This window comes from Kocuria coralli, assembly GCF_008831305.1.
In the GTDB taxonomy this organism is placed as follows: domain Bacteria; phylum Actinomycetota; class Actinomycetes; order Actinomycetales; family Micrococcaceae; genus Kocuria; species Kocuria coralli.
Window position 1 is genome coordinate 1 of record NZ_ML708620.1, and the last position, 57,671, is coordinate 57,671.

At 70.0% G+C, this 57,671-nt stretch carries 40 protein-coding genes and 1 pseudogene; 16 read left to right on the forward strand and 25 right to left on the reverse strand.

Translation table 11 applies throughout. The features are described 5' to 3' along the window. Positions 1-902: DUF222 domain-containing protein (locus FCK90_RS09995; RefSeq protein ID WP_158034168.1), on the reverse strand; the 902-nt coding region annotated here is incomplete at its 3' end. Between the two features lie 324 nt (positions 903-1,226). Here FCK90_RS09995 and mfd point away from each other — a divergent pair. Further along, positions 1,227-4,937 carry a transcription-repair coupling factor gene (gene mfd, locus FCK90_RS10000; RefSeq protein WP_158034169.1) on the forward strand — a complete coding sequence of 1,237 codons (3,711 nt, stop codon included), beginning with the start codon at positions 1,227-1,229 and terminating at the stop codon, positions 4,935-4,937. A gap of 562 nt (positions 4,938-5,499) precedes the next feature. Here the strand turns inward: mfd and FCK90_RS10005 are convergent. Beyond that, positions 5,500-5,799, reverse strand: coding sequence for a hypothetical protein (locus FCK90_RS10005; RefSeq protein ID WP_158034170.1), 300 nt, complete (start codon positions 5,797-5,799; stop codon positions 5,500-5,502). Positions 5,800-5,956: 157 nt separating this feature from the next. On the opposite strand from FCK90_RS10005, the gene FCK90_RS10010 reads away from it, so the two are divergent. After that, positions 5,957-6,910 carry a 1-phosphofructokinase family hexose kinase gene (locus FCK90_RS10010; RefSeq protein ID WP_158034171.1) on the forward strand — a complete coding sequence of 318 codons (954 nt, stop codon included), beginning with the start codon at positions 5,957-5,959 and terminating at the stop codon, positions 6,908-6,910. A 50-nt stretch (positions 6,911-6,960) separates the two neighbouring features. After that, the gene (locus FCK90_RS10015; RefSeq protein ID WP_158034172.1) at positions 6,961-8,115 is read left to right on the forward strand and encodes an acyltransferase family protein; all 1,155 of its coding nucleotides are present in this window, start codon (positions 6,961-6,963) and stop codon (positions 8,113-8,115) included. A gap of 47 nt (positions 8,116-8,162) precedes the next feature. Here FCK90_RS10015 and cobA read toward each other — a convergent pair whose 3' ends face one another. Together cobA and nirB (FCK90_RS10025) are read right to left on the reverse strand one after the other, a co-directional pair. Continuing rightward, the gene (gene cobA / locus FCK90_RS15950; RefSeq protein WP_158034173.1) at positions 8,163-10,157 is read right to left on the reverse strand and encodes a uroporphyrinogen-III C-methyltransferase; all 1,995 of its coding nucleotides are present in this window, start codon (positions 10,155-10,157) and stop codon (positions 8,163-8,165) included. Positions 10,158-10,299: 142 nt separating this feature from the next. Then, entirely contained in the window at positions 10,300-12,933 is a 2,634-nt protein-coding gene (gene nirB, locus FCK90_RS10025) for a nitrite reductase large subunit NirB (protein ID WP_158034174.1), read from the reverse strand. Between the two features lie 222 nt (positions 12,934-13,155). Here nirB (FCK90_RS10025) and nirD (FCK90_RS10030) point away from each other — a divergent pair, with 222 nt between their 5' ends. From nirD (FCK90_RS10030) to FCK90_RS10050, 5 genes and pseudogenes are all read left to right on the forward strand, one after another. Next, on the forward strand, positions 13,156-13,515 hold the full coding sequence (nirD, locus tag FCK90_RS10030; protein WP_158034175.1) for a nitrite reductase small subunit NirD: 360 nt from the start codon (positions 13,156-13,158) through the stop codon (positions 13,513-13,515). Further along, the gene (locus tag FCK90_RS10035; RefSeq protein ID WP_246180145.1) at positions 13,512-14,336 is read left to right on the forward strand and encodes a sirohydrochlorin chelatase; all 825 of its coding nucleotides are present in this window, start codon (positions 13,512-13,514) and stop codon (positions 14,334-14,336) included. The genes nirD (FCK90_RS10030) and FCK90_RS10035 overlap by 4 nt, the downstream gene beginning before the upstream one ends. A 96-nt stretch (positions 14,337-14,432) precedes the next feature. Continuing rightward, on the forward strand, positions 14,433-15,944 hold the full coding sequence (locus tag FCK90_RS10040) for an MFS transporter (protein WP_158034177.1): 1,512 nt from the start codon (positions 14,433-14,435) through the stop codon (positions 15,942-15,944). Next, positions 15,937-18,202, forward strand: a pseudogene (locus FCK90_RS10045) (molybdopterin oxidoreductase family protein). Before FCK90_RS10040 ends, FCK90_RS10045 begins: the two are co-directional and overlap by 8 nt. Beyond that, entirely contained in the window at positions 18,199-20,019 is a 1,821-nt protein-coding gene (locus FCK90_RS10050) for an FAD-dependent oxidoreductase (protein ID WP_158034178.1), read from the forward strand. The pseudogene FCK90_RS10045 and the gene FCK90_RS10050 overlap by 4 nt, the downstream one beginning before the upstream one ends. On the opposite strand, the gene FCK90_RS10055 is transcribed toward FCK90_RS10050, so the two are convergent. After that, positions 19,992-21,236, reverse strand: coding sequence for a uroporphyrinogen-III synthase (locus FCK90_RS10055; protein WP_158034179.1), 1,245 nt, complete (start codon positions 21,234-21,236; stop codon positions 19,992-19,994). The genes FCK90_RS10050 and FCK90_RS10055 overlap by 28 nt on opposite strands. A gap of 3 nt (positions 21,237-21,239) precedes the next feature. Further along, complete coding sequence (gene nirB, locus FCK90_RS10060) at positions 21,240-23,837, reverse strand: nitrite reductase large subunit NirB (protein WP_158034180.1); 2,598 nt, start codon at positions 23,835-23,837, stop codon at positions 21,240-21,242. A 230-nt stretch (positions 23,838-24,067) separates the two neighbouring features. Here nirB (FCK90_RS10060) and nirD (FCK90_RS10065) point away from each other — a divergent pair, with 230 nt between their 5' ends. After that, positions 24,068-24,550 (forward strand): nitrite reductase small subunit NirD, encoded by a 483-nt coding sequence (nirD, locus tag FCK90_RS10065; RefSeq protein WP_158034181.1) that lies wholly within the window; start codon positions 24,068-24,070, stop codon positions 24,548-24,550. A gap of 12 nt (positions 24,551-24,562) precedes the next feature. Here nirD (FCK90_RS10065) and FCK90_RS10070 read toward each other — a convergent pair whose 3' ends face one another. The 3 genes from FCK90_RS10070 to FCK90_RS10080 form a co-directional block, all read right to left on the reverse strand. Next, entirely contained in the window at positions 24,563-25,396 is an 834-nt protein-coding gene (locus tag FCK90_RS10070) for a purine-nucleoside phosphorylase (protein ID WP_158034262.1), read from the reverse strand. 175 nt (positions 25,397-25,571) lie between these two features. Next, entirely contained in the window at positions 25,572-28,370 is a 2,799-nt protein-coding gene (locus FCK90_RS10075; protein ID WP_158034182.1) for an ATP-binding cassette domain-containing protein, read from the reverse strand. 287 nt (positions 28,371-28,657) lie between these two features. Continuing rightward, positions 28,658-30,583, reverse strand: a complete 1,926-nt coding sequence (locus tag FCK90_RS10080) for a BCCT family transporter (RefSeq protein WP_158034183.1) — start codon at positions 30,581-30,583, stop codon at positions 28,658-28,660. Between the two features lie 176 nt (positions 30,584-30,759). Here FCK90_RS10080 and FCK90_RS10085 point away from each other — a divergent pair, with 176 nt between their 5' ends. Beyond that, positions 30,760-32,187, forward strand: a complete 1,428-nt coding sequence (locus FCK90_RS10085; protein WP_158034184.1) for an NAD(P)H-quinone dehydrogenase — start codon at positions 30,760-30,762, stop codon at positions 32,185-32,187. A gap of 104 nt (positions 32,188-32,291) precedes the next feature. Here FCK90_RS10085 and FCK90_RS10090 read toward each other — a convergent pair whose 3' ends face one another. The 4 genes from FCK90_RS10090 to FCK90_RS15880 all read right to left on the reverse strand — a co-directional run bounded on the left by FCK90_RS10090 (position 32,292) and on the right by FCK90_RS15880 (position 37,928). Further along, positions 32,292-33,701: an MFS transporter gene (locus FCK90_RS10090; RefSeq protein WP_158034185.1), complete on the reverse strand. Its 1,410-nt coding sequence runs from the start codon at positions 33,699-33,701 to the stop codon at positions 32,292-32,294. A gap of 252 nt (positions 33,702-33,953) precedes the next feature. Beyond that, on the reverse strand, positions 33,954-35,774 hold the full coding sequence (locus FCK90_RS10095; RefSeq protein ID WP_158034186.1) for an acetyl/propionyl/methylcrotonyl-CoA carboxylase subunit alpha: 1,821 nt from the start codon (positions 35,772-35,774) through the stop codon (positions 33,954-33,956). A gap of 136 nt (positions 35,775-35,910) precedes the next feature. Then, positions 35,911-36,618, reverse strand: coding sequence for a response regulator (locus FCK90_RS10100; protein ID WP_158034187.1), 708 nt, complete (start codon positions 36,616-36,618; stop codon positions 35,911-35,913). Next, entirely contained in the window at positions 36,615-37,928 is a 1,314-nt protein-coding gene (locus FCK90_RS15880) for a sensor histidine kinase (protein ID WP_158034188.1), read from the reverse strand. The genes FCK90_RS10100 and FCK90_RS15880 overlap by 4 nt, the downstream gene beginning before the upstream one ends. Positions 37,929-38,128: 200 nt before the next feature. On the opposite strand from FCK90_RS15880, the gene FCK90_RS10110 reads away from it, so the two are divergent. Beyond that, on the forward strand, positions 38,129-38,887 hold the full coding sequence (locus tag FCK90_RS10110) for a GAP family protein (protein ID WP_158034189.1): 759 nt from the start codon (positions 38,129-38,131) through the stop codon (positions 38,885-38,887). Here the strand turns inward: FCK90_RS10110 and FCK90_RS10115 are convergent. Together FCK90_RS10115 and FCK90_RS10120 are read right to left on the reverse strand one after the other, a co-directional pair. Beyond that, entirely contained in the window at positions 38,884-39,525 is a 642-nt protein-coding gene (locus tag FCK90_RS10115; protein WP_158034190.1) for a Maf family protein, read from the reverse strand. The genes FCK90_RS10110 and FCK90_RS10115 overlap by 4 nt on opposite strands. Before the next feature lie 66 nt (positions 39,526-39,591). Next, entirely contained in the window at positions 39,592-40,026 is a 435-nt protein-coding gene (locus FCK90_RS10120; protein ID WP_158034191.1) for a ChaB family protein, read from the reverse strand. A 153-nt stretch (positions 40,027-40,179) separates the two neighbouring features. On the opposite strand from FCK90_RS10120, the gene lplAB reads away from it, so the two are divergent. After that, on the forward strand, positions 40,180-41,250 hold the full coding sequence (gene lplAB, locus FCK90_RS10125; protein ID WP_158034192.1) for a lipoate-protein ligase LplAB: 1,071 nt from the start codon (positions 40,180-40,182) through the stop codon (positions 41,248-41,250). A 24-nt stretch (positions 41,251-41,274) separates the two neighbouring features. On the opposite strand, the gene adhP is transcribed toward lplAB, so the two are convergent. The 8 genes from adhP to FCK90_RS10165 form a co-directional block, all read right to left on the reverse strand. Then, the gene (gene adhP, locus FCK90_RS10130) at positions 41,275-42,300 is read right to left on the reverse strand and encodes an alcohol dehydrogenase AdhP (RefSeq protein WP_158034193.1); all 1,026 of its coding nucleotides are present in this window, start codon (positions 42,298-42,300) and stop codon (positions 41,275-41,277) included. A gap of 107 nt (positions 42,301-42,407) precedes the next feature. After that, a complete protein-coding gene (locus tag FCK90_RS10135) occupies positions 42,408-42,833 on the reverse strand; it encodes a DUF779 domain-containing protein (protein ID WP_158034194.1) in 426 nt (141 codons plus the stop codon). Next, positions 42,833-44,356, reverse strand: a complete 1,524-nt coding sequence (exaC, locus tag FCK90_RS10140; protein ID WP_158034195.1) for an acetaldehyde dehydrogenase ExaC — start codon at positions 44,354-44,356, stop codon at positions 42,833-42,835. Before exaC ends, FCK90_RS10135 begins: the two co-directional genes overlap by 1 nt. A 182-nt stretch (positions 44,357-44,538) precedes the next feature. Then, complete coding sequence (locus tag FCK90_RS10145) at positions 44,539-46,350, reverse strand: DUF885 domain-containing protein (RefSeq protein WP_158034196.1); 1,812 nt, start codon at positions 46,348-46,350, stop codon at positions 44,539-44,541. A gap of 123 nt (positions 46,351-46,473) precedes the next feature. Next, positions 46,474-47,946 carry a dicarboxylate/amino acid:cation symporter gene (locus FCK90_RS10150; protein ID WP_158034197.1) on the reverse strand — a complete coding sequence of 491 codons (1,473 nt, stop codon included), beginning with the start codon at positions 47,944-47,946 and terminating at the stop codon, positions 46,474-46,476. Between the two features lie 159 nt (positions 47,947-48,105). Then, a complete protein-coding gene (locus tag FCK90_RS10155; protein ID WP_246180147.1) occupies positions 48,106-48,378 on the reverse strand; it encodes an acyl-CoA carboxylase epsilon subunit in 273 nt (90 codons plus the stop codon). Then, a complete protein-coding gene (locus tag FCK90_RS10160) occupies positions 48,375-49,958 on the reverse strand; it encodes an acyl-CoA carboxylase subunit beta (protein ID WP_158034198.1) in 1,584 nt (527 codons plus the stop codon). Before FCK90_RS10160 ends, FCK90_RS10155 begins: the two co-directional genes overlap by 4 nt. 133 nt (positions 49,959-50,091) lie before the next feature. Beyond that, the gene (locus FCK90_RS10165; RefSeq protein ID WP_246180150.1) at positions 50,092-50,403 is read right to left on the reverse strand and encodes a YciI family protein; all 312 of its coding nucleotides are present in this window, start codon (positions 50,401-50,403) and stop codon (positions 50,092-50,094) included. 260 nt (positions 50,404-50,663) lie between these two features. Here FCK90_RS10165 and FCK90_RS10170 point away from each other — a divergent pair, with 260 nt between their 5' ends. The 4 genes from FCK90_RS10170 (at position 50,664) to FCK90_RS10185 (ending at position 54,620) form a co-directional block, all read left to right on the forward strand. Continuing rightward, the gene (locus tag FCK90_RS10170; protein ID WP_181954278.1) at positions 50,664-51,557 is read left to right on the forward strand and encodes a biotin--[acetyl-CoA-carboxylase] ligase; all 894 of its coding nucleotides are present in this window, start codon (positions 50,664-50,666) and stop codon (positions 51,555-51,557) included. Next, a complete protein-coding gene (locus FCK90_RS10175; RefSeq protein WP_158034200.1) occupies positions 51,554-52,201 on the forward strand; it encodes a PH domain-containing protein in 648 nt (215 codons plus the stop codon). Before FCK90_RS10170 ends, FCK90_RS10175 begins: the two co-directional genes overlap by 4 nt. An 80-nt stretch (positions 52,202-52,281) precedes the next feature. Further along, positions 52,282-53,526, forward strand: coding sequence for an adenylate/guanylate cyclase domain-containing protein (locus tag FCK90_RS10180; RefSeq protein ID WP_158034201.1), 1,245 nt, complete (start codon positions 52,282-52,284; stop codon positions 53,524-53,526). Further along, on the forward strand, positions 53,523-54,620 hold the full coding sequence (locus FCK90_RS10185; protein ID WP_158034202.1) for a PP2C family protein-serine/threonine phosphatase: 1,098 nt from the start codon (positions 53,523-53,525) through the stop codon (positions 54,618-54,620). The genes FCK90_RS10180 and FCK90_RS10185 overlap by 4 nt, the downstream gene beginning before the upstream one ends. Before the next feature lie 103 nt (positions 54,621-54,723). Here the strand turns inward: FCK90_RS10185 and FCK90_RS10190 are convergent, their stop codons facing one another. Continuing rightward, positions 54,724-56,832, reverse strand: a complete 2,109-nt coding sequence (locus FCK90_RS10190; protein ID WP_158034203.1) for an acyl-CoA dehydrogenase family protein — start codon at positions 56,830-56,832, stop codon at positions 54,724-54,726. A gap of 111 nt (positions 56,833-56,943) precedes the next feature. Beyond that, positions 56,944-57,663, reverse strand: a complete 720-nt coding sequence (locus FCK90_RS10195) for a TetR/AcrR family transcriptional regulator (protein WP_181954279.1) — start codon at positions 57,661-57,663, stop codon at positions 56,944-56,946. Between the last annotated feature and the right edge of the window lie 8 nt (positions 57,664-57,671).

Here is a 57,671-nt window from a genome sequence, read left to right on the forward strand (position 1 = left end):
AACAGAGCACACAGGGTGGCCAGGCCGTCATCCTCCGGTATCACCCAGACGTCGCGGCGGCGCCTGGCCGCGGCACAAGCCCGCCGGTGGCCCGCCGCACCCAGGGCAGCGCGGCGGCGGCGGGCGTAGTCACCCAACTGAGTGGCCGTTACTTGCGGGGCCCGGACCAACAGCTCCGCCACGAGGGTGGTGGCCTGTTCTTCCAGGCGACGGGCCACCGCCAGGGCTGCCTGGCGGTCGTTCTCGTTCATCCGGGCCAAGGCTCTGGGGGTGGGGGTGTCTTCGATGATGGCCCGCCAGTGAGTGAGGATCACCCGTGCCTGGGCCCAGGTGATCTCACCGGCCTCCAAAGCGGCCAGGGCGCGGGGCAGATCCGTGGCGAAAATCAACGCCTCAGCCACCGTCGCCTGGGCGGTACCGGCCGGGAGCATCAAGGCCACCGCGATCTCCGCGGCCACATCACCAACCACCACATCCGCCGACCCCTGGGCCAGAGCCGCCGCTGCCCACGGCCCAGCGGCAGCTAGGCGCTCGGGCAGGGTCTCACCCCGGCGTGCTAACGCCGCCTCGTACAGGTCTGCGGTCAAGCGTAGGAGGCGTCCTCGGGCGGCGGCCTCTATCCGGGCCGCCGCCTGAATACCGGCCACCAGATGCTGAGCGGTGGCACCGTCGAGGAAGGAAAGCTCCAGGGGCTCCTGGGCCGCATCAGTGCCACTGGTCTTAGCAGCGCCGGGAACGCCGGTCAGGGGTTCGTCGTGGCCACCGGCATCGTCGTTGCCTCTGCCAGCACCGGCAGTGTCACCGGCGGGGGTGTTGGCGGGGCCCTGCCCCAGACCGCGATGGACCCCGTTCCCTTCAGCGTCTTCGAAGGGCCCGAACCCCTTCTGACCTGCCCCGTTCATGCTCCCAGCCTCCCACGAGGGTCGGACAACACAAGCCCGAAAACAACCCAGAACAAGCCCCCGAAGACAATTCACAAAAGGAAATTTCCAGAGTTCAGAGCCCGGTGTTCAGCTCCCTCAGCTATCGGCTCATCCGGTCTTCACTGCTTGGCCAGCCAATCGGGAACTGTGCTGTTCCGCCGGGCAGGGTCCGTATCCGGCAGGCAGAGCCCGTACGCAGGACTCACACGTCGTGCATGGGCGGCCCACCGATAGTAGGTGTCTGCGCGGGGGAGTAGCCTGGGCGAGCACCTCACCACCCCTCGCGCAGGAGTTCGTTTCACCATGTCCTTGACCGGTCTGGCCTCAGTGCTGACCCAAGAGCGCTCAGTCGACAATGTCCGAGCGCAGGCTGCGCTGCCGCCGGCGGAGCGGTCGGCCGAGACGATCATCAGCGTCACCGACGGCCTGCGGCCCGCTCTCTTCGGGCAGCTGCTCGAAGGGATGCGGACGGCGCCCGCCTCCAGAGACTCGGCGCCCGACGGCGCCCGTCCCGTCCTGCTCATCGTCACTGCCACGGGCCGGGAGACCGAGGACATCGTTGCGCAACTGCCTGCGTGGGCACCGGAGGCGCAGATCACGGACTTCCCCGCCTGGGAGACGCTGCCGCACGAACGGCTCTCGCCCCGGTCGGATACCGTGGGCCGCCGTCTGGAGGTCATGCGCCGGCTGACCCACCCGGGACAGGAACCGCTGGACGTCGTCGTCGCTCCCGTCCGCTCACTGCTGCAGCCCGTCGTCCAGGGGCTGGGAGACCTCACTCCTGTGATCCTGGAACAGGGCACCGAGCGGTCCTTCGACGAGGTGGTCGAATCACTGGTGGCCGCGGCCTACGGACGTACCGACATGGTGACCCGGCGCGGCGAGTTCGCCGTGCGCGGCGGGATCGTGGACGTGTTCCCCCCGACGGCCGACCATCCGGTGCGCGTGGAGTTCTTCGGCGACGAGATCGACGAGCTGCGCTGGTTCGGAGTGGCCGATCAGCGCACGCTGCAAGGCGTGGACCATCCGCAGCGCATCGTGGCACCTCCGTGCCGCGAGCTGCTGATCACCCCCGACGTCCAGTCGCGGGCGGCCAAGCTCACGAGTCGGCTCCCGGGTGCCGAGGCCCTGCTGGAGAAGATCGCCGGCGGCATCTACGCCGAGGGCATGGAGTCCTTGGCCCCGCTGCTTGCCGACCGTATGGTGCCGTTCGCTTCGCTGCTCCCCCAGGACTCCCTGATCGTGGTGATGGAGCCGGAGAAGGTGCGCACGCGCGCGGCCGACCTGGTGGCCACCAACGAGGAGTTCCTGGCCGCGGCGTGGGAGTCCGCCGCCGACACCGACGTCGCGCCGCTGGACATGGCCGGGGTGGGGGACCAGGGGCGCACCCTGGACAGCGGTTCGTTCCAGACCCTGGAGCAGGCCCGGGAAACCGCCCTGGACTATCGCCTGAGCTGGTGGGCCACCACCGCGCTTCCCGTGGATTCCTCCCTGGCCGACGTCACAGCGGACACCGACGCCGAGGTCATCCGTCTTCTGGATTCCGACGCCGACACCCTCACGGTTGCCGGACGAGAACCCAGGTCATTCGGCGGCGACGTCGAGGCGGTGCTCGACCACCTGCGGGAGTCGGTGGGCGACGGCTGGCGCGTGGTCGTGGTGACCGAAGGACCGGGCCCGTTGCAGCGGCTCGCGGAGCTCATGCACGACGCCGACGTGCCGGCCGCCCGGCACGATTCCCTCACGGACGCCCCCCAGGCGGGGCTGGTGGAACTGACCTGCGCGACCGCCGGTACCGGGTTCGTCCTGGACGGGACCAAGATCGCGTTCCTCACGGAGCCGGATCTCCTGGGCAGGTCGTCGGCCTATGCGGCCAAGAACTCGCGGCAGTTGCCGCAGCGCCGTCGTCGCAACGCGGTGGACCCGCTGGCGCTGAAGGCGGGGGACTTCGTGGTGCACGAGCAGCACGGCATCGGGCAGTTCGTGGAGCTGATCGCCCGGCCCATCGCGGGCGCCACGCCCACGGCGGGGCAGCCGCGGCCCATGCGCGAGTATCTGGTGCTCGAATACGCCGCGTCCAAGCGCAACGGTCCCAAGGACCGGCTGTTCGTGCCCACCGACCAGCTGGATCAGATCTCCAGCTATGTGGGCGGGGAGACCCCCGCGCTGTCCAAGATGGGCGGGGCGGACTGGAACCAGAAGAAGAAGGCAGCCAAGCGCGCGGTCAAGGACATCGCGGGCGAGCTGATCCGCCTCTACTCGGCGCGTATGGCCACCCGCGGCCATGCCTTCGGCCAGGACACCCCCTGGCAGCGGGAGCTGGAGGACGCCTTCCCCTACATCGAGACCCCTGACCAGATGACCACCATCGACGAGGTCAAGGCGGACATGCAGCGCGAGGTGCCCATGGACCGGCTGATCTCCGGCGATGTGGGCTACGGCAAGACCGAGGTGGCCGTGCGGGCGGCCTTCAAGGCCGTGCAGGACGGCAAGCAGGTGGCGGTGCTGGTCCCCACGACGCTGCTGGGTCAGCAGCACACGGAGACTTTCGGCGAACGGTATTCGGGTTTCCCCATCCGGGTGGCGTCCCTGTCGCGGTTCCAGACGCCCAAGGAGTCCCGCGAGGTCCTGAAGGGCCTGGCCGACGGCACCGTCGACGTGGTCATCGGCACCCATCGCCTGCTCGGCTCGGAGGTCAAGTTTAAGGACCTGGGGCTGGTGATCATCGACGAGGAGCAGCGTTTCGGCGTCGAGCACAAGGAGAAGCTCAAGGCCATGCGCACCAACGTGGACGTGCTGGCCATGTCCGCGACCCCCATCCCGCGAACCCTCGAGATGTCGCTCACCGGCATCCGGGAGACCTCGACCCTGGCGACCCCGCCGGAGGAGAGGCATCCCGTGCTGACCTATGTGGGTGCCTATACCAACAAGCAGGTCACCGCTGCCGTACGGCGCGAGCTGATGCGCGAGGGGCAGGTGTTCTTCGTGCACAATCGCGTGTCCTCCATCCAGCGCCGGGCCGCGGAGCTGCGCGAACTGGTCCCGGAGGCGCGGATCGCCGTGGCCCACGGGCAGATGAGCGAGAACGAGCTCGAGCAGATCATCGTGGACTTCTACGAGAAGCGGTTCGATGTCCTGGTCTCCACGACGATCGTGGAGACCGGCCTGGATATCGCCAACGCCAACACCCTGATCGTGGACGGGGCGGACAAGTACGGGCTGTCCCAGCTCCACCAGCTGCGCGGCCGCGTGGGACGCGGCCGCGAGCGCGCCTACGCCTACTTCCTCTACGACGTCGAGAAGCCCCTCACGGAAACGGCCCTGGAACGGCTCAAGGCCGTGGCGGCGCACAACGAGCTCGGCGCCGGCCTGCAGCTGGCCCAGAAGGATCTGGAGATCCGCGGCGCCGGCAACCTGCTGGGCGGCGAGCAGTCGGGGCATATCGCAGGTGTCGGGTTCGATATGTACCTGCGCCTGGTGGGCGAGGCCGTGGCCGAGTTCCGCGGGGACGCGGAGGAGGCGCCCGCGGAGATGAAGATCGAGCTGCCCGTCAACGCGCACCTGCCCCACGACTATGTGCCGGGGGAGAGGCTGCGTCTGGACGCCTACCGCACGCTGGCCAACGCCGCGGATGAGGCCGGGATCCAGGAGGTGGCCGACGAGCTGCAGGACCGTTACGGCGAGCTGCCCGAACCCGCACGGCTGCTGCTGGACGTCGCCCGCCTGCGGATCAAGGCCAGGGCCGCCGGGCTGGTGGACGTGGCCGTGCAGGGGCCGAACATCCGCTTCAGCCCCGTCACCCTCCCGGAGTCGCGGCAGATGCGGCTCAAGCGCATGTACCCGGGCGCCAAGTACCTGCCGGTACCCAACTCCGGCCACCACGTGGCCCTGGTCCCCAAGCCCAAGACCGCACGGATCGGAGGGAAGGATCTGGTGGACGGAGCCATCCTGACCTGGGCCGATGAGGTCATCACGGCGGTGATCCAGGAGCCCGCAGCGGTTCCGGTGAGCTGACCTCCCGCTACGGGCCGCGGCGCGGCGGGGCGACCTCGCGCCGCGGCGCAATGGAGGACGGGAACGGTCCAGCAGCTGTGTTACATCACATGACATGGAGGGCGCGCAGAGGTGCCAGCCGTTATGTGGACGTATCAACCAAATATGACGGGGCCGGGGACAGGCCGAAGGGTATTTATGGGGACAGTGGCCTCTGAGGATCCTTTGCAGGGTGATTTTTCATCATTGGCGCTCTATCTTTTTGTCTTGGAACAGGGAGAGCGCGACTGCTTCAGTCAGCACCGGATCCACGCCGCCGGAGAGTATTGGGGACTCCGGGGGTGCGGGTGCGCTGAAGATTCTGCAGTGTCGCGCGGTTCGCGAGTGGCTCTTGGGGGAGCTTTAGGCTCGCGGGCACCGTCTAAGGCGGATGGCGAAACGGTCGCCACGCCACGGTAAGAAGCCCCGCACCAATTCCGGTGCGGGGCCTCTTGCATTCCGGCCTGGCGGCGCTGCGGCGGCCAGCGCCTCAGGCGTTCGAGGTGAACTCAGGCGTTCGAGGTGAGATGGAGGTGAGCGACGATCAGGCGCGCGCTTCCTCCTGGTTCGGCGCCGACTCGATGGAGGCGGGGACGTCGAGGGTCAGTTCCCGGCCGCCGGTCGAATGGGATGCGGTTTTGCGGGTGAAGATCAGGGTGGGGATCAGCAGCGCGGCTCCGTAGACGAGGATCCCCACGCCGAACCACCAGGTGTCCGGAAGGGTGAAGAGCCAGAAGCTGACCAGGATGGCGGCCACCGGCAGGACCCACAGGATGAAGCTGGGGATGAGGTCGCCTTCGCCGGAGTAGCGGCGGATCTTGCGTCCCTGTTCGTCGGTAGCCATGGTGCCTCTTCCTTGTGGTGCGGCGCGATCGGAGGCGGGGCGACGCCCGCACGGCGTCAGGAGCCGATCGCTGAAGGTTCTCGTGTCAGTGTAATCGTTGATGGCGACGAACTGTCAGTCCGGCCCGGCCTCTGGCAGGACTATCTAGACTGGGGCCATGGCGACCCATCACGCGCCCATCCTGACCGTCACCCCGAACCCCGCGCTCGACGTATCCACCTCGGTGGACCGTGTCGTGGCGGAGCACAAGATGCGCTGCGGGTCCACGCGGCTCGATCCGGGCGGTGGCGGGGTCAACGTGTCACGGGTGGTGCGCAACCTGGGCGGCCGATCGCTCGCGGTCTATACGGCGGGAGGGCCCACGGGTGCTGCCTACCGCGAGTTGCTGGAACGGGAGGGCGTCGCCGGGCGGGTGGTCCGCATCGGCGAGAGCACCCGGGAGAGCTTCACGGTGGACGAGACGGGCTCGAGAGAGCAGTTCCGCTTCGTGCTGCAGGGCCCGAGCCTCACGGAGCCGGAATGGCGCGACATGCTGGCCGCGATCGCCGAGGACATGCCGGACCACGGCTTCGTGGTGCCCAGTGGCAGCCTCCCCCCGGGAGTGCCCGTCGACTTCTACGCCAGGATCGCGCGTCTCGCACGCGAGCACGACACCCGCTGCGTCGTCGACACCTCCGGGGAGTCGCTGCGAGCCGCGCTCGACGAGGGCGTCTACCTCATCAAGCCCAGCAAGCGGGAGCTCGGCGAACTGACCGGCGCATCCCTTGACGACGACGCCGCCCTGGTGGACGCCGCCACGGAGCTCGTGGACGCCGGGCGCTGCGAGGTCGTCGCGCTCACCCTCGGCGGCGCGGGGGCGATCGTCGTGACCGCGGAGCAGACCCTGCGGCTGCCTACGCCCCGGGTGGAGGTCCGGAGCACGGTCGGCGCGGGCGACAGCTTCCTGGGCGGCTTCCTGCTGTCGCTGGCGCGCGGAGGCGAACTGCGCGAGGCGTTCCGTACCGGCGTCGCCGCCGGGAGCGCGACCGCCGCGCTGCCCGCCACGGAGCTGTGCGGGGCCCGCGCGGTGGCAGAGCTCGCGGAAGGGCTCGATCCGGCACCGGTCGCGTGATGCCGTCTCGTCCACCATTTGGCGGTTGTGGAGCGTGAAACACTTTTTGCATGGTTCAGCAATACACTGCAGCGCGCCCGCGGAAGGGGCGGGGGCGCGATCTCTCCATCGACAGCCTTCGTGGAGTGGCCATCATCCTCATGGTCGCCGGAAACGTCATCGGCGGTCACGCGACCATCGGCATGCAGGTGGCGGATGACTCGGGGTGGCGGTATTTCTACGAGATGCTCGCGGACCTCAGGATGCCCCTGTTCGCCGCCCTCTCGGGGTTCGTCTACGGTCTGCGGCCGCTCAGAGATCCTGGTCGGGGCAGGCAGTTCGTCTGGGGCAAGACCAGGCGGCTGCTCGTTCCCCTGGTGACGGTGGGCACGGTCTTCGTGCTGTTCCATTCCCTCGCGCCGGGCACCAACAGCGACCTCCAGGTCGGTGAGGCATGGCGGATGTACGTCTTCGGTCTCGGCCACCTGTGGTTCCTGCAGGCGATCTTTCTGATCTTTCTTGTCGTCGGTTGTGCGGACGCCTTCGGATGGTTGCGCGACCGTCGTGTCCTCTTGCTGGCGATCGGGGCGACCGCGCTGCTCTCCGTCGTGGTCAGGATCCCGGAGGCGTGGGACATCTTCTCCGTGAGCGGGTTCTTCCAGCTGCTGCCCTTCTTCCTGCTGGGCTACTTCTGCTGCTCGGCCTCCAGGCCGGATGATGTCTCGCCCGACTCCATGCCGACCGGGCGGTGGACGCTGCTCGCCGTCGCCGGGGGCCTGCTGGCGGCCCGTGCGGTGGAGGTGTTCACGCCCGTAGAGCTTCCGTCCCGCCTCGACATGGCGCTGGGCGTGGCACTGGGGGTCGCCGGGATCTCCTCGCTCTTCGCCTTCCGGGAGGCGATCGCGTGGCGGCCCCTGGCCTGGCTGGGCTATTTCTCCTTCGCGATCTACCTGCTGCACATCTTCGGTGCGGCCCCCGCCCGGATGGCCGTGATGCGGGTGCTGGGGATCGAGTCGGATGCCGTGGTCTTCGTGGTGGCCCTGGTGGCGGGGCTGGCGCTGCCCATCCTGTTCGAGGTGACCTTCGGGCGCATCCGGTGGATCAGCTGGGCCTTCCTGGGGCAGAAGCCGTACGTCCGGCCCACCTGGCCTGCCGATGACGAGCACCGGCGCCGCTCCGCGGGATCAGCCCAGCAGCGCAGCGCCGGCCGACGCGCCGATGCGTGAGAACCCGGGGGTGGACGCACCCCGGGGGAATCCGACGACGGCGCAGGTCAGGGGCGTGGCCCCAGAACCTCGGCGAGCTGGTTGATCATAGCGCCCATACGAAATCGCTCCGGGACGAGCGCGGGGATACCCGCCCGTTGCAAGGGGGCTGCGGTCACCGGCCCCACGGTGCCGGCCACGACCGTCCGCGCCTCCTGGCCCTCCGGCGGCGGGCCGAAAGCAGCCACGAACTCCTTCTCCAGCCCGAGCTCCGAGGCCGTGGACAGCACCGCGTCCGAACCCGCCGCCGAGGTGAACGTGACGGCGTCGATCTCCCGGCGGCAGACCTGCCGGATCATCCGGGGAACGGCGCCCGCGTCGTCCGCGTCAGCCCAGCGGTGGGGGACCACCGTGTGCACCGAGGCCCCGGCGTCGACGAGACGCTGGCGCTGCTCGCGATCGTGGTAACCGTTCTCCTGCCACCCGATCACCGCCCCGCTCAGGTCGTGGTCGTAGGACTCCAGAATCTCGTCGACCAGGGGGCCGATGGTCTCGTCGGGCGAGATCCCGACGTCGTGCAGCTCCAGCCCGCGGACGGCGGCGCGCCCTTTGGGTCCGCGGACCCAGATGTCGGCGGCGGCCAGCATGGCATGCACGCCGTCGGCCTGACCGGAGGCCTGGACCACCTCCCACCAGCGTTTGAAGCCGTAGCCGGTGGTCACCACGACGAGGTCGGGATGGGCGGCGAGCATCTCGCGGGTCTCCGTGACGACCGCGGAATCCTCGCCCACGGGGACCAGCTTGAGGGAGGGTGCTGCGATGGTGGCGGCGCCCTTGCGCTCGAGGGCTCCGATCTGGTCGTCGGCGCGCCGGTGCGCGGTCACCGCGACCGTACGTCCGGACAGGGGGCCAGGCAGGGCCCCAGTCCTTCCCGCTGACCGGGCCGGGGTCCCCGGGTCTCGTTCTGGCGTGGTCTGGGTCAAGGCGTCCTCCGGAGGGGTGCTGATCGGACTGCTGTCAGGGGCCGGGTACTGCCGGGCGATGGCCCGATGCGGGGTCAGCTCGCCGAGGACCCGCTCGCGGTCCTCCGACGCCAGCGCGGCGACCGGCCCGATGACCGTGACGGCGGGAGACCCCGCTGCCGCCAGATCGACGACCGCCGAGTCCAGGGTCGAGGTGTAGACCTTCTGCTCGGGGCCGAAGCCCTTCTCGACGAGTGCCACCGGCGTGGTGCTGCTGGCGCCGTGCCTGGCCAGACCCGCTACGAGCTGCGGCAGCGTGGCCACGCCCATGAGCACCACCAAGGTGGCGCCGGTCTCCAGCAGGCCGCAGAAGCCGCGCAGCTCGTCGTCGGAGAAGGGGATGTGACCCGAGGCGACCGTGAAGGTCCGGGCGACGTCGCGGAAGGTCACCGGGATCCCCGCGGCGCCGGGGACGGCGACCGCTGAGGTGATCCCGGGGATCACGTCCACCGGCACGCCCCAGGACTCGCAGTCGGCGGCCTCCTCGCCTCCGCGGCCGAACACGTAGGGGTCCCCGCCCTTGAGCCGCACCACGTGGTTGCCCTGCCTGGCCGAGTTGAGCAGGATCGACTGGATCTGCTCCTGCGGCACCGGGTGGTGGCCGGGCCATTTCCCCACGCGCACGATCTCCGCGTGGGGGGCTTGGGCCTCCACCACCCCCTGGGGCGCCAGCCGGTCGAGGAGGATCACGTCCGCGTCGGCCACGGCGGCCAGGCCGCGGGCGGTCAGCAGGTCGTCGGCTCCCGGTCCGCCGCCGACGAGCGTGACACCGGTCCTCTCCTCGCCGACCGTGGCCACGGGGATGCCGCCGAACCGGTCGCGCAGCGCCTTCAGAACCGGTTCCCATGGGGTGCGATCGCCCACCACGACGACCTGGCCGGGCCGGGCGAACGTCCCCTCCGCGGCCCGGACGGCCCCGTCCGGATCCAGGTGGCACTCCACGACGGCCCCGGCCGCGCTCAGGCGCCTGGCAGGGCGGGACCCGGCCTCCGCACCGAGGAGGAGGATGGGTACCTGATCGAGGTCGGTGTCCAAGAACATGGGCTCAAGCCTAGAGGGAGCGCCCCGTCCGCCGAGATTCCTCGAACGGTTCCGGGGAGAGGATTCTTGCGTTGTTTACACCGTGACGCCGACGGCGCCGCGCCCTGCAGCGAGGACGCGGCATCGCAGGCGCGGCGCGGATCTATACGGTTCCGCCCACGGGAATCCGAGCCCCGGAGATGAGCACGGGCCCGTCGCCCGCCTCGGCGGCCTCGATCTCCTCGCGGGTGGCCGGGCGGATCTGGTCGCGTTCGAGGACGTACTGACGCGAGGAGTCGTCCCGGGCCTGCGGCTCGTTGACGAACGGGCGGAAGCGCCGCAGGCGCTCCGGGGACTTCAGGGTCGCCGCCCATTCGTCCTCGTAGCCCTCGACCTGGCGCTGCATGTCCTGGTCCAGGTCCTCGCAGATCCCCAGCGAGTCGTCGATCAGCACGGATTTCAGGTGGGCCATGGCGTCGCCGTACTCCTCGTCCAGGTCCTCCAGCCACCGGGCGGTGCGCTGCAGTTTGTCCGCGGTGCGGATGTAGTACATGAGGTAGCGGTCGATGTAGCTGACCAGGGCGTCCTCGTCGATGTCCTGGGCGATCACCCGGCCGTGGGCGGGATTGGCCCCGCCGTTGCCGCCCAGGTAGAGGGTCCAGCCGTCGGGGGTGGCCATCACGCCGATGTCCTTCCCCTGGGCCTCGGCGCAGTCGCGGGCGCAACCGGAGGAGCCGATCTTGAACTTGTGCGGGGAGCGCAGGCCGCGGTACCGGTTCTCCAGCTTGATGCCCATGGCCACGGAGTCCTGCACGCCGAAGCGGCACCAGGCGGAGCCGATGCAGGACTTCACGTTGCGCAGGGCCTTGCCGTAGGCCTGCCCGGACTCGAAGCCCGCGTCCACGAAGCGCTTCCAGATCTCGGGCAGTTCCTCCAGCCGGGCTCCGTACAGTCCGATGCGCTGGGCTCCCGTGATCTTGGTGTACAGGCCGTAGTCCTCGGCCACCGAGGCGATCACCGCCAGCTTCTCCGGGGTGACCTCGCCTCCCGGGATGCGCGGGACCACGGAGTACGTGCCGTCCTTCTGCATGTTGCCCAGATTGCGGTCGTTGGTGTCCTGGAGGGAGCCGCGCCCTTCGTCCAGGACATAGGCCCTGGGCTGAGAGGAGAGGATCGAGGCCATGACCGGCTTGCAGATCAAGCAGCCGTCGCGCCCGCGGCCGAATCGCTCCAGGGCCTCCGGGAAGGTGCGGATGCCGCTGGCCCGCACCGCGGCGTAGAGATCCTGCCGGGACATCTCGAAGTGCTCGCACAGCGCCTTGGAGACCGTGAGGCCGAGGGAGAGCATGGTCTTCTCCATGGTCTTCTGCAGCATGGGAACGCACGACCCGCACTGGGTCCCGGCATTGGTGCAGGCCTTGAGCTCGGGGACGGACTGGCTGCCGTCCCTGACCGCCTCGCGCACCGTCCCGAAGGACACGTTGTTGCAGGAGCACAGGATGGCGTCGTCGGGCAGCTCGGTCTCCGGCGCATCGCCGCCCGCCGCGGACAGGTATCGCGCCGGTTCCGCGGGCAGGGGACGGCCCTGGAGCGGCCGCAGTGCGTCATAGGGCTCGGCGTTGCCCACGAACACCCCGCCCAGCAGGGTCTCCTGGTCCTCGCCCACCACGATCTTCTGATAGATCCCGGCGACCGGGTCCGTGTAGTTGACCTCGATGCATCCCGGTGTCCTGGCGTAGACGTCGCCGAAGGAGGCCACGTCCACCCCGGAGAACTTCAGTCTGGTGGACGTGTCGAAGCTCGTCACCCGGGCGTCGCCGCCGAACAGCCGGTCCGCGACCACCTCGGCCATGATGTTCGCCGGGCCCACCAGGCCCCAGGTCTGCCCCAGGATGTCCGCGACCTCGCCGATGGCCCAGACATGGGCCACGGAGGTCTTGCAGGCCTCGTCCACGACCACGCCGCCCCGGGCGCCCAGGTGGAATCCCGAGCGGCGGGCGAGGCCCGAACGGGCCTTGATCCCGATGCCCAGGACCACCATGTCCGCCGGGATGCGCTCCACGGCGGCATCGTCGCCGGGCCCGTCCTTGGCGATGACGCCGACGACGTTCTCCTCGTCGTCGAGCTCCACGCCGGCGATGAACCGCTGGCAGCGCACGTCCAGGCCCTGCTCGCGCATCAGGGAGTTCACGGCCAGGCCGCCGTCGCGGTCCATCTGCGTGCACAGCAGGAACTCGGCGACGTCCAGGATCGTGGCCTCGGCCCCCAGGTCCTTCAGGCCGGCGGCGGCTTCGAGTCCCAGGAGCCCGCCGCCCACGACGACGCCGCGAGGCGTCCGCCCGAGTCTCCGCCGCAGCTCCGCGACCTCCTCGACGATGCCCCGGACGTCCTCGACGGTGCGGAAGACGTGGACCCGGTGAGCACCGGGGATGTTCAGCGTGGCGGCCGAGGAGCCCGTGGCCAGGACCAGCTCGTGGTAGGGGAAGTCGAGGCCTTTGCGGGTGTGCACCACCTGCTTCTTGACGTCCAGATCCGAGGCCCTCATGTCGGTGTGCAGGGTGACCTGGGGGTGCTCCCAGAACTCGGGTCCGCCCAGGGAGAGGTCGCGGTACGGATCGTTGAAGAGGGTCTCGAGGGCCACGCGGTCGTACGGGGACCACGGCTCTTCGGCCAGGACGGTGACCCGGTCCTCCCCGAGCCCCCTCTGGATGAGCTTCTGCACGAGGCGGTGAGCGGCCGGTCCACCCCCGATCACCAGGATCTCGCGTCCGGTTCCGGGAGCTGGCGTGTGTGGCATGAGTGTGACGCTTCCTAACGTGTCCTGGCATTCACGTGCATTCACGTGCATTCGCGAGCGGAAATCACCGGCAACGGTTTGGGCAGTCCGCTCGACCTTTGCTGACATAGAAGCATCTCCGTAACGCCGAGGTCATGCGGTTGCCGCAGGATGCTTGGGTGCGGATGTACGAAGAACGCAGGACACGGTCCGGAAGACCCCACACAGAACGGAACCACCACCATGAGCACTGAGCCGGCTCCGGCGAGCACCCGGGGTTTTGAAGATGTGTGCGCTGTGAGCGACCTCGAGCCGGACTGGGGCGAGGTCGCGCTGATCGGCGAGCATCAGGTCGCCGTGTTCAGGATGCAGGACGACACCGTCTACGCCTGCGACCACGCCGACCCCCGTTCGGGGGCCCTCGTGATGGCCCGGGGCCTCGTGGGGGAGACCGTGGACGGCGTGCCCACCCTGGCCTCCCCGCTGTACAAAGAGGTCTACGACCTGCGAACCGGCGAATGCCGTACCGGCGCGGAGCTCTCCTTGCCCGTGCACAGGGTCTCGATCGACGACGGCCGCGTGCTGATCGAGCTGGGTTCGTGAGCGCCCCGCAGGATCCGGTCCTGCTGCTCTGCGCCCATGGATCCACGTCTCGGTCCGCGCAGATCGCGACGGAGGAGATCACAGCCTCCGTCGCGCAGGCGCTGCCCGGCATAGACGTCATTCTGACCTGGGTCGACGTCCAGGAGCCGGACGTCGTCGACCGGTGCGAGGAGTTCGCGGATCGTCCCGTGGTGATCGTGCCCCTGCTCTTGTCAGCCGGGTTCCACGTGCACCAGGACCTGGCCCGGGCCGTGGCGGGGCGGTCGCATCACGTGGTGACCGGGGCACTGGGGCCGGATCGGAGCCTGTCCGAGCTCATGGCCCGGCGGATCGCCCACGCAGAGGCCCGTACCACCGCGGTGAGGCGCCCTGAGGCCGCCCCGGCACTGCATGAAGCCCTCGTGGCCTCTTCCGCGGAGACGGCAGCGCCCGCCATCGTGCTGGTGGCGGCGGGATCGTCCGACGATCGTGCGGTTCAGGACGTCCGCCGGCAGGCAGCCGACCTGGCCGAGCTCACGGGCCGTGACGTCCGCACCGGTTTCGTCTCGGCCGTGGAGCCCAGCGCCCATGATGCCGTCGCCGGCGCATGGAGAGACGGGGCCCGGGATGTCACCACGGTCTCCTTCCACGTGGCTCCCGGGGTGTTCCACGCCGATGCCGTCCGGGCCGCGCAGACGGCAGCCGAGGGACTGCCCGCCACGTCTGCCCGGGCGGGGGGCAGGGTCACCGAGCCACTGCTGGTGGATGGCACCGAGGTCCCGCCCGAGCTGGTGGACGTCGTGCTCAAACGGTGGGAAGAGGGCAAGGCCCTGCTCCCGTAGCACTGAGGGTCCGTTGTTGCCTCACCACCTGCGTCCCTCACCACCTGCGCCGGGGTACGTGAGCAAAGCGTCACCCCCCAGTGACGGCCCTGCGACATGCACGGCAACAGGGAGTTCCTAGGGTCGGGAATAACGGCATCCCAAGACTCCTCGCGGGTGCCTTCTCGATACTTGGAGGCTTCTGTGAGCACCGAACTCCAGCACTCCGGCGTACAGAACGCCGGGGCCCCTCAGGCTCTTCCCAAGCTCGCCCTGCGTGAGCGCCCTGGCCGATGGCTGGACGGCTACGATCCCGAGGACCGGCAGCAGTGGGAGGCCCAGGGACAGGCGATCGCACGGTCCAACCTGAGATGGTCGATCTTCGCCGAGTTCCTGGGATTCGCCGTGTGGCAGCTGTGGGCGATCACCGTGGTCTTCCTCCCGCGGGCGGGTTTCGAGTTCACCGACTCCCAGCTCTTCTGGCTGATCTCCATGCCGTCGCTCGTGGGCGCCACGCTGCGGGTCCCGTACACCTTCATGGTGGGGCGCTTCGGCGGGCGCAACTGGACCATCATCTCCGCATTGCTGCTGCTGATCCCCTCGATCGGCCTGGCACTGGCGGTGGCCAACCCGGCGACCCCCTTCTGGCTCATGCTGCTCGTGGCGGCCACGGCCGGTTTCGGAGGAGGCAACTTCGCCTCCTCGATGGCGAACATCACCTACTTCTATCCCGCCCGTGAGAAGGGCTACGCCCTGGGACTCAACGCGGCCGGGGGCAACCTGGGGGCCGGGATCGCCCAGCTCGTGGTCCCCCTGGTGATCACGATCGGTGGTGCGGCGGCCTTGAACCTGCCCCTGGCCGGCTGGTTCTGGGTCCCCTTCATCATCGTGGCGGCCTGGGGCGCCTGGAGGTTCATGCACAACATCTCCGACGCCAGAGGCGACGTGGCCGGTTCGCTGGCCGCGGTCAAGGAGCCGCATTTCTGGGTCATGTCCTTCCTCTACATCGGGACCTTCGGGTCGTTCATCGGCTACGCGGGGGTATTCCCCAAGCTGATCGCGGACACCTTCCCCGAGTTCTCGACCTTCTCCGTGGGCGCGGCGTCGTTGTCCCTGGCGTTCATGGGCCCGATCATCGGCTCGCTGGCCCGCCCGTACGGCGGCAAGCTCGCGGACCGCTTCGGCGGTGCGCAGATGACCGTGTACGCGTTCGCGGGCATGGCGCTGTTCGCCCTGGTGGTCGTGCTCACCCTGCCGTTGCAGAACTTCTGGCTGTTCCTGGTGCTGTTCCTGGCGCTGTTCATCTGCTCGGGTGTGGGCAACGGCTCGACCTACCGGATGATCCCGTCCATCTACCGCATCCGCGGCGCTCTGCGCGAGGCGAGGGGTGAGGACACCGCCGGGGGAGTCTCCACCGCACGGCGGGCCTCCGCGGCCCTCGGTCTCATCTCCGCCGTGGGAGCCTACGGGGGCTTCGCCATCCCCCAGGTGCTCTCCGCATCGAAGTCGGCGACGGGTGGCTACGAGATCGCGTTCTTCGGTTTCGTGGGCTTCTACATGGTGGCCCTGGTGCTCACCTGGGCGTTCTACCTGCGTCGCGGCACCGCGATGGCCGCGGAACATGTCTGAGGGGGTCTCCGCGACGGCCGAGGCCGTCGACACGCACTGTCCGTATTGCGCCCTGCAGTGCGCCATCACGCTCACGCACCGGCAGGGGAATCGAGCTGTCACCCCGCGATTTCCCGACCAACCGCGGCGGGCTGTGCCGCAAGGGCTGGACCGCCGCCGAGCTGCTGGACGCGCGGGACCGGCTGACGCATCCGCTGCGCAGGGTGGGCGTCGACGCGGACGGCGAGCCTCTCTTCGAACCCGTGGCCTGGGACGATGCCCTGGATCTCATGGCCTCCCGCTTCCGCGCGATCCAGCACCGGGAGGGCGAGGACTCGGCCGGGATCTTCGGCGGCGCCTCGCTGACGACGGAACGGGCCTACCAGCTGGGGAAGTTCGCCCGCATCGCTCTGCGGACCTCCCGGATCGACTACAACGGCCGGTTCTGCATGTCCTCGGCGGCCGGGGCCGCCAACGCGGTACTGGGCACGGACCGGGGCATGCCGTTCCCCCTCCAGGACCTCGACGCGGCGCACACCGTGCTCCTGTGCGGTTCGAACCCCGTCCAGACCATGCCGCCGTTCGTGCAGCACCTCGCCTCCGCCCGGGCCGCAGGCGGGCTGATCGTGGTCGATCCGCGACGATCGGCGACCGCGGCCCTGACCGACGACGGCGGCGGGATCCATCTCGCCCCGCGCCCGGGCACCGACCTGAGCCTGCTGCTCGGCATCACGCATGTGATCCTGAGCGATGGCGCTGCCGACGAGGGCTATCTGGCCGAGCGCACGTCCGGTACGGCCGCGGTCCGGGCGGCGGTAGCGGCCTGGTGGCCCGAACGTGTGGAGGCCGTCACGGGAGTGGCCGCGACCGACGTCGTCACCGCAGCCCGCCTGCTGAGCCGGCGACGCGAAGGGACGTATGTCCTGACCGGCCGCGGAGCGGAACAGCATGTGGACGGCGTGGACACCGTGATGGCGGCGATCAACCTGGCCCTGCTGCTGGGCCTGCCCGGCCGGGAGAACTCGGGCTGGGGCACCCTGACAGGACAGGGCAACGGCCAGGGCGCCCGTGAGCACGGGCAGAAGGCGGACCAGCTTCCGGGCTACCGCCTGATCACCGACCCCGCCGCCCGCGAGCACGTGGCCCGCGTCTGGGGCGTGGACCCTGAGATCATCCCGGGCCCCGGCATTCCGGCCGCCGAGCTGCTGACCACGCTCGGCGTGCCAGGAGGCTTGCAGGCGCTGTGGGTCAACGGCTCCAACGTGGTGGTCTCGGCTCCGGACGCGGCGGAGGTGGCCCGGGGACTGGACCGCCTGCAGTTCCTGGTCGTCTCCGACTTCTTCATGTCCGAGACCGCCCTGCATGCCGACCTGATCCTCCCCGTCCCGCAATGGGCCGAGGAGGAGGGGACGATGACCAACCTGGAGGGCCGGGTGCTTCGCCGCCGGAAGATCCAGGAGCCACCGGGACAGGCGCGCGACGAGCTGTGGATCATGGCGGAGCTCGCCCGCCGTCTCGACGCTCCGGGCACGTTCTCGACGAACGCCGCGGAGGTCTTCGAGGAACTCACCCGCGCCTCGGCGGGAGGCAAGGCCGACTACTCGGCACTGAGCCACGCCGGACTGGACGGGCTCGAAGGGCCCGCGGAGTCCAGCGCTCGGCAGTGGCCGGTCACCGCCGCCGCCCCGGAGGGGACACCGCGCATGTTCCTGGAGAGGTTCGGCCACGCGGACGGACTGGCCCATATGAAGGCCGTCAGACCGCGAACAGCAGCGCGACGCGCGGAGCTCGGACCCGCGCACGACCGCGGCTCGATCGCCGAACCACCGGTACCCCCCGACGCCGGAGGGCCGGATATCGAACTGATGCTCACCACGGGACGGCTCCTCGAGCACTATCAGTCCGGCACCCAGACCAGGCGCGTCCCCTCGCTGCAGGCCGCCGCTCCGGAGGCGCGGGCGCACCTGCATCCCACCGTGGCCGCGCGCCTCGGCGTGAGCGACGGTGACCGCCTGGCCCTGGCCTCCGCGGTCGGCAAGGCCGCTGCCGCTGTGGCCGTGGACACCGATATCGCACCGCACACGGTGTTCCTCCCGTTCCACTTCGCCGGTGAGCAGACCGTGAACCGGCTCATCTCAACCGTGGTGGACCCGGTCTCGGGCATGCCCGAGTTCAAGGCCGTGCGAGTCCGTGTCGCACGGGCAGCACCTGCGCCGCCCGGTGCCCCCGGACCGGCCGGAGCGCCCCGCATCGACGATCCTCAGGAGAGCCTCACGTGACCGATCGTACGGACGTATCAGGACCAGGCGCCACCGTCTCGTCGGCCGGTCTTCCGCCGGGTGGAAGCAGGCGCCAAGACCCGCGAGAGGCCGGGGCCGGGCTGGAGCCGGCTCACGGGCAGGACTCCGTCGCCTTCCGCGCTCGCAGGGTGCGGGCACGGGTCCCGTTCGACGTCGGCGAGCACGTCGTGGTGGTGGGCTGCGGTCCTGTGGCCGCCCGTTTCGTCGACGATGTCCTGCCCCTGGTCGAACGCGGCCTGCTTCGCGTCACCGTCCTGGGGGCCGAACCCCACATGGCCTACAACCGCATCCTGGTGGGCGAATACGCCGTGGGGCGGGTCTCCCGCGAGTCGCTGACGGTCGCCGACCTGGAGACGTGGCGCGCCGCGGGCGTCGACGTCCGCCTCGGCGCCGAGGTGCTGAGGATGGACCGCACGCGCAGGCGGATCACGGTTCGCGTGGCTGCCGCAGGCCCGGGGGAGGCCGCCGGGGAGAACGCCCAGGAGAACGACCAGGAGAACGACGGGGCGAGCGAGAGCAGCAGCGACGCCTCCGCCGGGATCTCCGGGCTCTCCTGGGACCGGGTGGTGCTGGCGACCGGCGCCCGGGCGGTCCGGCCCAATCTGCGCGGACTGGATCCCTCACCGGATGGGGCCGTTCTCCCGGCAGGAGTGACTGCCCTGCGGGACCTCGACGACGCGCGGCACATGCGAGCTGTTGTGGCCGAACGCGGGCACACGGTCGTCCTGGGCGGAGGAGTCCTGGGGGTGGAAGCGGCCCTGGCCGCGGCCGAGACGGCCGGTACGGCCACTTTGGTGCACACCGGCGATCATCCGCTCGGGCGGGTGCTGTCCCCGGGCACGGCGCGGCTGCTGGCAGAGCGGCTACGGCAGGCGGGTGTCCGGTGCCGTTCGGCCCGTGCCGTCGCAGTGGCCACCGACCCTGGCGGCGGCTTCACGGCGCTGGAGCTCGCCGACGGGGGATCGATACCGGGGGATCTGCTGGTGCTGTCCTGCGGGGTCCAGGCGCGAGCCGGTCTGGCCGAGGGTGCCGGCCTGCGCGTCCTCCAGGGGATCGTGGTGGACCACGAGCTCCAGGCGGACGTGGAGGGCCGGGTCTTCGCGATCGGGGACTGCGCCGAGGTCCTGTGCCGGGATCCGGGATGCGAGCCCTGCCTGCAGCGCAGGGCGGGTGAACTCCGGAGCGCACCGGCGGGCATGATCGCGCCGGGCTGGCGGCAGGCCGAGTACCTCGCGGCCCGGATCGCAGCCGAGGTGAGGGCCCTCGCCGACCCCCGCCTCATGACCGGCCCCGTCGAGCCGATGCCGGCCCACGAACCGTCCGTGTTGCGGCTCAAGGCCAAGGACATCGACCTGGTAGTCCTCGATTCCGGTCTGCCCGTCGCCGGCGATCCCGCCAGGCGGATCCGGTTCACCGACGATGCGCTCTGCCAGGACCTTCATGCGGAGTTCGCGGACGACGGCCGTCTACGACGCGCCGTGGCACTGGCACGGCCCCGCGCGATGGCTCAGCTGACCGCGGCGGTCGAGGCCGGGGAGCCGCTCCGGGGCGACCTCACCTGGCTCCTCTCGCTGGACTCGCAGTGGGCCGCTCCCGAACCGGCCGCCGCTGGTCCCGCGGACGTGGTCTGCCGTTGCGCCGGGGTCACGCGAGGCGTGCTCGAGGAGGCCATCGACGGCGGTGCCCGGACGGCGGAGGCCATCACGGCGGCCACCCGCGCCTGCACCGGGTGCGGAACCTGCCACCCCGAGATCCAGGCGCTGCTGGCTCAGCGCGACGCCTCCATGACGACCTGACCCTTCCCGGCGCCGATGCCGGCATCCGTCCCCCCATCGTTCGGCACGTCCATCGCACGCGACCGATGGGAGGAGGTGATGTCCAGGCAGTAGCCCCGCTTGACCACGGTGCGGACCAGGGGCGCCGGCAGCTTGCGCCTCAGCCTGGAGACCGTCATCTCCAGTGCGTGCGCCCCTTCGAGTCCGGGCACGGCCTTGATCAGCTCAGGACGGGAGATCACGGCGCCGTTCGCCGTGGCCAGGGCGCGCATCACGGCGACCTGCTGAGGGGTGAGCCATACCTCGTCGTCCTCGACCGTCAAACGTGATCCCCGCAGCTCCAGGTGACCGTGCCGGGTCTCGACGTGCAGACGCTCGTCCTCTGCCCGTTCACACAGCAGCCGTACGATCTCGGCCATCCTGGGGCGGTCGGGCATCACGGGCTCGACCCCGGCGTCCTGCAGCGGCCTGGCGCATACTTCGCCGACGACCGCCGGCACCACCGAGCCGTCCTTGAACGCCCGCAGGAGCTCGTCGTAGAGCCCCGCATCGCGAGCCACCGCGAAGACGGAGTCCACTGCCGGGGCGGCGATGAAGACGATGGCGTTCAGCCTACGGGCGCACGCCTCCTGGACCAGTGACTGGACGGCAGGCCGTCCCGCGTGCTGCAGGCGGTAGGGCACCAGCGTCTGGACATCGCGGCCGGCCAAGAAGAGGCGCTGGACCGCCGCGTCGTCATGGACGCCGGAGAGCTGGACGGCGACCCGGCGAGCCGTGCCGTCGATGATCAGGTCCACGCCCTCGTCGACGCGGGTCACCACCGTCATCGATTCCGGTTCGAGGTCCAGCGCCGCCACCTGCCCGGCCGCCTTCGACCCGCGCACCACCATCTCCAGTCCCGCGATCACTTCGCGCAGGTGGCCGCCGAGTCCCGTCGCATCGGCCGTCTCCAGCCAGCGCCGCAGGCCGTAGCCGGTGGACACGAGCAGGGCATCCGGCCTGCGCTCGAGCAGGGCCTTGGTCGCGTTGATGACCGGGATGTCGTGCTCGGCCGGCACCACGGACAGCGCGGGTGCATGCAGGACCTGAGCCCCGTGCCGCTCCAGGGCCGAGCACAGGTCGCCGCCACGCCGGGAGGCGGTCACGCCGATGCGCTGTCCCCGCAGTTCGTGGAGATGGCCATCGGCGAGCGCAGATGCCTGGTCGCTGCCCGGATCGTCGTCCTGACTCCTCGCCATCCCTCAGACCTTCGCTGGAGGCCCGACCGGAAGCGATGTGCCGGCCACCATGACCGGATCCGGGACGCCGAGCCCCGCCTCGATCTCCTCGGGGGTGGCGGGGCGGTGCTGGTCGCGTTCGGCCACCCACCGGATGGAGTCGTCGGTCTCGACGTCGTTGACGAAGGTCCGGAACCGGGCCAGGCGCTCGGGGTCCTTGAGGGTCGCGGCCCATTCGTCCTCGTAGCTGCCGATGTGCCGGGCCATGGCCTCCTCGAGGTCGGCCGCGATGCCCAGGGAGTCCTTCACGACGACGTTCTTGACATGCTCGATCTTCCCGTCCAGCTCCTCCTGCCAGCGCGCGGTGCGCTGGAGCCGGTCGGCCGTGCGGATGTAGTACATGAGGTAGCGGTCGATGTAGGAGATCAGCGTCTCGTCGTCGAGGCCCTGGGCCAGCAGCTCGCCGTGCGCCGGCGTGGCTCCGCCGTTGCCTCCGACGTACAGGTTCCAGCCGTCGGAGGTGGCGATCACGCCGACGTCTTTGGCGCGGGCCTCAGCGCACTCGCGGGCGCACCCCGAGACGCCCATCTTGAACTTGTGCGGGGAACGCAGGCCGCGGTAGCGCAGTTCCAGCTGGATGCCCATGCCCACCGAGTCCAGCACGCCGTACCGGCACCATGTCGAGCCCAGGCAGGACTTCACGTTGCGCAGCGCCTTGCCGTAGGCCTGGCCGGACTCGAATCCGGCCTCGACCAGCTCCTTCCAGATCTCCGGCAGCTGCTCCAGGCGGGCGCCGAGCATCGTGATGCGCAGCGCCCCCGTGAGCTTGGTGTAGAGCCCGTGCTTCTTGGCCACCTCACCGATCACGATCAGCTTCTCCGGGGTGATCTCACCACCCGGCATGCGAGGGACCACCGAATAGGTGCCGTTGCGCTGCATGTTCGCCAGGGCACGATCGTTGGTGTCCTGGAGGCCGCCGCGGCCGGGGTCCAGGACGTATTCGTCGCGCTGGGAGGCCAGGATGGAGGCGACGGCTGGTTTGCAGATGTCGCAGCCCAGCCCCGTGCCGAAACGTTCCAGGATCGTGTCCCAGGAGGTGAGCTCCAGTGCCCGGACGGCTTCGAAGAGCTCCGCGCGCGATAGCTCGAAGTGCTCGCACAGTGCGTTCGAGACCTCGACGCCGGCTTTGGCCAGTTCCCGGTCCAGGGTCTTCTTGAGCATCGGGATGCAGGATCCGCACTGGGTCCCCGCACGGGTGCAGGTCTTGAGCTCGGAGATCTCATGCACGTTGCACGAGACGGCCTCCCTGACGTCCCCGAAGCTGACGCCGTTGCAAGAGCACAGTTCGGCGTCGTCGGGGAGCTCGGAGTCCGGAGCCTCCCCGCCGGCTGCGGAGAGGTAGAGGCCGGGTTCCCCCGGGAGCTCGCGGTCCAGCAGCGGCCGCAAGGACTGATAGGGGGTGGCGTCTCCCACGAAGACACCACCGAGCAGGGTCTTGGCGTCCGCGGTGGTCACGATCTTCTGGTACAGGCCGCGGGCGGGATCGGCGTAGACGATCTCCAGGCAGCCCTCGGCCTCACCGTACGCGTCCCCGAACGAAGCCACGTCCACCCCGGAGAGCTTGAGCTTGGTGGCGGTGTCGAATCCGTCGAAGCTCGATGCTCCGCCCGCCAGGCGGTCCGCCACGATCTCCGCCATCGCATTGGCCGGGGCGACCAGGCCGACGCACTGGCTGTCGAAGTTGGCGACCTCGCCGATGGCCCAGACGTGCTCGGCGGAGGTGCGGCAGGCGTCGTCGATGACGATGCCTCCGCGGGCAGCGGTGGTGATCCCGCAGTTGAAGGCCAGCCGGTCCCGTGCGCGGATGCCGGTGGACACCACCACCATGTCGGCGGCGAGATCCGGGGAGTCGCCGAATTCGACGGCGCAGACCTCGTTGCTTTTCTTGTCCAGCTTGATCCCGGAAGGACGCTGCCCCATGTGCAGGCGGATACCGCGTTGCGAGATCAAGGCGTTCAGGGCGCGCCCGGCACCCTGATCGAGCTGGGCGTTCATGAGCCACTGGCGCGAGTGCACCACCGCGGACTCCGCACCCAGCTCTTGCAGTCCTCCAGCGGCTTCCAGGCCCAGCAGGCCGCCGCCGACCACCGCCGCCAGGGGAGTGCGGCCCAGTTTCTCGCGCAGACGGGTGACCTCGGCACGGATCGCGGCGACGTCCTCCAGCGTCCTGTAGACGAAGGCCCGCTGCGCCCCGGGGATGCTCAGCCGGGCGGCATCCGACCCGGTGGCCAGGACGAGCTCGTCCCATGAGAACGTCTCCCCGGCCTCCGTGAGCAGCGTCCGCCCGTCCGGGTCGATCTCACGCACCTTGCACCCGGTGCGCAGCGTGACGCGCGGATCGTCCCAGACCGATGCGCCCAGGGTCAGGTCCACCTCCGCGGAGAGGGCCTTGGACAGCTGCACCCTGTCGTAGGGGACATGGGGCTCGTCGGCGAAGACCTCGACCACCGCATGGTGGTCGTCGCCGGAGAGGACGGCCTCGGCGAAACGATGGGCCGCCGGACCACCGCCGACGACGGCTATGCGCTGGGGATGGCTGGGCGAAAAAGGCGAACGGGACACGGGAACTACCTCCTGGCACCACGGGGTCGACCGGGCGTTCCCAGACTAGGAATCAGCGATTGCTCGAGGCTTTCCCCTCTGTTGCGTATCTGTTGCAAGGTGCTACCCGGTGCGCCGGCCGATGTGAGGTGATCGTCCCCGTCCCGAAATCCGGGAGTCGAGCATCGGCAATACGCAGCGCCCACAGTGTTGCGAGCAGTGACCACGCAGACTGATCCCGGGAGGATGCCATGACCGCAGCCGAGGCGGAGCTCGATTCAGGCGCCGGCGTCGGGGAGGAACGGGACGGGAGCCTTGAACCGTCCTCCGGCCGGACGGGTGACCTGCCGGTGACCGGCCGCTCCGTGGAGGTGTGCTCCCTCGAGGACCTGGAACCCGTGACGGCGGCGGCCGCGCGGGTGGACGGCGTCCAGATCGCACTGGTCCGGCTCCCCGGCGACGTCGTCTACGCCGTCGACCACCGGGATCCGCGGACCGGGTCGTGCACCATCGCCCGAGGGATCGTGGGCTCCAAGGGCGGGGAGCCCACGATCGCCGCGCCCTTGTACAAAGAGGTCTACTCCCTGGTGACCGGCCGCTGTCTGTCCAGCCCGCAGTACCGCCTGGTCACCCACGTCGTCGATGTCCGTGACGGGCGGGTGTTCGTCATGGTGCGGCAGCCGGCGCCTTCCGGGGAACCCGACCCCGGCCCGGCGGCCGGCTCCGGCATCTAGATCCTGCGGTCCTTACCGCATCCTCCGGATGATCTCCGCGAGGAGTCTGGCGATGCGCGGGCCGGCGGCCTGGCCGGCCTCCAGCACCTCCTCGTGCGAGAGCGGGGTCTCCTGGATGCCCGCGGCGAGATTGGTCACCAGGGAGATGCCGAGGACCTCCATGCCGGCCTGACGGGCCGCGATGGCCTCCAGCGCGGTGGACATGCCGACCAGGTCGGCGCCGAGCACACCCGCCATACGGACCTCCGCGGGCGTCTCGTAGTGAGGGCCCGTGAACTGCGCGTAGACGCCTTCGTCCAGGGACGGGTCGACGGAGCGGGCCAGCTCCCGCAGCCGGTGGGAGTACAGGTCGGTCAGGTCCACGAACGTGGCGCCCTCAAGGGGCGAGGTGGCCGTGAGGTTGATGTGGTCGGAGATCAGCACCGGGGTGCCCGCCGCCCAGCCGGGGTTCAGCCCGCCGCACCCGTTGGTCAGCACCATGGTCCTGGCGCCCGCGGCGGCAGCCGTGCGGACGCCGTGGACCACCGCGCGGACTCCGCGGCCCTCGTAGAAGTGCGTCCTGGCGCCGATGACCAGAGCATGGCGAGGGGCGCCGTCCTCGTCGGAGGCGGCCAGCCTGATCGAGCGCAGGGTCCCCACGTGCCCCTCGAGCGCCGGCTTGGAGAAGCCGGGGATCTCGCTGGCCGGGATCTCGGCCACCGTCTCGCCCAGGAGGTCGGCGGCACCGCCCCATCCGGAGCCGAGCGTCAGGGCGATGTCGTGGACCTGTAGCCCCGTCCGCTCTCGCAGCGCCTGCGCGGCCTCCTGCGCCACGACGAAGGGATCTGCGGAATCGATAGCTGCCACCACGGCTGAGGCCTCCTGGTTCGGACCACGCCGGCACGGGATCTGCGCGGCGGGGGAGTACACGGATCGTCGCCGGTCGCGGAAGGACCGGCGACGACGACGGCAGGTCACCGCCGTCGTCGTCCATCCTGCCACCTCGCCCAGGCTCCGCCTAAGGCGGCGGGCGGTCCTGCGGCTAGCGCTTGCGCTTCTTGACCCGCCGGATCGAGAACACCGAGAGCAGCAGGAACACCACGCCGAAGCCCATGGTGATGCCGGTCGAACCCCACCAGTTGAGCGTGCCCTGCTTCCACATGGAGTCCAGGACGGCGCCGGAGGTGTCGATCTCCGGGAGCTCGAGGGGTGCTGGCGCGGGGGCACCGGCCTCCTCGGCCGAGGCCACCGCCTCGTCGTGGCTCTCCTGGGCTGCTTCGTTGGACTCCTCCTGGGGCAGCGTCACCGCGGCGGTGCGCACGATCTCGTTCAGGTCGGCGGACTGGGCCATGGCGGCGTAGGCCCAGCGGGTGGGCACCGCCTTGGAGACGCCGTCGGGGGCGCCCTCCATGGCGAACAGCCCCCCGCAGAAGATCAGCTGCACCACGACCAGCAGCGAGGCGGTGTTCATGGCGACGTCCGAGCGGCCGACCAGGGCCGAGACCAGGAACCCCAGGAGCCAGGAGGTCATGATCAGCAGGAAGGTCACGATCCACAGCTCCAGCCACATGGGCCCCCAGGAGGCGAACTGGTCGTGGGGGACCAGGAACAGGACCATGAACACCAGGATGGCCGACTGGATCAGCGAGGTCACGATGGTCACCAGGGTCTTGGCCCCGACGTACGGCCAGACGCCGAGCCCCGTCCTGGTCTCGCGCAGGAAGATGCGTTTCTCGTCCAGGAACGTCCGGCAGGCGGGGAAGAGCCCGATCGCCACGGCGGCCAGCAGGATCACGATGAGCACGATCTGCGGCTGGTTGATCTCCGAGTCGGTGGACTCCGGGTAGGTCAGGCCGTGCTCGCCCGGTACGACCAGCACCAGCAGGGACAGCAGGGCCGGGGCGATGAACGTGGTCACGAGAGCGGAGGTCAGGTCCGTGCGCATGAGCTGCAGCTGCCGGCGCAGCAGCACCCCCAGCTGGAAGATGCCGCGGCGCGCCCCCTGATGGGGTGCCGACGACGGCGTATGCGCCGTGACCTGATCGTGGGCCTCCTGGGAGGTCTCGGCGCGGAAGGCCGCGGCGGCGGCGTCGGGGTCCTCCTTGAGCCCTTTGTAGACCTCCCGGACCTGCGGCCCCAGGTCCTGCGACCGGTCGAAGTACGGCATCATCCCGTCGGGATCGCCGAAGTAGGCCACCGAACCGCCGGGGGCCAGGACCAGGACCTTGTCGGCCAGGTCCAGGTTGGCGGTGGAGTGGGTGATCACGACGACGGTGGAGCCCTCGCGTCCGCCGACCTCGCCGTGGGCCATCCGGCGCAGCAGGTCCATGACCTCGTAGTCCATGTCCGGGTCCAGCCCGGAGGTGGGCTCGTCCAGGAACAGGTAGCGCGGGCCCGTGAGCAGCTCCATGGCCGTGGAGACGCGCTTGCGCTGGCCGCCCGAGAGCTGCTTGACGGGAGTGCGGGCGTGCTCGGTGAGCCCCAGGGACTCGATGACGGCGCTGACCCGGGTCCTGCGCCCCTTCTTGTCCACGTCCTCCGGGAGCCGGAGGGCCGCGGTGGCCTCCAGGACCTGCTCGGCGGTGAGATCCCGGTGCAGGACGTCCTCCTGGGGGACCATGCCGATCTGGGAGGACAGCGCGGGACCGAACTGGGCCATGTCCAGGCCGTGGTACTCGATGCGTCCGCGGTCGGGGTTGATGTCGCCCAGGAGGCAGTTCAGGAACGTGGACTTCCCCGCACCGGAGGGGCCGATCACGGCGATGAGCGCACGGTCCGGGATCTGCAGCGAGACGTCGTCGACCAGGGTGCGCTTCATCTTGGGGTTGATGCGGTCGGGGACGGAGAAGGTCAGGTCCCGCACCACGATGGACATGTTGCCCTCGGCGCGGATCAGCTCGGAGAGGCCGTTGGCGGTCTGGCGGAACGGCACGCCGCCGATCACCACCTGGGCCCCCGGCTTCAAGGCGACCGTGCCGGAGATCCGCCGGCCGTCCACCCAGGTGCCGTTGGTCGAGCCGAGGTCGGTGATGGTCGCGCCCTCGGGTGTCCGGGTGATCCGGGCGTGCTTGCGCGAGACCAGGAGGCCGTCGATCAGGACGTCCGAGGAGGCGTCGCGGCCCACCACGATCGAACCGCCGGCATTCGCGGCGCGGAAGGCGGGGGACAGCCGCATCCCGGATCGCTCGTCCTCCGGGCTGGGCAGGGCGGGCAGGACCTCGGCGTGGTCCGGGCGGTTGACCCAGCAGCGCTGCTGGTCCTCGACCACCGGGGCGGACAGGTCCACCGGCTTGCCGGATGAGTCCTGGGAGGTGGGCGGGCCGTCGTCGTCCCGGGTGCCCTCGCCCTGCTGGTCGTCCTCCTGCGACCAGCCGCGCATGGGCACCGCTGCGACGGTGGGTTCCGCGCTGGAGGGGAGGGCCTCTCCCGGAACGTGACCGTAGTCGGCGGCAGCTTCCGTCTCGTGTCCGGCGGGCGCGGGCGGTTGTTGTGCTTCCGGCTCCACCGGTTCCGGCAGCGACGGGGCGGCCGCGGCAGGTGCCTCCGTGAGGATCATCTCGGCCGGGGCGCCCGTGTGCGGAGCCAGGGTCAGCACGGTGCGGCCGTCGACGATCGCGGCCATGTGGGCCATCAGCAGGTAACCGTTCATCGCGGTGCCCGTTGGCGTTCCGCGGTCCTCGGCCGTCCAGCAGCCGCCGCTCCAGCGCAGGATCAGGTGGATCTCCTGGACCGCGGCCGAGCTCACGCGGATATCGGCGTACGGAGAGGAGCCGACCGTCCACGGCCGTCCGGGATCGAGCTGACGGGTAGTGCCCTCGGCTTGGACGGACAGGGGGTGCATTCGACTCCTAGGGGAGGTTCATCGGCTGGTTCCGGCTGGTTCCGGCCGGTTCGCGGGGGACCGGGTTCGATCCTGCCCCACGATATTTGCGTTCGTATGGTCGTGACGTTGCATTGCGGGCACCGCGCCGGAGTCCGGGAAGAGGGTGCGGACGACGCCGGGCCCGTTGATGGTCATCTTCCCTCAGAAGACGGCCACCAGGCGGGCCCGGCGTCGTGGGGTGCAGGCCCCCGCTGCTGCGGCGCACTGTCCGCGGTGTGAACGCGAGAGCCGGCCAGGGGCACTGGCTACTCGGCGTGCTTGCCTTGCCCTCGTGCGGCGGTCGAGCGGGCGAAGCCGCTGCGGGTCCGTTCGATGCGGTAGTCGATGCGGCGGTCCACGTAGGACTCCAGTTCCTGGAACTCGTCGAGGTTCTCCGCGATGTCCCCGGTCACGTAGTCACGCAGCCGGTTCATCTCCGCGGCCCGCAGCGCGCGATCACGGGCTATGGTCTCGGCCGCGAGGGCTCGGACGGTCGAGACGCACATGAGCAGCAGGATCACGCTGAACGGCAGCGCCGTGATCAGCGAGCCGGCCTGAAGCGCCTCCAGGCCACCTGCCAGCAGCAGGCCGACGGCCAGGAAACCCTCCAGCAGCGCCCACAGGACACGCGACCAGGTCGGCGGGTTCGGGTGACCGCCGGAGGCCAGCATGTCCACCACGAGCGAGCCCGAGTCGGACGAGGTGATGAAGAAGATCGCCACCAGGATGATCGCGACCACCGAGAGGATCGTTCCGAGGGGCAGCCCCTCCAGAACCTGGAACAGAGCGGCCTCGACCGACAGCTCGCCGTCGACCACCAGGTCGCCCTGTCCGGCGAACTGACGGAACAGCCCGGAGCCGCCCATGATCGAGAACCAGAGGAAGCCCACGATCGTGGGCACCAGCAGAACGCCCGCGATGAACTGGCGGATGGTGCGGCCCTTGGAGATGCGGGCGATGAACACGCCCACGAAGGGGGACCAGGCGATCCACCAGCCCCAGTAGAAGATCGTCCAGCTGGTGAACCAGCTGGATGCCCCTTCACCGCGCTGGTAGGCGCCGACGTCGAAGGTCATCTGCATCAGGTTCGCCAGGTAGACGCCGATCGACTCGACGAAGTTCTGCAGCAGGAAGACCGTGGGGCCCAGGAGCAGGACGGCGATCAGCAGCAGTCCCGCCATGGACAGGTTGATGTTCGACAGCCATTTGATGCCCGCGCCGAGGCCGCTGACCACGGACAGGGTGGCCAGGAAGGTGATCACGACGATCAGGATCACCAGCAGCATGTTGTCCACGCTGTCCACGATGCCCATGGCGGCCATGCCGGCGGAGATCTGCTGAACGCCCAGGCCCAGGGAGGTCGCGACGCCGAAGACGGTGCCGAAGATGGCCAGGACGTCGATGACGTCGCCGATCCATCCCTTGACCCGGTCGCCGAACAGCGGCTCGAGCGCCCAGCGGATCGAGACCGGACGGCCACGCCGGTGGATGGCGTAAGCCAGGGCCAGACCGATGACGGCGTAGATGGCCCACGGGTGCAGGCCCCAGTGAATGAAGGTCTGCGCCATGGCGAGGCCCTGGATCTCGGCCTCGCTGCCTTCCCATCCGGGCTTGGGGCCCACGGTCGCGTAGGTGAGCGGCTCGCCCACGCCGTAGAAGACCAGGCCGATGCCCATGCCGGCGGCGAAGAGCATCGCGAACCAGGAGAGAACACCGAATTCGGGTTTCTCGTCGTCGCGCCCCAGGCGGATCTTGCCCATGCGGGAGAACCCGAGCACGATCGCGAAGGCCACGAAGCCTCCGATGATCAGCATGTAGTACCAGCCCAGGTTGGACACGATCCAGTTCTGGGTGGTCTGGAAGACCTGCCCGGTGAAGTCGGGAGCGGCGACGCCGATGATGCCGACCGCGAGAATCACGATCAGGGCGGGCCAGAAGACCCGCGGGGCGATGCCGAACTTGCCGATGCGCACACCCTGTTCGCGCAGCTTGGCAGTGATCTGCTCATCCGTGTCATCGGCCTTGATCTGGGCCGACTGCGGTACCGCGAGATCATCCTGGGACAGCGTGGTGCTTCCGCTGTCTTCGGTCGTGGTGTTTTCCAGATTGTCGTCACGAGAGTCCGTGAGAGTCTCGGTGGAGCTTGTCGCCGAGTTCTCCGCGGGGGACGGCGGTCTTTCGGAGGAAGCCATGAATTTCCCATCTGTTTGCGATTGGACCTCTCAACCTTGGCGAGACGAACGTAAAGTTTCAAGTTTTCTTCGGTACGATCCCGGTTCGCGCCCCGGTTCCGGTGCGGTTCGTCACGCTTTCGGCGCCCATGGGAGGGGCAGGGCCGGCCTCCTCGTTTTTTTGACACAATGTCTGAGTGAGTTCAATCACCGATTCCCAGCACAAGAAGATCGTCATCGTCGGGGGCGGCCCCGGCGGGTACGAGGCAGCCCTCCATGCCCGCGGCCTCGGTGCCGACGTCACCCTGATCGAACGCCAGGGCGTCGGTGGTGCCGCCGTGCTGACCGACGTGGTCCCCTCCAAGACCCTGATCGCCTCGGCGGACACCATTCACCGGTTCCGTGAGGTCCACGACCTCGGGGTGCATCTGGTCGGCGGCCCGCACGACGGCGCGGAGGTCGAGGGCCTGGCCGCCGATCTGCAGACCATCAACACCCGTCTGCTGCGTCTTGCCGCCACCCAGTCCCGTGACATCCGGCGCGGCCTGGAGAAGGAGGGCGTGCAGGTGGTGGACGGCACCGGCAGCATCGCCGGCCCTAACACGGTGCACGTCGAGGCCGAGGACGGCATGGAGTACGACCTCGCCGCGGACGCCATCCTGGTCTCCGTGGGCGCGCACCCCCGCACGCTGCCCGACGCCCAGCCCGACGGCGAGCGCATCCTGACCTGGACGCAGGTCTACAACATCGAGGAGATCCCCGACCACCTGGTGGTCGTGGGCTCGGGCGTCACCGGCGCCGAGTTCGCCTCGGCCTACAACGGCCTGGGGGCCAAGGTCACGCTGGTCTCCTCGCGGGACCAGGTCCTGCCGGGGGAGGACGCGGATGCCGCGGACGTGCTGGAGAACGTCTTCGAGCGCCGGGGCCTGTCCGTGGTCTCGCGCTCGCGTGCCGGCTCGGTCGAGCGTACGGAAGACGGCGTCGTGGTCACGCTGACCGACGGGCGCAAGATCGCCGCCTCGCACTGCCTGCTGGCGGTGGGATCCATCCCGAACTCGAAGGCCATCGGCCTGGAAGAGGTCGGGGTCCAGCTCGAGAACTCCGGGCACATCGCCGTCGACCGCGTCTCGCGCACCACGGTGCCCAGCATCTATGCCGCCGGCGACTGCACGGGCGTGCTGCCGCTGGCCTCCGTCGCGGCCATGCAGGGGCGCATCGCCATGGCGCACGCGCTGGGCGACGCGGTCCAGCCCCTGCGGACCTCCGTGGTGGCCTCCAATATCTTCACCTCCCCCGAGATCGCCACCGTGGGCATCTCGGAGCGGGCGATCGCCGACGGCACCTATTCCGCCGACATCGTCAAGCTGGACCTGTCCACCAACGCGCGCGCCAAGATGATGGCGGTCGAGGACGGCTTCGTGAAGCTGTTCGCCCGCAAGGGCCCCGGCACGATCCTGGGCGGCGTGGTGGTCGGGCCCCGGGCCTCCGAGCTCATCTTCGCGATCTCCGTGGCCGTTTCGAAGGGACTGACCGTGGACGACTTCTCGGACACGTTCACGGTCTACCCGTCCCTGTCGGGTTCGATCTCCGAGGCGGCGCGCCGGCTGCACCATCTCCAGAACTGACCCGTGCGCTGAGAAAATCTCGCCGAGTAGTGAGTTGAGCCGCCCATCAGTACTGATGGGCGGCTCAACTCACTACTCGGCAGAGAAGGAAGAGAAGGAGAGGGTCAGTTCCTGCCGACCTCGACCATGTTGACGTGGCGGGTCTCCGGGGAGAGCCACAGTGCCGCGAAGGTGATCACGGCGGCGATCGAGAGGTACACGCCCACCGCGCCGACGCCGAAGGAGGCGTTGAGCCATACCGCGACGTAGGGAGTCAGCGCGGCCCCGAGGATCGAGGCCATGTTGTAGGCGATGCCCGAGCCCGTGTAGCGGACGTTGGTGGGGAACAACTCGGGCAGCACGGCGGACATGGAGCCGAAGGTCAGGCCCATGAGCGCCATGCCGATGGCCAGGAAGAACACCAGGCGGACCAGGTTGAGGTCCGCACCGGTCCCCAGGTTCTCGGGGGCGATGAACCAGCCGAAGAGCAGGCCGAAGACCGCGATCAGGGCGGTGACCACGAGCAGGGAGGACCGGCGGCCGTACTTGTCGGCCAGCCAGCCGGAGACCGGGACGGTGCCGGCGAACAGGAGCACGGCGATGAGCTGGATGACCAGGAAGTCGCGGTAGGGGATGCCCAGGCCGCCCACGCTGGCCGAGCCGATCCCGTAGGACAGGATCCACGCGGTCATCAGGTAGAAGAGCACGTAGGTGGCCAGCATGATGAAGGTGCCCTGGATGATCTGCAGCCACGAGGTCTTGAACACCTCGGTCACCGGGGACTTCACGGGCTCACTGCGCTCGACGGCCTTCTTGAAGACCGGGGTCTCCTCGAGGGAGAACCGGACGTAGAGGCCGACGGCCACCATGATGGCCGAGGCCAGGAACGGGATGCGCCAGCCCCAGACCAGGAACGAGTGGCTGGCCCCGCTGTCGTCCAGGGCGGTGAAGCCCATGATCACGGTCAGCAGCAGGAAGAAGCCGTTGGCCAGGATGAAGCCGAACGGTGCACCCAGCTGAGGCCACATCGCGGCCCGGGCGCGCTTGCCCTCCTCGGCGTACTCGGTGGCCAGCAGGGAGGCGCCGGACCACTCGCCGCCGAGGCCGAGGCCCTGGCAGAACCGCAGGATGGTCAGGATCAGGGGTGCCCAGATGCCGATCGCGTAGTAGGTGGGCAGCAGGCCGATCAGGAAGGTGGCGATGCCCATCGTGAGCAGGGCGCCGATCAGGGTGGCCTTGCGGCCCACCCGGTCGCCGAAGTGGCCGAAGAGCACGGAGCCGATCGGCCGGGCGACGAAGGCCGCGCCGAAGGTGGCCATGGAGGCCAGCAGCTTGGCGGTCTCGTTCTCACCGGTGAAGAACAGGGCGGGGAAGACGGCCACGGCTGCGGTGGCGTAGACGTAGAAGTCGTAGAACTCGATGGTGGTGCCCACCAAGGAGGCCGCTCGTACGCGGTTACGCAGGGACTTGGCGGTACCGATGGGATCGGTGATCACCGGATCCGGATCACCGGACCGATCGACGCTGGTGGACATGGGATTCCTTTGGGTGAAACGAGGGGGGCTGCGGGAGCTACGGGCTGGGAACAGCCCGGTTGCTCGCGCAAAACATCACCGGGAGGTTACACCCAGTTCCACATCCCGGGATACTCGTCTCATTATTCGGTCACTATGTGGACCGGGGCGCGGCGGGGACGACGACGGCGGGCGCAGCTCGTCGCAGCTGCGCCCGCCGTCGGGTGGGGCCGGATCCCGGGGCCCGTCCTGGCTCGGACGGCCCCGGGCGCCTCAGGAGATCGTGGCCAGGACCGCGCCGGCAGAGACGGTGTCGCCGGGGGCGAAGTCCAGGCCCGAGACCTTGCCGGCCTTGTGCGCCTTGAGGGGCTGTTCCATCTTCATGGCCTCGATGACCACGATGGTGTGCCCTTCCTCGACCGTGTCCCCGTTCTCGACCTCGAGCTTGACGATGGTGCCCTGCATGGGCGAGGTCAGGTCGTTGCCGGTCGGCTTGGTCGTCCCGCTGCGGCCGGAGCGCTCGCGGCGCGGCTTGCTGCCGTTGCCGGAGGACTTGGTGGAGCCCAGCACGGAGGCGGGCAGCACGACCTCCAGCCGCTTGCCGGAGACCTCCACGACGACGCTGCGCCGTTCCTCCGGCTCCCCGGAGGATTCCGGCGTTCCCGCGAACGGCGGGATCTGATTGTCGAACTCGGTCTCGATCCACCGGGTGTGCACGCGGAAGGGCTCGCCGTCCTCGGGTGCGAAGGCGGGGTCCGAGACCACCACGCGATCGAACGGGACCACGGTGGCCATCCCCTCGATCGTGAGCTCCTCGAGCGCGCGCCGGGAGCGCGCCAGCGCCTGCTCGCGGTCGCGGCCGGTGATGATGAGCTTGGCGACCATGGAGTCGAAGTTGCCGGAGACGGTCTCGCCCGCCTCCACGCCGGAGTCCACGCGGACGCCCGGGCCCGTGGGCAGGCGGAGAGCGGACAGGGTGCCCGGGGCCGGCATGAAGTTCCGGCCGGGATCCTCGCCGTTGATGCGGAACTCGATCGAGTGCCCGCGGACCTCGGGGTCCTCGTAACCGAGCTCCTCGCCGCGGGCCAGCCGGAACTGCTCGCGGACCAGGTCGAGGCCGGTGACCTCTTCGGAGACCGGGTGCTCGACCTGCAGGCGGGTGTTGACCTCCAGGAAGGAGATAGTCCCGTCGGTGCCCACCAGGAACTCGCACGTTCCCGCGCCCTGGTAACCGGCCTCCCGGAGGATCGCCTTGGAGGATTCGTACAGGCGCTCCGTCTGCTCGTCCGTCAGGAACGGAGCCGGAGCCTCCTCGACGAGCTTCTGGTTGCGCCGCTGCAGCGAGCAGTCGCGCGTGGAGATCACGGCCACGTTGCCGTAGGCGTCCGCGAGGCACTGGGTCTCCACGTGACGCGGTGAGTCCAGGAACCGTTCGACGAAGCACTCGCCCCGGCCGAAGGCCGCGATGGCCTCGCGCACCGCCGACTCGTAGAGCTCCGCGATGGTTTCGCGCTCGCGGACCACCTTGATGCCGCGGCCGCCGCCGCCGAAGGCGGCCTTGATGGCGATGGGAAGACCGTGCTCGTCGGCGAAGGCCAAGACTTCGTCGGCGGACTGCACGGGCTCGGAGGTCCCGGGCACCCGCGGGGCATCCACCTTCTCCGCGATCCGGCGGGCTGCGACCTTGTCTCCCAGGGAGGCGATGGCGTGCGGGGGAGGGCCGATCCAGGTGAGTCCGGCATTGATCACGGCGGCCGCGAAATCCGCGTTCTCGGACAGGAAGCCGTAGCCGGGATGGATGGCGTCGGCGCCGGAGCGGGCCGCGGCGTCCAGGATCTTGTCGATCATCAGGTACGAGTCGGCCGCCGTCGTGCCGCCCAAGCCGTAGGCCTCGTCCGCCATGCGGACGTGCAGGGCATCGCGGTCGGGATCGGCGTACACGGCGACCGAGGTGATGCCCTCGTCTCGGGCAGCACGAATGATCCGCACCGCGATCTCGCCGCGGTTGGCTACCAGTACCTTCGACAGGGGACGAACCGTTCGAGTCGAAGTGGGGTTAGAAGTGGCGTTGGGTGCCTCGGGGGCTCCGGTCACGTGATCGATCTCCTCATCCGCTTCGGATGTGCGCCAGGCTGAACCACAGCACTGTATTGCCTCGGGGCCCTCGGCGCACGTCACCGACCATTCGACCACACGGTCTTCCGTAATCTGCTGTAGGACTCCCACAAAGTCACGTGCCGCGGCCGTGGCGGCCCCACCACAGCGCGGCCTGAACCCGGGAGGCGACCCCGAGCTTGGTCAGCACATGGGAGACATGGGTCTTGACGGTGGACTCCGCCACCACCAGGCGATGGGCGATCTGCTGATTCGAGTGCCCCTCGGCCAGCAGGCGCAGCACGTCCTCCTCGCGGCGGGTCAGCGCCTCCGCGGGCAGCTCCGGAGGCTCTCCGGGCGCCGCTTCGGCCGCCGCCCGGGACCGCTCCGGCGGCGGGCCGTCCTCGAGAGCGGCGGGGGACGGTGGCCGTGCCACCGCACGGTCGATGACCGCGCGCAGGACCTCGGGGGACAGCACGGCATCTCCCGAGACGACGCGGTGCACGGCGTCGACGATCTCGTGGGGCGCCGCGGATTTGACCAGGAATCCGTCGGCCCCGGCCTCCAGGGCCGCCAGGACGTATTCGTCCCAGGCGAAGGAGGTCAGCATGATCACCGCCGCTCCGGTTCGCCGGAGGGCACCGATTACGCTGAGACCGCTGACCCCCGGCATCCGGATGTCCAGGAGGACGACGTCGGGATGCAGCCGCCGGGCCAGCTCCAGGGCCCGCTCGGCGGTGCCGGCCTCTTCGACCACTTCGACGGGACGGGGTGCGGTCTCCAGGATCATGCGCACCCCGGCGCGGATCGCGGCGTGGTCGTCGGCCAGCAGCACGGTGGTCATGGTGCGATGTCCTTTCCAGCGGAGGATGTCCCGGCCCGGTGAGCGCCGGCGCCGGCCCCGGCATCGTGCGAGCGGGGCTCGGGCCAGCTCGCCGTCACGACCCACCGGCTCCCGGTGTCGTCCGGGCCCGCGGCGAAACGGCCGCCGGCCTGCGCTGTGCGCAGCCGCATCGAGCGAAGCCCCAGCCCGGCATCGTGGAACCCGCCGCCTGCCTCCGCCCCGGCCGGTGCCATGGCGGAGGTGCACCGCAGCGTGAGCTCCTCGCCCGTGTCGCAGCCCGCGATGCCGAGTGCGAGCTCGACGGGGCCCTCGGCTGCATGTTTGAGCACGTTGGTCGTGGCCTCCTGGACGACCCGCAGGGCTGCCTGGGCGGACGGGGTCGAGGCGGCATCCAGCAGCTCCCGGGCCCCGGCGTCGATCCGGACGCGGGCCTGCGGGAAAGAGGCCCGCAGGCGCGCCTCAAGGCTGTCCACCCTGACCCCGGGGCCGGGATCCTGGGGGAAGTCCTGGCGCAGCACGTCGATGAGCGAGCGCATCTCCGCCAGGGCGGCCACAGAGGCCGTGCGGATGGAGTCGAGGACCCGCTCGCGGGTCTCCGGCGAGGCGTCGCGCATCCCGTCGGTCCGCAACGCGGCGGTCTGCAGGGCGACGGCGGAGAGGTGACCCGCCACGCCGTCGTGCAGGTCCTGGGCGATGCGGCGGCTGTGCTCCTGGACGCGCAACGCGGTACGCGCCTCGGCCAGCTCGTGCTCGCGGATCGCCAGCTGGTGCTGAGCCTCCGCCGCGATCTCCGCCTGGGTCCTGGCGTCCCGGTGATGGCGCACCTCCCACGCCCACAGCAAGGGGAGGAGCAGGACGACGGTGGCCTGCAGCAACGCCGCGAACCACAGCGGGGAGGCCTGGATCCGTATCAGGGCCGCCGCGCCCAGGGCTCCCGTGATCCCGAGGCAGACGAACGTCGTGCCGCGGGCCAGGCGGCGCGATCCGTACAGGACACCGGTGTAGACGGTCTCGAACTGCAGGAACACGGCACCGAACTCGCCCGTGAGCAGCATGGCCGCCGTCGAGCAAAGGCCGGTCACCACCAGGACCACGGCCGGACGGCGTTTCCGGTACACCGTCGCCGCGGAGGCCAGCATGAGCAGGACCAGGGACAGGGAACGGGGGTATTCGCCGGGAAGCTGCAGATCCTCGGCGATCGACCAGCCGGTCAGCCAGACCAGCACCATGCCCACGCAGTACAGGGCAGCAGAGCGGAAGTCCAGCGGGCGAAGGCTGGAGGCCGGCATGGACCGGGGAACCGTTCTCATGCCCCGAATCTAGCGGGGCCGGCCGGGGCGTGCGCGGTCCCGGAGCCGATATCCGTCGTCCCGCTCCAGGATCTCCGCCGAAAGGAGGAGAACCGGCCTGGCGGAGGGGGAGATCCACGGGAGCGGCCGTGCCCGGAGATCATCCCCGGACGGTACCAACCGCCGATGTCCTGAACCGCGTCCGGAAGCAGGCTGGGAGCATGGAACTGCTGCATTCCCTGGCCGAGGGCCTGAGCTCACAGGACGCCATCACTCTCGTGCTGCTGGCGCTGATCGACTCCACGAGCATGGGCACGCTGGTGCTGCCATTGGTCCTGCTCCTGTTCACCTCCTCGGGCGGCCGCGCCGGAGCCCGGTCGGTGGCCGTCCGCGTGGCGGGCTACCTGGTGGCGATCGGGTTCTTCTACTGGCTCCTGGGCCTGGTGCTGCTGAGCGGCGTCGATCTGGCCCTGCAACCGCTCGGCGCCTTCTTCGGCAGCCGCCCCGGAGCGGTGCTGCTGCTGGCGGCCGGGATCGGCCTCACGGTGCTCAGCTGGTGGATGGATCCGAAGGAGGTCCGCAAGCGCGGTGGCGACCCCGACGCCGCCACCGAACGATGGATCACGAGGGCCGAGCGAGCCGTCAGGTCGTGGCGGGGTCTCGTGGCGCTCGCCGTCGCCGCGGGCGTGGCCGAGGTCGCCACCATGCTGCCCTACCTGGCGGCCATCGGAGGCCTGGCGCAGTCCGGTCTTCCGTACCGGGCCTCCGGGCTGGCCCTCGCGGTCTACTGCGTCGTCATGATCCTGCCGGCACTGCTGTTGGCCGTGGCCCGTTTCGCCCTGGGCGGCGGCATCGACCGCCCCGTGGCCAGGATCCGCGACTGGGCGGTGTGCACCACGCCCACCACCCTGGCGTGGGTGATCGGCATCGTGGGCGTCGTGATCATCGTCCGGGTGGCGCCCACGGTGCTGGGCGGCTAGCCGCGGTCCTCCCAGAGCCGGGCGATCCCCAAGCCGGCTTCGGCCGCGAGCCGGCGCAGCCCGTTGACGGAGAGCCCGATCACCGCGTGCAGGTCGCCGTCCACCCTCTCGATGAAGGCGGCCCCGTAGCCGTCCAGGGTGAAGGAGCCTGCGACCCACAGGGGTTCGCCGGTGGCCACGTAGGCGGCGACGTCGGCATCCGACATCGCCGTGAAGGTGACGTCCGCGCCCGCCTCGAGCCCGCCCGCGAAACCCGTGCCGCCCATCGCGGGGTCCCGGGTGTCGATCAGCCAGTGGCCGGTATGCAGGTGACCGGTGCTGCCCCGCATGGCGCTGATGCGCTCGGTGGCGCGTTCCGGTGTCAGGGGCTTGCCGTGGACCTCGCCGTCGAAGGCGAAGACGGAATCGCATCCGATGACCAGGCGCCCTTGCGCCTCCGGCCGGGCGGCGATGCTCTCGCATTTCGCCCGGGCCAGCAGCAGCGCGATCTCACCGGGCTCCTGCGCACCGGAGGCGGCGACGGCGGCGTCCTCGTCCACGTCCGAGGCCATCTGGGTGAACGCGATCCCCGAATCGCGCAGCAGCTTGGCCCGCGCGGGGGACTGGGAGGCGAGCAGAACGAGGGGACTCTCCGGCATGGGTCCCAGCGTAGGGCAGGGGTACGGGGGTCGCGGGACTCCGGCTCGCGGGCCCGGCGCCGGTGCTCAGTCCTCGCGCGCCCGGGCGGACTCGCGGTCGTTGGCCTTCCGGATGGCGGTCACCAGCTCGTCCTTGCTCATCTCCGAGCGTCCTTCGATCTCCAGGCGCTGGGCGATCTCGTAGAGATGTTCCTTCGAGGCGTTGGCGTCGACGCCGCCGGCCGTCTCGCCCGAGCGCGTGTCCTCGCCTTCGGAGCGTTCGTCCGAGGGGCCCGGCTCGTCCTTGGGCTCCCAGTGGTCGCCCACCTTTTCGTGAGTCCTTTTGACGGCGGCCCACGCGGTCTGATGGGCACGCGCCTCGTCGTCGTACTGCTCCTCCGCGGAGGACAGGGCCTCGGCGTAGGTGCGCTGGGCCTTGGCATCCGAGCGCTGCAGGGTCGACGGAAGATCTTCCGGCTCCGGTGCGTTGCGGTCTTCGGACTGAGAGTTCTCGGGGCTCATGACAACCTCCTGAATAGGCTCCACCGCGATCGTAAGACTCCTGTGGACCCGACGGAAGGCAGCCGTGGCCCCTCGACCGAAGTTCTAGACGACGACGCCCCGGCCGGGCGGTGAGACGGCCGGAGGCGGAGGAACGAGCCATGAGGAGGCTTCATGCACGGTGAGTACAAGGTCCGCGGCGGCAAGCTGGTGGTGGTCGACCTCGAGGTCAGCGGCTCCGCGGAGCTGGCGACCTTCAAGGACGTGGTGGTCTCCGGGGACTTCTTCCTGGAGCCGGACGACGCCTTCGAGGATCTCAACGCGGCGCTGGAGGGGCTGCCCGCCACCATGAGCGCCGAGGGCATCGCCCGGGCCGTCGAGGCCAGGTTCGAGGCGCGGGCGGACGAGGTCAGGATGATCGGCTTCGACGCCGACGCCGTGGGCATCGCCGTGCGACGCGCCGTGGGCACGGCCAAGAGCTGGAGCGACCTCGACGTCGAGGTGATCCCCATGAAGACCCTGGACCCCGCCCTGCACGTAGCGCTGGACGAGGTCCTGGCGCACGAGATGGCGGCCGGGCGGCGCGGTCCCACGCTGCGCTTCTGGGACTGGGACGACGCCCTGGTGGTGATCGGCTCCTACCAGTCGGTGCGCAACGAGGTCGACCTCGAAGCCGCCCGGGAGCAAGGCGTCGGGGTGACACGGCGCATCACGGGCGGCGGGGCGATGTTCATGGAACCGGGCAACTGCGTGACCTACTCGCTCATGGTTCCCGCGGGCCTGGTCGAAGGGCTCAGCCCGGAGCGGGCCTACGCCTTCCTGGACGAATGGGTCCTGGGCGCCCTGGAACGGATCGGGGTCAGGGCCCGCTACGTCCCGCTCAACGACATCACGACCGATCAGGGCAAGATCGGCGGAGCCGCGCAACGACGGTTCGCGGACGGGACCCTGCTGCATCACGTGACCATGAGCTACGACATCGACGCCGACAAGATGCTCCAGGTGCTGCGCATCGGCCGCGAGAAACTCTCCGACAAGGGCATCAAGAGCGCCAAGAAACGCGTGGATCCCATGCGCAGCCAGACGGGTATGGCCCGCGAGGCGATCATCGAGTCCTTCCGCGAGTACTTCCTGTCCACCTACCGCTCGCACGAAGGGGACTACCGGCCCGGGGAGCTCGAAGCAGCCCAGGAGGCCGTGCGCTCCAAGTTCGCCACGGAGCGGTGGACCCACCGCGTCCCCTGAGGATGGTCCGCGCCGGGGACCCGGTCAGTACTCGATGACCACGCGCCCCTCGATCTTGCCGTGGACCATCTCGTCGAACACGGCGTTGATGTCCTCCAGCGGCTGCTTCGAGAACGTCGGGTGGATCAGCCCCCGGGCGTAGAAGTCGAGTGCCTCCTCCATGTCCCGCCGGGTGCCCACGATCGAGCCGCGGATCGTCAGGCGCTTGAGCACGACGTCGAAGATCGGCGCGGGGAACTCGCCCGGAGGCAGTCCGTTGAACACGATGGTGCCGCCGCGGCGGGCCATGCCGATCGCCTGTCCGAAGGCGTCCGGGTGCACGGCCGTGACCAGCACCCCGTGCGCCCCGCCGGTGGCCTCCTGGACGGCCCCGGCGGGATCGGCGGCGAAGGCGTTGACCACGACTTCCGCGCCGTGGCGCTTGGCGAGCTCGAGCTTGTCGTCGGCGACGTCCACCGCTGCCACGCGCATGCCCATCGCCACCGCGTACTGCACGGCGACGTGTCCCAGGCCGCCCACGCCGGAGATCACCACCCACTGGCCCGGCCGCACCTCGGTCTCCTTGAGGCCCTTGTAGACCGTGACCCCCGCGCACAGCACCGGGGCGATCTCGTAGGGGTCGGAGCCCTCGGGGATCAGGGCGCAGTAGCGGGCGTCCACGAGCATGTACTGCCCGAAGGAGCCGTCCACGGAGTAGCCGCCGTTGGACTGGCGCTCGCACAGGGTCTCCCAGCCGGTCTCGCAGTACTCGCACTCGCCGCATGCGCTCCACAACCAGGCGTTGCCGACCAGGTCGCCCGTCTTCACCCGCGTCACGCCGTCGCCGACGGCGACCACCTCGCCCACGCCCTCGTGGCCGGGGATGAACGGCGGAGTGGGCTTCACGGGCCAGTCGCCGTGGGCCGCATGCAGGTCCGTGTGGCACATGCCCGAGGCGATGAGCCGGACCAGAGCCTGCCCCGGGGCCGGCTGCGGCACGCTGACCCGGGCGACCTCGAGGTCCTCGCCGAAGGCGGTGACGACGGCGGCGCTCATGGTCTGTTCTGACATCGCGATCACACTCTTCCGATATCCCGGCCGGTGCGTGCCGGCGGAACTCCTAGACGGATGGCAGGTATCTGCCACTTCCATCCAATGCGATGCGACCTGGAAGCGCCTCAGATTGCACAGAGTTCGCTGCGCACCAGGAACCTGCGTCCGGTCGGGGCCTCCAGGGAGAAGCCCGAGCCCCTTCCCGCGACGGCGTCGATGGTCAGCCTGGTGTGCTTCCAGACCTTGAACTGCTCCCGGGAGATCCACAGCTCCAGGGGGCCCAGGACCGCGCCGTCGTCGTCGGTCAGCTCGGCGGTGCCGAGCAGGACGTCGGCGGTACCGGTGCGGAATTCCCCCGCGGCGAAGCACATGGGGGCGGAGCCGTCGCAGCAGCCGCCGGACTGGTGGAACATGAGGGGGCCGTGCCGGTGCCACAGCTCCCGCAGGAGGTCGACGGCCGCTGCCGTGTAGCCGACCCGCACCACGTCGTCCTCGGGGCCGGCGGTGGCCTCGAGGACGACGTTCGCGGTGGCCTTGGGGGCCTCCGGCATCAGAACAACCCCAGCTCGCTGTTCGAGTAGGAGACCAGCAGGTTCTTGGTCTGCTGGTAGTGATCGAGCATCATCAGGTGGTTCTCGCGGCCGATCCCGGAGGACTTGTAGCCGCCGAACGCGGCGTGCGCGGGGTAGCTGTGGTAGTTGTTCACCCACACCCGGCCCGCCTGGATGGCCCGGCCGGCGCGGTAGGCGGTATTGCCGGTACGGGCCCACACGCCCGCGCCGAGACCGTAGAGGGTGTCGTTGGCGATCGAGATCGCCTCGTCGAAATCGCTGAAGGACGTCAGCGACAGCACCGGGCCGAAGATCTCCTCCTGGAAGATGCGCATCGAATTGGTGCCCTCGAAGATCGTGGGCTGCACGTAGTAGCCCTCGGCCAGATCGCCGTCGAGCTGCAGCCGCTCACCGCCGGTGAGCACCTTCGCGCCCTCCTGCTTGCCGATGTCCAGGTAGGACAGGATCTTCTCGAGCTGGTCCGTGGAGGCCTGGGCGCCCACCATCGTCGCGGTGTCCAACGGGTTGCCCTGGACCATCTTGCCGACCCGTTCCAGGCCGGCCGCCACGAACTCGTCGTACATGCCCTTCTGCACCAGGGCGCGCGACGGGCAGGTGCAGACCTCGCCCTGGTTCAGGCCGAACAGGGCGAAGCCCTCGAGGGCCTTGTCGTAGAAGTCGTCCTTCTGCGCGGCGACGTCGTCGAAGAAGATGTTCGGTGACTTGCCGCCCAGCTCGAGCGTGACGGGGATGATGTTCTCGGAGGCGTACTGCATGATCAGCCGCCCCGTGGTGGTCTCGCCGGTGAACGCGATCTTGCGGATCCGCGGGTTGGCGGCCAGCGGCTTGCCGGCCTCGGCGCCGAAGCCGTTGATCACGTTGACCACGCCGTCGGGGAGGAGGTCCTGGATCAGTTCGATCAGCACCAGGATCGACGCCGGGGTCTGCTCGGCCGGCTTGAGCACGACGCAGTTGCCCGCCGCCAGCGCGGGGGCGAGCTTCCAGACGCCCATGAGGATGGGGAAGTTCCAGGGGATGATCTGGCCCACCACGCCGAGGGGCTCGTGGAAGTGGTAGGCCACGGTGTCCTCGTCGAGCTGGGAGAGTCGGCCCTCCTGAGCGCGGATGGCGCCGGCGAAATAGCGGAAGTGGTCGATGGCCAGGGGGATGTCCGCCGCGAGGCACTCGCGGACCGGCTTGCCGTTGTCCCAGGTCTCGGCGACCGCCAGGGTCTCGAGGTTCTCCTCCATGCGGTCGGCGATCTTGTTCAACAGGATCGCGCGCTCCGTGACGGTCGAGGCATTCCACGTGGGCGCCGCCGCCCACGCCGCGTCCAGAGCCGCCTCGATGTCCTCGGCGGTCCCCCGGGCCACCTCGGTGAACGGCTTGCCGTTGACGGGGGAAACATCCTCGAAGTACTCGCCCTTGACCGGGGCGACCCACGCGCCGCCGATGAAGTGCTCGTACCGCGACTTGAAGCTGACGGGTGATTCAGCCTGACCGGGTTGTGCGTAGACCGTCATGTCGGACTCCTTCGTCTCATGGGCTCTCAGCTGCCGCTGCGTGCTCTCCCGATGAGCCACCGCGCTATCGGGGGCTCGCGGGTCCCGCGGATCTCCCGCTCTCCTCGACGGGACGTGATCCAGGACACCTTGATCTCACGCTACGGCACGCGAGGGTGATCGCCAATACCGCCGTCGGCGGATCAGGAGGCGGCCGACGGCGGCCCAGGCCGCCGCGTCGGATGCGTGGCAGGATCCCGCATCAGGTCCAGCGCGTAGTTGAGGGTGTCCAGCCCCAGCGAGCCCAAGGACAGGGCGTGGCGGTGGAACCCGGCCAGGGAGAAACCGAGCCCGGCGGCCTCCGCCCAGGAGTCGCGCGCGTTCTCCCAGACGCGCTGGCCCAGCTGATAGGAAGGGGCCTGTCCCGGCCAGCCCATGTACCGCATCCACTCGAAGCGCAGGGACGCCTCGCCCATCACGATGTTCTCCTTGAGGAAGGCCCAGCCGGCTTCGGGGGTCCAGCGGTGCGCGCCCTGGGCGGCGCCCAGGAGAGGCCCGATCTCCCGGGGCACGCGCAGTCCGCAGTGGAACCCGATGTCGAAGACCACTCGTGCCGCCCGCATGCGCTGGGCGTTGAGCATGCCCATCCGATCTCCGGGGTCGTCGAGGAAACCCCATTGCGCCATGAGGCGCTCGGCGTACAGGGCCCAGCCCTCGCCGTGGCCGGAGACCCACAGGGCGATCCGGCGCCAGGCGTTCAGGGAACCGGCGGCCGCGACCGAGGTCGCGAACTGCAGGTGATGCCCCGGTACGCCCTCGTGGTAGACGGTGGTGCGCTCGCGCCAGGTGTGGAAGACATCGGTACCCTCCGGGACGGACCACCACATCCGTCCCGGGCGTTCGAAGTCCTCCGACGGGGGCGTGTAGTAGATCCCGCCGTCGGTGGTGGGAGCGATCCGGCATTCGAGGTTGCGCATCGGATCCGTGATCTCGAAATGCGTACCGGCCAGTTGGCCGATGGCGTGCCGGCTGACCCCTTGCATCCAGGCCACCAGCTCGTGCCTCCCGTGCAGCTGCCGGTAGGGATCGGCGTCCAGGGCGGCCATGGCCGCGGCGATCCGGTCCCGGCCCGCATGCTCCGGCAGGATCTCGCGCGCGGTCTGCTCCATCTCGTCCACGACCTCCCGCAGCTGGTCGATGCCCCACTCGAAGCTCTCGACCGGATCGAGACCGGCCCCCGTGTACTCGCGCAGGCGCAGCCGGTACTCGTCCATGCCGACGGCCATGTCCTCGGGCGCGGTCCTTGCGATCTCGCGGAGCTCTCCGGCCAGCTCCGTGTAGGCCTTCCGGGCCTCGCGCACGCCGCTGCGCAGGAGCTCCTGCATCGTCGCGGGGAGCTGGGCCACGGTCGGGCGGTGGGTCAGCCCCATGAAGGAGCCGTGCTCGGCGGCGTAGCTCTCCGCCTGTCCGGCGGCATGGATCAGCTGGGGGGCCGCGGTGACCGGTCCGTCCGCCTGGCGCGCGCGGATGCCCCGGATCAGCCCGTCGACGGTCGCGGGCAGTTCGGCCAGCTGCCGAACGATCACCTCCCAGTCGTCCTCGGTGTTCTTGGGGAGGTTGTCGAAGGCCTCCCGGATCTTCTGGACGGGGGAGGAGATGCCGTTGATCCGGGTTCCGCTCAGCCCCTGCTCGTGCAGTTCGGCGGCCACGCCGATCCGCTCGCGCAGGGCGTGCTCGGTGACGCGGTCGACGTCGTCGGCGGGCGGGACGCCGTCGAGCTCCCGGAGGGTCTGCATCAGTGCCTGGTGCCGGGCTCCGGCGCCGTCGGGCCCGTAGTCGGCGTAGCCCCAGCCGTGGGTCGGGGCGTTCAGCTCGATGGCCCAGGACGGGTCCAGCGCCAGGAGGCGATCCAGGTGCCGGTCGGCGATCCCGTCGATCCGGGAGGGCTCACGGGGGCCATGAGGCGCGGCGACGACGGGGTTCGGGGGAGTGGGGGCTCCTGTGGATCGGTTCATGCCTGCCGATCCTATGCCCGCCCATCCCCGGCCCCGGTCTCCGCTCGCGGGACGCAAGACTGCCCCGGAGCCGCGTCGAGGCGGCTCCGGGGCAGAGGCGGTGCGCCGGTGAGGAGGCCCGGATCAGTGAGCCGGGACCGGCTCCCGGTGCTCGTCCTTGAACGGCTCGCCCGTCCGGCGGGCGCTGTAGAGATCGTCGTCGAGGATCCCCTCGCGCCGCGACACGATCGCGGCCACCACGGTCTGGCCCGCCACGTTCACGGCGGTGCGGCCCATGTCGATGATCGGGTCGATCGCCAGCAGCAGGCCCACGCCGGCCAGGGGCAGGCCGAGGGTCGAGAGCGTCAGGGTCAGCATCACGGTGGCGCCGGTGGTTCCGGCCGTCGCGGCCGAGCCCAGGACCGAGACCAGGGCGATCAGCAGGAAGTGGATCGGCTCGAGCTGCACCCCGTAGAACTGCGCCACGAAGATCGCCGCGAGCGCCGGGTAGACCGCGGCGCAGCCGTCCATCTTGGTGGTGGCGCCCAGCGGGATGGCGAAGGACGCGTAACCGGAGGGGACGCCCAGGTTGCGCTCGGTCACCCTCTGCGTCAGGGGCATGGTGCCGATCGAGGAGCGCGAGACGAAGCCGAGCTGGATGGCGGGCCACACCCCGGTGAACCACTGCTTGGGGCTCAGGTGGTTGAGGCGCAGCAGGACCGGGTAGACCACGAACAGGACGATGGCCAGGCCGACGTACAGAGTCGCCACGAACACCCCGAGCGAGCCCATCGAGGTCCAGCCGTATTCGAAGACGGCTCGCCCGATCAGGCCCAGCGTTCCGATCGGCGCGAGGCGGATGATCCACCACAGCACCTTCTGCACCACGGCCAGGGCCGAGCGGACGACGTCCAGGAACGGCTCGGCCGGCTTGCCGACCTTGAGGGCCGCGATGCCGATCACGATCGAGAGCACCAGGATCTGGAGCACGTTGAAGTTCGCCGCGGCGTCGACGGCGCCGGACTCGGTGGCCTCGGCGGAGATCTCCAGGCCCAGGAAGTTGACGGGGACGATGCCCTGCAGGAAGCCGAGCCAGGAGCCCTCGGTGCCGGTGTAGGGCTCCGTCGGCGCCGTGGCGGACTGGTTGGACCCGGGCTGCACGATGATGCCCAGGATCATGCCCACGGACACGGCGATCAGGGCGGTGATCCCGAACCACAGGATGGTCTTGCCCGCCAGGCGCGCGGCGTTGGTGACCTGGCTCAGGTTGGCGATGGAGGCGATGACGGCAGTCACGATCAGCGGCACCACGGCCGCGCGCAGCAGCGTCACGTAGGTGGAGCCGATGAGATCCAGCACGGTCATCAAGGGGTTGGGGGAGGTCTCGGGGTCGCCGCCCCAGGCCGAGGCGAGCAGGCCCAGCCCGACGCCGAGGACCAGCGCCACCAGGACCTGGACGCTGAAGTTGGTCATCCACGACGGGAGGCGGTGGCTCCGGCGGGTGCCGGACTCCCCGCTGGGCGGGCTGCCGGCGCTCGTGACGGCGCCGGTGTCCCCTGCGGGCGAGGAAGAGGTGCGATGGGCGGAGTCGTGGTCCGCGTTGGAGGACGAAGTCATGACCAGCACGTTATGACTGCGGCCGCAAATTCTCGACCATTTTTTACGTCGTATTGCGCGATTCGGGCGGTGAGTATCGACACGTGCCGTTCCGGGAATAGCCGGCGGCGCCCGTGCCGCGCCTCCGGGCTTCCCAGGCCGCTGCGGAACGAACGCTGCTCAGCGGAATGGGAGGGTGCGGCGCCACGCGCCCAGGCCGGGGCGCAGGCGCAGCCCCAGGCGTGCACGGCGGTTCTGGGCCCTGCGCACGCCGGTCGTGTTCGCCTCCTCGGTCTCGGTGGCGGCAGCGACGACGACGGCGGTCACGGCCGCGACCTCTTCCGGCGTGGGGTTGCCCCCGGTGAAGCTCACGATGGACTCCTGCTCGCGCAGGTCCTCGCGGAGCTCCTCGTGCTCCGTCCTGCGCTCGCCTGTCTCCGATGCGGCGCTCACAGCGGGATGTTCCCGTGCTTCTTGGCCGGGGTGGACGCACGCTTCTCGCGCAGCCCGCGGAGGGCCCGGATGATGTTCTCGCGGGTCTCGGAGGGCGCGATCACGGCGTCGACGTAGCCCAGCTGGGTGGCCTGGTAGGGGTTCAGCAGCTCCTGCTCGTACTGCTCGACCAACTCGGCCCGCCTGGTCTCGACGTCGCCGCCGGATTCGGCCACGGCCTTCAGCTCCCGGCGGTAGAGGATCTCCACCGCGCCCTGGGCTCCCATCACGCCGATCTGGGCCGTGGGCCAGACGAGGTTGATATCGGCGCCGAGCTTCTTGGAGCCCATGACGATGTAGGCGCCGCCGTAGGCCTTGCGGGTGATCAGCGTGATCAGGGGCACGGTGGCCTCGGCATAGGCGTACAGCAGCTTGGCGCCGCGCCGGATGATCCCGTTGAACTCCTGATCCGTGCCGGGCAGGAACCCCGGGACGTCCACCAGCGTCAGGATGGGCACGTTGAAGGCGTCGCAGTGGCGGACGAAGCGCGCGGCCTTCTCGGACGCGGCGATGTCCAGCGTGCCCGCGAACTGCATGGGCTGGTTGGCCACGATCCCCACGGTGTGGCCCTCCACCCGGGCGTAGCCGATCATCACGTTCGGGGCGTAGAGGGCCTGCATCTCCAGGAAGTGGCCGTCGTCCACCACGGCCTCGATCACGGCGCGCATGTCGTACGGCTGGTTGGCGGAGTCGGGGATCAGGGTGTTCAGTTCCAGATCCAGGTCCGTGAGCTCGAACTCCTGGTCGTGATCCAGCAGCGGCGGCTCGGTGAGGTTGTTGGAGGGCAGGAATTCCAGCAGTTCTCGCAGGAAGTCGATGGCGTCGGCCTCGTCCGAGGCGAGGTAGGTGGCCGTGCCCGTGGTCTCGTTGTGCTGACGGGCGCCGCCCAGGGTCTCCATGTCCACGTCCTCGCCCGTGACCGTCTTGATCACGTCGGGGCCGGTGATGAACATGTGGGAGGACTGGTCGACCATGATGATGTAGTCGGTCAGGGCCGGGGAGTAGGCGGCTCCGCCGGCGCAGGGGCCCATGATGAGCGAGATCTGCGGGACGACGCCGGACGAGCGCACGTTCATGTTGAAGATGTCCGCGAACAGCGCGAGCGACGCCACGCCCTCCTGGATGCGCGCTCCGCCGCCGTCGTTGATCCCGATGACGGGGCAGCCGTTCTTCAGCGCGAACTTCTGCACCTTGACGATCTTCTCGCCGTTGGCCTCCGACAGCGACCCGCCCAGGACGGTGAAGTCCTGGGAGTAGATCGCCACCAGGCGGCCGTCGATGGTGCCGTAGCCGGCCACCACGCCGTCGCCGGGGAACTTCTTCTTGTCCATGCCGAAGGCGCTGGTGCGATGGGTGCGCAGCGCGTCCAGCTCGACGAAGGAGTCCTCGTCCAGCAGCATCTCCACGCGTTCCCGGGCGGTGTTCTTGCCCCTCGCGTGCTGACGCTCGACCGAGGCCTCGCCCGCGGGGGCGAGAGCGTGCTCACGCCGGTCGCGGAAGTCGGCGATCTTCCCGGCGGTTGTGGACAAGTCGTGGCTCATGGCACCTCGCAGTTGGCCGGGATCCTTGTCGGGCGTCTTCCCTGGCAAGGATCCTGGGGGATTGACCCAGCCAGTTTAGGGTCGCTCCCCGTACTGGACTTTGTGCGACACCTACAAGAACGGCGTCACCGGCTCAGCGCACGGAGCCGATGGTCACCTTCCACGGCCGGGCGGAGCGCTCCGTGATGACCTGTTCGATCAGGAGCGGGTCGGGGAGGAGCAGTTCGAGCGCCGCGTCCGCGGACTCGGCGTTGATCAGCAGCAGGGCTCCGGGGTCGGCGTCGTCGTCATAGGGGCCCGCCGCCACCAGGTCCCCGGCGGCCTCCAGCTCGTTCAGGAACCGGCGGTGCGCGGGACGGTGCTCGGTCAGCGCTTCGGCGGACCCGCCGTAGACGTAGGTGACGGCAAAGAGAGCCATGGGGAGCCTTTCGGTCGTGGTGGTCACGCGCAGCATCCATCCAGCCGGATGCCAGGGCGCTGTGGGCATGCTATGCGCGGACGATGCAATTCCGTGCGCCCGGATACATCCGGGCAGGCGGGCTACTACTGTGGTCTGAGGCAAGTATTGATGTGACGACGATAACCCGCGCCGGGCGACGGCGCGGTCAGTCCAGTGGATCTTCCCCGCAGTGCTGTGCGCGGTGCCCTCGCGGCCCGGCGGCGACCCAGGCCGGCACGCACTGGCGGACCGAAAGAGGAAAGACGATGACCCCCCTCACCAAACCGGCGAACGACGGCGGCGGTGCGGCCCCCGCGCCGCTGGCCGGTCGGCCCCGGCTGCTCGAGCGCCTGGAGTCGGTCCTGGGAGCACCCGTCGAGATCCTCCCGGAGGTCGGCTCCACCAACGAGGAGCTCTCCGCACGCGCCAGGGAGGCGGCCGACCGGCGCGACCCGCTGCCCGATCTGACGCTGCTGGCCACCGACTTCCAGAGCGCGGGCAGGGGGCGGCTGGACCGGAACTGGCTGGTGGCTCCCGGCGAGGCGCTGACCTTCTCGCTGCTGCTGCACCCGGGCGCCGCGGACGGCACGGCGCTGCCGGCGCGGGCGTACGGGTGGCTGACCATGCTGATGGCCGGCGCGGTCGTGCAGGCGCTGCACGACGACGGCGTGCCCGCCCGGATCAAGTGGCCCAACGACGTCCTGGTCGACGGGCGCAAGCTCGTCGGCATCCTGGCCTCGCTGGTGACCCTCGACGGCCTGCCGCCGGCCGTGGTGATCGGTGCCGGGATCAACGTGACGACCTCGCAGCTCCCGGTGGAGACGGCCACCTCGGTGAGCCGGGAGGGCGGCAGCACGGACCGCGGCGGCCTCCTGGAGAGCGTGCTGGAGAAGTTCGTGCCGCTCTACCGGCGGTTCTGCCAGGACCCGGGGCGGCTGACCCGCCCGGACGGCTCCCTGCGCCGTGCCGTGGAGCAGGACGTGATCACGCTGGGGTCCTCCGTGCGCGCCGAGCTGCCGGGTGCCCAGGCCCCGCTGACGGGGACGGCCGTGGGCATGGACGAGGACGGCGCTCTGCTGATCCGGGACGACGAGGACGGCGTGCACGCGCTGATGGCCGGCGACGTGGTGCATCTCCGGCCGGCCCGGGAGGCGCGATGAAGAAGAAGCTGCGTCTCGAGCCGGGGGAGCAGGTGGTGGTCTCCACGGTCGCCCACCCCGCCAAGCTCATCAAACCCGCCGTGGTCCTGGTGGTCTCCGTGTTCCTGCACGGTCTGCTGCAGCGGATGCTCGATGTCCGCTGGCGTCCGATCGAGCAGCCGTGGACCTCGATCCACACCGTGCTGGGCGCCGCGTTGTCGATCCTGCTGATCCTGGTCGTCGTGCTGGCGGTGCTCCGTCCCGTCGTGCGGTGGGCGCGGACCCGGTTCGTCCTGACCAGCCGGCGCTTGATGCTGGTGGGCGGCGCCGCCCCGCGGGGCGGCGTCCGGATACCCCTGGCCTGGCTGCAGCGGGTCGATACCCAGATCGCCCGCGGGCCGGTGGGTTCGGCGGGCATCGGCACGCTGAGCGCGGACTTCGGACAGGCCGGGATCCTGCGGCTCTCCTACGCTCCGAGGGTGGTCGAGTTCGGCCGCCTGATCGAGACGAAGGCCCAGGCCAACCGGCCGCATCCCGGGCCGTTCTACGGGGGCCAGTCCGGGTACGGCCCGGTTCCCGGATACGGACAGGGCTCCGGGCCGGCCAGCGGACCCGGAGCGTCCTTCGGTCCCTCCCAGGGCAGCGCCGCCGGCGGTCGTTGGTGAGCGGCGGCAGCGCACGGGAGCTGCCGCTTCCATGGCGGGATGAAGACAGTGCAAGCAACCAGAGCATGGGGGAGGGCGAGATGACCGGTCAGCACCCGGCCTCCGGTGCGCCCGATTCGCCGTCGGAGCAGGAGAGCTCGCGGCCGGATCCCGGCGGCGAGGCGAAGAAGCCCGACATCCCGCTGGAGGGGGAGCCCGAGATCGGCCCGCAGACCGCTCAGATCAACCTGAACCTGCGCAACCCCGTCCAGGCCAACGTCTATGCCTCACCCGAGTCGCGGGCGGCCTTCCACGAGCTGGAGGAGCTCCTCCTGGGATCCGAGCGCACCATGACCAGGCGGGAGGCGGCCAAGAAGGGCGATCTCTCCCTCCTGAACGCCCGCAAGATCTGGCGTGCGATGGGCTTCCCGAACCTGTCCGACGAGGAGGTCTATTTCACGGACGGGGACGCCGAGGCCCTGCGGGAGATCGCCGGACTGGTTCTCGACGACGAGATCACCGAGGAGGGAACCCTGTCGCTGGTGCGCGCCATGGCGCAGATGACCGACCGCATGGTGGTCTGGCAGGTCGAGGCCATGGTCGAGGACCTCGTGATGAACGGCGATTACACCGACGCCGGGGCGCGGCGCGAACTCCTGCGTCTCCTTCCGCGGCTCATGCCCACCCTGGAGAAACTGCTGCTGTACTCGTGGCGGCGCCAGCTCAACGCGGCGGTGCAGCGCCTGGCCATGCGGCAGGAGCGGCCGGACGGGTCCACCGTCAGCGGGCTGCGGGACGTCTCCGACGAGGACGACTCCAAGAACCTGCCCCTGGCGCGCGGCATCGGGTTCGCGGACATGGTCTCCTACACCTCGCTGTCGCGGCAGATGAACGAGCGCACGCTGGCCGCGCTGGTGCAGCGGTTCGAGCAGCGGTGCGCGGAAGTCATCGCCGTGGGGCGCGGGCGCCTGATCAAGACCATCGGCGACGAGGTCATGTTCATGGCCGAGAGCCCCGAGGAGGGGGCGCTGATGGCGCTGGCCCTGGCCCGGATCATCCGGGAGGACTCCGAGCTGCCCGAGGCGCGTGTTGCGTTTGTGTGGGGCCGTGTGTTGCCACGATTGGGTGACTTGTACGGTCCAACTGTTAACTTGGCTTCTCGTCTGGTTGCGTTGACCCCGCCTGGCAGCGTCCTGGTGGATACCTCAACTGCATCCGTTCTGGCAGGGGACGACCGGTTCGTCCTCATACCCGAGCAAACACACAACGTACGTGGATTCGGAGATGTGCAACCGGTGGAGCTATCGCCAGGACCTGGTCGTCAACTTGAGGTGGACTACACGTGAGCGCTGAATTGGTGATTCGTGCGGGGGCCGCCACCGACCGCGGGCTGCGCCGTGAGACCAACGAGGACTCCCTCGTGGTCACCCGGACGATGTGCGCCGTGGCCGATGGCATGGGCGGGCACGAGGCGGGTGAGGTGGCATCGGCCCTGGCCGTTCGCACCCTGGGGGCCTCCGAGCTGTTCAGCTCGTTCGACCCCTGGAACGCCGACGTCCCCGAAGAGCCCGAGCCGGTGGAGGACGTGGCCCGGTACCGGGCCCGGGTCGAGCGGGAACTGAAGCTGGACCCGGAGATCCCGGACGCCACTCTGGTCCTGATCGGCAAGCTCCGTGCCGTGCTGTGCTCCGCCGACGAGGCCATCCAGCAGAACCTGGACGGCCGGGCCGGCACCACGGTCACGGGCGCCTGGCTGGTCGAGGTCGAGGGCACCCGGCTGTGGCTGGTCTTCAACGTCGGCGACTCCCGCACCTACCGCCTCGTGCGGCCCGAGGGCGAGGCGCCGGCTCCCGACCACGCGTCGGTCGCGCAGCACCCCACGGGGGAGTTCTCGGCCTACGTGAGCTCCGAGGATCACCCGGAACCCGTCCACGAGCAGCTGGCCGACCCGGATTCGCCCGGCTTCGAGGTCGCGACGACGATGCCCCTGCCCACGATGCCCGCGTCCAAGGACCGGCCGCAGCCGGAGGTCCAGCAGATCACGGTGGACCACTCCGAGGTGCAGTACCTGGTGTCGATCGGCCAGATCACCCCGGCGCAGGCCCTGGTGCATCCGCGCCGCAACGTCATCACCCGCGCGCTGGGAACGGGCCAGGTGTGGGAGCCCGACATCTGGGTGGTCCCCGCCCAGTCCGGCGACCGCCTCCTGCTGTGCTCGGACGGGCTCACCGGCGAGGTGGCCACGGCGCACATCGCCCGGGTGCTGCACTCGGTGCCGCACCCCAAAGAGGCCGCCGACGTCCTGGTCAACGCCGCGCTGCGCGCCGGGGGACGGGACAACGTGACGGTCATCGTCGCCGACGCCGTGGCCTCCCGCCCGCCCGACGAGGACACCACCACGTTCGTGCCCATCGAGATGCGACACGACCTGGGCAATTGACCCCTCCCGGGTCCCTTTGCCGGCCCTTTCGCTGATGTGCCACGCCGGCAGCCGGTGCTCAGCGATGACCGGCTGACGGCCTGACGCTCCGCGGGAGCGGGGGTTACTTCCCGGACTTCTCGTTGCGGGGCCACCGGCCCGCGGCGCGCTCGCCGGCCACCCAGTCCGCTGCCTCCTGCTGGCGGGCCGCCTCGGCTCCGGAGGCGATATCCGCCCGCAGGTGCTCCGGCGCGAAGCCGAAGGCCTCGACCACGTCCATGATGTGCGGCCGCAGGCGCGTGACCAGGCGGTCCACGTAGGACTCGACCATGCGCCCCCGCATCAGGGACATCCGGCCGTGCGACAGGTACCAGTCCAGGTGCTCCTCGATGACCGACAGGCCGAACAGGTCGCGCAGCCACACCAGGACCTGGCGGGTGCCGGGGTCCTCGACCTTGCCCACGGCGCGGGTGAAGGCCTCCCACTGGAGCAGGTGCGCGTGGGCGCGAGCGGCCTCGATCAGGCGGTGCTGGTTGCGGTCGAAGGCCTCCGCGGCCGCCTCGGGAGTGCCCTTGCCCGCACCGCGCATGTTCTCCGCGACCTCGCCGATCATCGAACGGACCCGGTCCGTGAGCAGGCTGCGCTGCGTCTCCGGGTCGCGGAGGGCGTTGACCGACCGCCGCGGATCCGCCGAGTCCCGGAACACCTGGGACAGACCGCGGAGACCGGAGCGGTTGACCGCCGTCTCCGTGGCGCGATCGGCCACCCAGCGGGCCATCACGCCGACGTCCATCCGTGCGAACTCCTTGGCGTGGTCGCCGAGCAGGCGCTTGGCCACGAGCTGCATGAGAACGGTGTTGTCGCCCTCGAAGGTCGCGTAGACGTCCATGTCGTGGCGCAGGTCCGTGATGCGGTTGGCCGAGAGGAACCCGGCGCCCCCGCATGCCTCCCGGCACTCTTGAAGGGAATCGAGGGCCAGCCTCGTGGACGTGGCCTTCATGGCCGCGGCCAGGGTCTCCAGGTCCTGGCGGGCGTCATCGTCGTCGGTCCGGCCCGAGAAGACGTCGTCGTAGGCCCCCAGCAGCTCGTCGTGGGCGAAACCCGCGGCCAGCGAGCGGGCCACGTACGGGAAGAGGCGGCGCCGGTGCCGGGTGTAGTCCAGCAGCACCCGTTCCGGCTGGCCCGCCACCGGCGAGAACTGGCGGCGCTCATTGGCGTAGGTGAGGGCGATGGCCAGGCCCGCGCGGCTGGCGACGACGGCGGAGCCGTCCAGGGAGACCCGGCCCTGGACGAGCGTGCCCAGCATCGTGAAGAAGCGGCGTCCGGGGGAAGCGATGGGCGAGGTGTAGGAGCCGTCCGGCTCGACATGACCGTAGCGGTCGAGCAGATTCTCCCGCGGCACCCTGACATGGGTGAAGTGCAGCCGGCCGTTGTCCACGCCGTTGAGCCCGCCCTTGTACCCGTCGTCCTCGCCGCCTACTCCGGGCAGGAACTCGCCGTGCTCGTCGCGGATCGGCACGTAGAGGGCGTGCACTCCGTGGTTGACCCCGCCCGTGATGAGCTGCGCGAAGACGACCGCCGCCCGTCCGTGCAGCGCGGCGTTGCCCAGGTAGTCCTTCCAGGCCGCCCGGTAGGGGGTGTGGATCTCGAACTCCTGGGTGTGCGGATCGTAGGTGGCCGTGGTGGCGATGGAGGCCACGTCCGACCCATGGCCGGTCTCCGTCATGGCGAAGGCGCCGGGGATCCTGAGGGACCAGATATCGGCCAGCCACTTGTCGTGGTGGGCCTGCGTGCCCAGATTGAGGATCGCGGAGCCGAACAGCCCCCACTGCACCCCGGCCTTGATCTGCAGCGAGGCATCGGCCAGGACGAACTCCTCGAAGGAGGCCACGTAGGCGCCGGGCCGGCCCGCGCCGCCCTGAGCCGTGGGCAGTCCGGCCAGGACCGCCTCGGTGCCGGCCAGGGCCTTGAGCCCCTCGAAGGTGCGCTCGCGCTGCTCCTCTTTGGTGCGCCCGGGGACGTGGTGGAACCTCTCGTCCCTGATCAGTTCGCGGGCGGCCCGGCGCTCCGGGGCATAGGCTCCGAGCAGCAGTTCGCGCAGCAGTTCGACGTCGACCGCGACCGCATCGTCGGCGGTCTCGTCCGCGGGCTCGTGCTCTACCGCCTCCTGCTGCGGCGCGTGCTGGTTGCGGGCCTTACGGCCGAGCCGGTTGCGGGGTGATGTGGTGGCCATGGTGTCCTCCTAGGGCAACTGTCTGTCGTGGCGGGTGCGCCACGTGGCGGGCTCGCGGGGTGCGCGATGCTCGCCGGTCGGGATGGGAACTGGATCGGGCTCGAGCGGCGTTCACCGCGGCCCGGGAGGGCGGGTGCCCGTGAGCACCCAGGCGGTCACCGTCTCCACGAAGTCCTCCAGCGGCGGGCGGCCGCCCTGCTCTGGGCCCTCGTCCCGGGAAGCGGCGGGTGCCTCACCGGCATCGGCCGGCGGCAGTGCGCGCATCCAGGCCTCGCCGGCGCCCCGGACGAGGCCGACGACGCCAGCCGCCCAGTACTGCTCGTCGGCCTCCGGGATGCGCTGTCCGGCGACGGCGTGCCGCCGGCGGGCGTCCACCAGCAGCTGGGCCACCGCCTGGCAGAACCGGTCCACGGGGCTCTCGCCCTGCGGTGCCGCCCCGGAGACGACGAACCGGTAGACCTCGGGGGAGTGCTCGATCTGTCCCAGGTACTGGACGACGAGCTCCCGGACGGTCTCCTCGAAGGAGCCGGCCTCGGCGGCCGCCTCGGCCATGCGCCTGCCCATGCGGCCGACGACGTATTCGGCCAGCTCCCGCTTGAGCCCGTCCTTGTCATCGAAGTAGCGGTAGAACACGGATTTGGACGTCCGGCACTGGGCGGCGATCTCGGACATTGACGCCCCGGCCCCGCGCTCCGCGATGGCCTCCCGGGCGAGCTTGAGCAGCTCGGTCCGGCGCTTCTCGCGGTGCACCCGCCAGCGGCGGGAGCGGCCATCCGTGCGGTCCTGGTGCTCGCGCCCTTTGACGGAACGCGTTGTGGTCAATGTGTTCACGATACCGA

Excerpts from the sequence above, each read along its gene's own strand:
- FCK90_RS10040 (WP_158034177.1), top strand. The coding sequence starts at position 14,433 with ATGCACGGCAACAGGGAGTTCCTAGGGTCGGGAATAACGGCATCCCAA.
- FCK90_RS10090 (WP_158034185.1), bottom strand. The coding sequence starts at position 33,701 with ATGTCCACCAGCGTCGATCGGTCCGGTGATCCGGATCCGGTGATCACC.
- adhP (WP_158034193.1), bottom strand. The coding sequence starts at position 42,300 with ATGTCAGAACAGACCATGAGCGCCGCCGTCGTCACCGCCTTCGGCGAG.
- FCK90_RS10120 (WP_158034191.1), bottom strand. The coding sequence starts at position 40,026 with ATGAGCCCCGAGAACTCTCAGTCCGAAGACCGCAACGCACCGGAGCCG.
- FCK90_RS10055 (WP_158034179.1), bottom strand. The coding sequence starts at position 21,236 with ATGGCGAGGAGTCAGGACGACGATCCGGGCAGCGACCAGGCATCTGCG.
- FCK90_RS10150 (WP_158034197.1), bottom strand. The coding sequence starts at position 47,946 with ATGACTTCGTCCTCCAACGCGGACCACGACTCCGCCCATCGCACCTCT.
- exaC (WP_158034195.1), bottom strand. The coding sequence starts at position 44,356 with ATGACGGTCTACGCACAACCCGGTCAGGCTGAATCACCCGTCAGCTTC.
- FCK90_RS10015 (WP_158034172.1), top strand. The coding sequence starts at position 6,961 with ATGGTTCAGCAATACACTGCAGCGCGCCCGCGGAAGGGGCGGGGGCGC.
- FCK90_RS10145 (WP_158034196.1), bottom strand. The coding sequence starts at position 46,350 with ATGAACCGATCCACAGGAGCCCCCACTCCCCCGAACCCCGTCGTCGCC.
- mfd (WP_158034169.1), top strand. The coding sequence starts at position 1,227 with ATGTCCTTGACCGGTCTGGCCTCAGTGCTGACCCAAGAGCGCTCAGTC.
- FCK90_RS10010 (WP_158034171.1), top strand. The coding sequence starts at position 5,957 with ATGGCGACCCATCACGCGCCCATCCTGACCGTCACCCCGAACCCCGCG.
- FCK90_RS10005 (WP_158034170.1), bottom strand. The coding sequence starts at position 5,799 with ATGGCTACCGACGAACAGGGACGCAAGATCCGCCGCTACTCCGGCGAA.
- FCK90_RS10110 (WP_158034189.1), top strand. The coding sequence starts at position 38,129 with ATGGAACTGCTGCATTCCCTGGCCGAGGGCCTGAGCTCACAGGACGCC.
- FCK90_RS10170 (WP_181954278.1), top strand. The coding sequence starts at position 50,664 with ATGACCCCCCTCACCAAACCGGCGAACGACGGCGGCGGTGCGGCCCCC.
- FCK90_RS10100 (WP_158034187.1), bottom strand. The coding sequence starts at position 36,618 with ATGACCACCGTGCTGCTGGCCGACGACCACGCCGCGATCCGCGCCGGG.
- nirB (WP_158034174.1), bottom strand. The coding sequence starts at position 12,933 with ATGCCACACACGCCAGCTCCCGGAACCGGACGCGAGATCCTGGTGATC.
- FCK90_RS15880 (WP_158034188.1), bottom strand. The coding sequence starts at position 37,928 with ATGAGAACGGTTCCCCGGTCCATGCCGGCCTCCAGCCTTCGCCCGCTG.
- FCK90_RS10075 (WP_158034182.1), bottom strand. The coding sequence starts at position 28,370 with ATGCACCCCCTGTCCGTCCAAGCCGAGGGCACTACCCGTCAGCTCGAT.
- nirD (WP_158034181.1), top strand. The coding sequence starts at position 24,068 with ATGACCGCAGCCGAGGCGGAGCTCGATTCAGGCGCCGGCGTCGGGGAG.
- FCK90_RS10180 (WP_158034201.1), top strand. The coding sequence starts at position 52,282 with ATGACCGGTCAGCACCCGGCCTCCGGTGCGCCCGATTCGCCGTCGGAG.
- nirD (WP_158034175.1), top strand. The coding sequence starts at position 13,156 with ATGAGCACTGAGCCGGCTCCGGCGAGCACCCGGGGTTTTGAAGATGTG.
- FCK90_RS10115 (WP_158034190.1), bottom strand. The coding sequence starts at position 39,525 with ATGCCGGAGAGTCCCCTCGTTCTGCTCGCCTCCCAGTCCCCCGCGCGG.
- lplAB (WP_158034192.1), top strand. The coding sequence starts at position 40,180 with ATGCACGGTGAGTACAAGGTCCGCGGCGGCAAGCTGGTGGTGGTCGAC.
- FCK90_RS10080 (WP_158034183.1), bottom strand. The coding sequence starts at position 30,583 with ATGGCTTCCTCCGAAAGACCGCCGTCCCCCGCGGAGAACTCGGCGACA.
- FCK90_RS10135 (WP_158034194.1), bottom strand. The coding sequence starts at position 42,833 with ATGCCGGAGGCCCCCAAGGCCACCGCGAACGTCGTCCTCGAGGCCACC.
- FCK90_RS10175 (WP_158034200.1), top strand. The coding sequence starts at position 51,554 with ATGAAGAAGAAGCTGCGTCTCGAGCCGGGGGAGCAGGTGGTGGTCTCC.
- FCK90_RS10160 (WP_158034198.1), bottom strand. The coding sequence starts at position 49,958 with ATGAGCCACGACTTGTCCACAACCGCCGGGAAGATCGCCGACTTCCGC.
- cobA (WP_158034173.1), bottom strand. The coding sequence starts at position 10,157 with ATGTTCTTGGACACCGACCTCGATCAGGTACCCATCCTCCTCCTCGGT.
- FCK90_RS10190 (WP_158034203.1), bottom strand. The coding sequence starts at position 56,832 with ATGGCCACCACATCACCCCGCAACCGGCTCGGCCGTAAGGCCCGCAAC.